The organism is Bifidobacterium sp. RTP21102st3_E2_RTP21102_210122 (assembly GCF_040916945.1).
Lineage (GTDB): Bacteria > Actinomycetota > Actinomycetes > Actinomycetales > Bifidobacteriaceae > Bifidobacterium > Bifidobacterium longum.
The window spans coordinates 1-57,671 of record NZ_JBCPAN010000007.1; the positions used below are offsets into that span (position 1 = coordinate 1).

Consider the following 57,671-nt stretch of genomic DNA (forward strand, 5'->3'; position numbering starts at 1 on the left):
GACGAGGAGATCGCCAGGCTACAATCGAAGGCAGCCAGCCCGAACACAAGCGTTGCGCTTACAAATTGAACCCGGGGTGTTGCGTAACCTGTGCCCCTGAACGCATGTTCTGCAACCCTGAATCTTCCCCGGTGGCGTGCTCGGGATCCGATTGGGCAGAACTCGTCTGGTCTGAATCCGGGCTGCCGGAATCGGACTCGCGCTTGGCTCGGCGCTCGGCCTCCTTCCGCGCCTTGGCGCCCTCAAAGAACAACTGGGGCTTGGAGTCAAGCCGGCTCAGGCCATGCCAGGCCAAATCCACAATGTATGCAGCCAGCTGCTCCTTGCTCACCTTTGGCCGGTCGGCCCAGTACTGCCCGGTGAATACGGTCATGCCCACCAGCATCTGCGCGTAGTACGGCACGCCCTTGGCAGACAGCTTCTGCCGTTTGAATGTTTCGGAAAGAATGTCTTCAACGCGTACGGCGATGTCTCCCATCAGCGAGCTGAATGAGCCGGACGGGTCGGTGCTCGGCGAGTCGCGTACCAGTACCTGGAACCCCTCGGCATTCTCTTCGATATAGGTGAGGAGCGCAAGCGCCGTGCGTTCCACAATCTGGCGCGGGTGCACGGTCGGATCGTCGAGCGCGGCGGTCAGCGTACCGGTCAGCGCGCGCATCTCACGATCCACAATGACGGCATACAGGCCCTCTTTGCCGCCGAAATGCTCATACACAATCGGCTTGGAGACTTTGGCGTGCGCGGCGATTTCCTCCACGCTTACCGCTTCGAAGCCTTTGGCGGCGAATAGCGAGCGTCCGACTTCAATCAGCTGCTCGCGGCGCTGCAGCGACGTCATACGTGAAGAATGTGCCATGCGGTTCAGCTTAAGTCGCCGGGTGGAATTGTCGGCCTGAGACTGCCGAATTCGTAGGGGATTCCATCTGCGGGCTAGACTTGACAGGTATGGATATGAATACTGTGCTCGCCGTTCTTGGCGTGATTGTGGCGGCGGTTATCGTAATCGCCCTGAGCATCTGGTTGGGCAAGTCCCGCAAGCGCGATTTGGATCGTGCGATGGGCAAGGTTGCCCCCGACAACAAGAAGACCCGCGACGCCAAGGCCGCCGCCGACGCTCGGCTGGCCGCCGAAGCCGAGGAAGCTAAGGCTGCGACTGCCGCCGAGCCGGCCAAGTCAGCCGAATCGGCCAAAGCCGAGCCTGCGCCAGCCGCGCAGGCCGGACCCGAACCGGCAGCTGCGCCCAAGCCCGAGTCCCAACCTGCCTCCAAGCCCACTCCCGCCAAACCTGAAACCCCCGAATCGGTCGGCTCTCGACTGACCCGACTCAAGGCAAAACTTGCCAAGTCCGGCAACCCGTTCGGCAAGGCCCTGTTCGACATCCTCGCCAAAGACAATCTCTCCGAGGCCGATTGGGAAGACGTCGAAGACACACTGCTGCTTGCCGACGTCGGTGCGGATGCTTCCGCCCAACTGGTCGATGACCTGAGAACCGACGCCCGCATCACTGGTAAAGCCGACCCAGCCGAAGTACGCGCCACGCTCAAGGAGAAGCTGCTCGATCTGGTCGGTCGAGATACGGACCGCCGCCTCAATGCCGAAAAGCCGGGTGCCGCCAAGCCCAGCGTCATCATCATGGTCGGCGTCAACGGCACCGGCAAGACCACCACTGCCGGCAAACTGGCTCGACTGTTCGTGGCCGAAAACAAGCAGGTCATGATGGGCGCGGCCGACACCTTCCGCGCGGCCGCCGCCGACCAGCTCGAAACCTGGGGCGCACGCGTCAATGTGCCCGTCGTCCGCTCCGACAAGGACGGTGCCGACCCGGCATCCGTCGCCTTTGAGGCATCCGCCAAGGCCAAGGAAGCGAACGCGGACGTGCTCATCATCGATACTGCCGGCCGACTGCAGAACAAGTCGAACCTGATGGACGAGCTCGGCAAGATTCGCCGTGTTACCGAAAAGAACCTGCCGGTGGATGAAGTGCTGCTTGTGCTCGACGCCACCACCGGCCAAAACGGCATGGCCCAGGCCAAGGTGTTCGCCGAAGCCATCGGCATTACCGGTGTGGTGCTCTCCAAGCTTGACGGTTCCGCCAAGGGCGGCATCGTGGTCAGCGTGCAGAAGGAGCTCGGCGTGCCGGTCAAGCTCGTCGGTCTTGGTGAAGGTCCGGACGATTTGGCACCTTTCGATCCCGAAGGTTTCGTGGACGGCATTCTCGCGTAGACGGTCGAGTTCTTCTCAGTCTCGCTTTGCTCGACAGCTCCCCTCAGCGAGGGGAGCCCTGCGTCCGTCCACGTTGTGGGCGCGGGAAACGCCCGCAACGCACCAAACCTAGCCCCGAAGCATATTCGAAACATGATTCGGGGCTTTCCCATATCCGTTGGAATCATGCCGGAATCAGCCCATCCGATGCCAACCTAACTGTCAGGTGCGCTTAACAATCGCGTAACTTGCCGTAACGAAACCAAAACGAGACCGGCTTTTACTGACGAACTGTTAGCCCCCACAAGGGGGACGGCATTGTAGAGACAAAGTCGACGCCGGCCGCGCAAAGCCCCCGGTGCCCTGAACGAAAGAGAGGGAGGTAGACATGGGAGCGATTGATTCCGGTAACACCGCATGGATCCTGACATCCGCGTCCTTGGTTTTCCTCATGACGCCTGGTGTGGCGTTCTTCTACGGCGGTATGGTTCGTGCCAAGGCCGTCCTGAACATGCTGATGCTTGAGGCGGCCGCCCTGTCGGTCACCATGATTATCTGGACCCTGTGGGGTTGGTCGATTGCTTACGCCGGTTCCGACATCGGAGGCATCTTCGGCGACCCGGCCAGCGGCTTCCTGCTGAAGGACTCCATGGTCGCCCAGGACGGCGTGTTCACCGCCACCGGTCTGAACGGCAACAACTACCCGGTTTCCGTGGACGTCGCCTTCCAGGTCGCTTTCGCGATGATTACCGTCGGCCTGATCTGCGGCGCCATTGCCGAGCGTGTGAAGTACAGCACCTGGATGATTTTCGTGGCGCTGTGGGTCACCTTCGACTACGCTCCTATGGCCCACATGGTCTGGAACGGTGGTCTGCTGTCTGCTGACGGCGCCATCTCCAAGGCCATCGGCGCGGCCGCCCACGATTTCGCAGGTGGTACTGTCGTCCACATCAACGCCGCAGTCGCCGCCCTGATCATCGTGCTCATCATCGGCAAGCGTAAGGGCTTCGGCACGCAGCCGTTCCGCCCGCACAACGTGCCGTTCGTGATGCTCGGCGCCTTCCTGCTGTGGTTCGGCTGGTTCGGCTTCAACGCTGGTTCCGCCTTCGCCGCCAACGGTACTGCTGGTTACGCTTGGGTTTCCACCTCCGCCGCCACCGCAGCCGCAATGCTCTCTTGGGGCTTCACCGAGAAGATTCGCTCCGGTCACTACACCGCCATGGGTGCCGCCTCGGGTATGGTCGCCGGCCTGGTCGCCATCACCCCGGCCGCCGATGTGGTTTCCCCGCTGTGGGCCATCGTGATGGGTGCCATCGCTGGTGTCCTGACCTGCCTGGCCTGCGGTCTCAAGTTCAAGTTCGGCTACGATGACTCCCTCGACGTTGTCGGCGTGCATGGCGTTGGTGGTTTCACCGGCACCATCCTCATCGGCTTCTTCGGTGAAGGCACCGGTCTGCTGGCTGGTGGCGACTGGAAGCAGCTCGTCGTTCAGCTGGTCATCGCTCTCGTCGCCATCCTCTACTCCGCAGTGATCACCGCGATCATCGCCTTCGCTCTGGAGAAGACCATCGGTTGGCGCGTCACCGAAGCTCAGGAAGTCGGCGGCATCGATCTTGCCGACCAGGGCGAACGTGCTTACGATTTTGCTGGTACTGCCAGCTCCGTTCTCAAGGAGGTGAAGTGAAATGAAGCTGATCACCGCTATCATTCAGCCCCATAAGCTCGACGATGTCAAGGAGGCCCTCGCGGCCGCCGGCGTGCACGGTCTGACCGTGTCCGAGGCCAACGGCTACGGCCGCCAGCGCGGCCACACCGAGGTCTACCGTGGCGCTGAATACACTGTGGACCTGATTCCGAAGATTCGCGTTGAAGTGCTGTCCGATGACGCGGATGCTGAAACGCTGGTCGGTGTGATCATCAAGTCCGCCGGCACCGGCACCATCGGTGACGGCAAGGTGTGGGTCGCTCCGCTGGACTCCGTGGCCCGCGTGCGTACCGGTGAGACCGGTTCCGCCGCGATCTGATAACACAGACGTCCATGCTTAGAAGGGGATGGACTGCATAGGAAAGGTCCCCGCACGCCGCGAATTGACGCCGTGCGGGGACTTTTTTTGGCAATGAAAGATGAAGCAATGACTTCAGCAGTAGATGGCTTGAAACAACGATTCATGGATATGAGCCAGCCGGATGACGACGGCGTCTACCGGAATGGTGCGACCAAGCGCAAAGCCCGCACAGAACTGGCCATGCAATGCCTCACTGAGCTGTGGAATGCGGCCTGCAAGGATGTCTCTTTCCCCGTGCCCGACTCCGGCATCGGCTTCGCCGCGGTAGGCTCGCTGGCACGTGGCCAACTGGGCCCCAGCTCCGACCTCGACCTGGTCATCATCTACGAGCCTCGCACGTTGAACGACCAGCAGCTCAACGAGTTGGCCAACAAACTCTGGTACCCGCTATGGGACAGCGGTCTGGACCTCGACCACTCCATCCGCACGCGCGCCCAATGCGAGGAAGTCACCGACCATGACCTTCCCGCCGCCATGGGCTGGCTGGACGTGAAGCCCATCGCCGGCGACACCGCTCTGATCACCACCACCGCCACGTCCATCCTCGAACGCTGGCGCAAGGCCGCCCGCAAGCGCCTGCCCGAACTGCTCGACTCCGCCAAAGCCCGACTCGACGAATTCGGCCGGCTCCAATACGTCAATCAGCCCGACATCAAAGAGGCCCGTGGGGGGTTGCGCGATTCGGTGCTCGTCTCCGCGCTCGCCGCCTCATGGCTGGCCGACCGCCCGCACGGCATTTACGACGAAGCTGTGGAACGTCTGCTCGACGTACGCGACTGCATCCATCTGGTGGCCGGCAAGGATACCAACCTGATGCTGACGCCCTATCAGGCCAAAGTGGCTGCCATGCTTGGCCTTGCCGATCCGACTTGGCCCGAAAACGAGCGTGCCGCCTACTCGATCGACGATCTGCAGACACTGCTTGCCCGTATCGGTCGGCGCATCTCCTTCTCGCTTGATTCCACCGCTTCCCGCGCCGAACATTCGCTGACCCACGAAAAGCCGCGATTCGCGTTCTTCCAGATGTTCTCTCAGCGCTCTGGTGGCAAGCGCGAAGCCCCGCAATTCGACGTGGTGGCTCCCGGCGTGGCCAAGCACGAAGGCGAATTGGTGTTGGCGCCCGGTGCCGAGCCTGCCAAGGATGCCAAGCTGGCGTTGCGTATGGCCGTGGCGGCCGGCGAATTCGGTCTTCCCATCAACCCGTCTACCTTGGTTAATCTGAAGCGCTGCCCGATTCACGACAACCAGTGGGATGACGAATCGCGCGAGCTGTTTATCCGTCTGCTTGCGTGCGGATCGAATCTTATGGAAGTGTGGGAGAGCATCGATTTCGTGGACATTCCGGGTCGATGGATGCCGGAATGGCTCGGCGTCCGCAACCGTCCGTCCGCCTCGGCCGCCCACCGGTACACCATCGATCGGCATATGGTGGAGGTCACGTCGCGTCTGGGTCGTGAGACACCGTCCGGTGGACGGTACGATGACGATCATTTCAAGGCATTGCTGTTGGCCGGTATCACCCACGACATCGGCAAGCGCGCGTTCGTGGCCGATCACGCCGCCGAGGGTGCCCGCCATGTGCCGGTGATTCTCAAGCGTATGGGCTACGCGCCGGACATCGTCGACTGGGCTACCGTGCTGGTGCGTGAGCATTTGACGCTATCCGAATTTGCCACGGGTAAGGACCCCTATGATCCGGCCGTGGCGGAGGAGTTGGCCGACCGCTTGCACCACGACAAGATGCTGCTGGATATGCTGTTCGACCTGACCCGGGCCGACGGCTCCTCGCTCGGTGCCACCGCCGGTGAGACCATCACCAAGCAATACGGCTGGTCCAAGTGGCGCGAACAAATCGTCCGCGGCATGTATTCCGCCGCCCGCGCCGCTATGTAAACGGAATCGCCCAGCGCTTCGCGCGGCCGATACCTACTTCATCCATGCGTCCGAGCGCACGCGTAGTCCGTTGGACAGACCGCGCCCACCCATGAGCACCACGTTGAACGCGGCCCAGAGTACGGCGGTACGCATCAGGTCGCTCGTCAGTGCCGGCGTCACCATATTGGCCAATATGAGTATGAGCGTCACATACACCACGGCGGTCAGCGTGCATGTGACGGCCAGATAGCGGTAGTCGCGCGCGCCGATAAGAATGCCGTCGATTGCCATCATCCAGCCTTGCAGTGGGAAGAAGATGCCCATCGTCACCATGCCTACGGCGATCAGCGTCTGAATATGTGGCGTAGGGGAGAAGAAGTGCCCGGCGAACAGTCCGACTACCGCAAAAGCCGTGCCGATTACCGCGCCGGTGACCAGTCCCGCACGCCCGGTCGCCCGCGTCAGCCGCCGCGCCTGCTGTACGCTGCCAGCGCCCAGCGCTGTGGCCACCAGCGTCTGGCCGGCGATGCCCACGGAATCCAGCATGTTCATCGCAAAATTCCAAGAGGAGTTCACGGCCTGAAACCCGGCCAACACGGCAGTACCCATGCGCGCGGCACAGGCGACCGTAGTCACCATGGCCGCACGAATCGCCAATGTGCGAATGAACAATGGCAGTCCGTCGCCCCCGGCTGCCGCAATACCGGCCAAACGAGGCCGCAGACTCGCACCATCCGCCCGGGACCACAGAATGGCGGGGATTACCAGGAACAGCCCCATGAACCACTGAGCTACCAGCGTCGCCACTCCGGAGCCGGCAATGCCCCAATTCAGCACAATAACGAACAACACATCAAGCACCGTGTTCACCACCGCGCCGCCCACCGCAGCGACCAGCGTGATACGAACCTTCTGCAATCCTCGGAAAATGCCGTTCGCCGCATATACCATCAGCATGCCTGGCGCACCCAGCACGATTGCGCGCGTATAGGTCACGGCTTGTTCCAATACTTCGCCCTGACCGCCCAGTGCCCGGCATAATGGCTCGGCAGCCGCGAACAATCCCAATCCCAGTACGGTGCCGATGCTCAAGGCCAGCCACAGGCCATCAATGCCTGCCTGCAGTCCCTCGCGACGACGACCCGCTCCCAGCAGATGTGCCACCTGCGCAGTGGTCGAGTAGGCCAGGAATATGCATAGTCCGACTGCCGTGAGGATGATGGTGGAGCCGATTGACAGGCCGGCCAACGCCGCATCCCCGATATGGCCGACGATGGCTGTGTCGATAAGGATGAAGGTCGGTTCGGCGATGAGCTGGCCGAAGGTCGGCAGGGCCAGCGCCATGATCCGGCGGTTGGTGGAGCGGGCGTCGGTCGGGCCGTTGCTGACGTTTGTGTTTGCGCCGGCATGCGGGGTGCCGAAGCCATCGCGGCGTGTAGTATCGCCGGAACTGGTGGCTTTGGCGTCGGAAGAGTCTATGGGCACGCTCACACGCATATCACGCCTGACTGCGTTGCGCAAGCACCTGTTGTGGGCGCGGAATGTTATCCCCAGACTATCCACCAAGTTATCCCCAGTATGTGGATAACTTAGTGGATTATCCCCAGAATTATCCCCAAAATGTGGATAACTTATTTTTCTATCCACATTTTGCTTTCTGCGTGTCGCGGCGCTGACTCATAGGTGAATAAGGAATGAACCGATGCGGGCAACCGTTTCGTTTCCATACGATATCGTTCACCTGCCACGCCACATCCTATACTTGGAGGCTATGCCAGAAGGAAGTGAACACTCGTATCAGAATGGGTTCGGCGGTGGCCTGGATCGTGGCGATCGTGGCGATCGTGGCGACCGCGCGGGCCGGGGCGGCACGCAGACGTCGGCGGCGGCCGGCGACCCGATTTTCGACCGCGTGCCCCCGCATGATGACGACGCGGAAATGGCCGTGCTCGGCGGCATGCTGATGAGTAAGGATGCCATCGGCGAGGTCTCGCAGACCATTGACGTCACCGATTTCTACCAGCCCAAGCATCAGACGATCTATAACGCGATCATCGATCTGTTTTCCGCCAGTCAGCCGGTGGACGTGGTGCTCGTGGCCAACCAGCTGTTGGCGGATGGCAACCTCGACAAGGTCGGCGGCGCGGACTATCTGCACAGCCTTGTCGCATCCGTACCGACCGCCGCTAATGCCATGTACTACGCGGAGATCGTCCATCAGCGGGCCATTTTGCGCAATGTGATCGCCGCCGGCACCAAAATCGCCCAGCTCGGTTATTCCGCCGAGGGATCGCAGGCTGAGGATGTGGTTAACCTCGCCCAGTCCGAGATCTACGAGATGTCGATGGGCAAGGTGCGTCAGGACTATGCCGCCATCGGCCCGGTGGTCCACGACGCGCTCGACCAGCTGGACAAACTGCAGCAAGGCCTCGTCAACAAGGGCGTGCCGACCGGCTTCCGCGACATCGACGACGTGACCCAGGGCCTGCAGCCCGGACAGATGGTCGTCGTCGCAGGACGTCCGGCCATGGGTAAGTCCACGCTCGGCATCGACTTCGCCCGCGCCGCCGCGTTGCACCACAACATGACTTCCGTGGTCTTCAGCTTGGAGATGAGCAAGGTGGAGCTCGCTCAGCGTATTATCTCCGCCGAAACCAATATTCCGATGGCCGCCCTGCGCCGCGCCGACGACATCACCCCCGAACGCTGGAACACCCTGAACCGGTTCTGGACCAAGATGCAGAACGCGCCACTGTTCATTGACGACAGCCCGAACATGAGCCTCATGGAGATCCGTGCGAAATGCCGTCGTCTGAAGCAGACCAACGATCTGAAACTCGTAGTCATCGACTACCTGCAGCTGATGACCTCGGGCAAGGCCGTGGAATCCCGCCAGCAAGAGGTGTCCGAATTCTCCCGTGCCCTGAAGCTCTTGGCCAAGGAACTCGAAGTGCCGGTTGTGGCCCTTTCCCAGCTGAACCGTGGCCCGGAAATGCGTAACGACAAGAAGCCGCAGCTCTCCGACCTGCGTGAATCCGGCTCAATCGAACAGGACGCCGACGTGGTGTTCCTGGTCCATCGCCCTGACTTTTACGACAAGGAAGACCGCCCCGGCGAGGCCGATATCATCATGGCCAAGCACCGTAACGGCCCGACCGAAACCTTCCACCTCGCCTTCCTCGGTGCCACGTCCAAATTCAAAGACATGCCGCAGGACTACAACGCCAATCAGGGGGTGTGATGATGGCAAGCAACGTTTCACGCGATGTTTCGCAAGACCAATCGTCCGTGGTGCAGACCTGCAAACCGTGGTATGCGTTCGCCACCGTGGCCGCAGGCCGCTTCGTGCGGTTTGCATCCCGCGTCACCAAACATGGCGGTTCGGCTTTGCCCGGCAAAGTCGTAGAAAAGATTGACCCCGGCTTCCTGACCCGTACGCTCGGGCAGTTGCCGCTTGGCGTGGTATTGGTGTCCGGCACGAACGGCAAGACCACCACCACCCGCATGGTCGCCTCGATGCTCTCCGATCTGGGGCTGAAGGTGTTCACCAATCCGACCGGCTCGAACTTCGTGCGCGGCGTGGTTTCCGCACTGCTTACCGAAGTCACGCTCGGCGGCAAATTGGACGCGGACATCGCCGTGCTCGAGCTCGATGAGGCGTACGCCGTCCACTTCGTCAAGCAGGTCAAGCCCCGTTATGCATTGCTGCTGAACGTGATGCGCGATCAGCTTGACCGATTCGGTGAAATCGACACCACGGCCAAACTGCTCAGCCATGTGGCTGCGGCGACTACCGGCACTGTGGTACTGAACCGCGAGGACCCGCGTATCGCCGCGCTCGCCGCGAAGGCCCCGGCTGGCACCACCGTGCGATACTTCGGCCTCGCCGACGATTTGCGCCGCTATTTCCCGTCCGATGACGACATGGCCACGACCGTGTCGGTGGAAGGTGTGGCCGGGCCGCTCCCCTCAGCCAGAACTCCCCTCAGTCCGCGAAGCGAACTGAGAGGAGCTTCCGCAGGCACGGCAGAACTTCCCGCCGACGTGACACTTACCGCAGTGGGCGACCACAAGGCCACCTTCCAGATGGACGGTCAGGGCTACGCCACCGACGTCAAGCTTGAAGGCGTCTACAACCTGTACAACGCGGCCGCCGCGCTCGCCGTGGTACGTGCGGTGATGCAAGACAATGCCGCCGCATCCAAGGCCACCGCCGCAGCCAACGCCTGCGCCGTGTCCGCCGACGAGCTCATCGCCGCCGTTTCCCGCGTCACGCCGGCTTTCGGCCGTGGCGAGGTCATCGACGTCAACGGTTCCCCGGTCGAACTGCTGCTGGTCAAGAACCCGATGGGCTTCCGCCTCTCGCTCGCCAGCTTCGACCCGGCCAACGCGGACACCATGATCGCCATCAACGACGAATATGCCGACGGCCGCGACATGAGCTGGCTGTGGGACGTGGACTTCACTTCCCTGCGCGCGTCCGGTGTCGCCATGGTTTCCGGCGTGCGTGCCTGGGACATGGCATTGCGCCTGGGGTATGACCAAGTGCCAGTCGCCGATACGAACACCGACCTCGAACAGGCCGTCACCGCATTCGTCAACGCCAATCCCGGCACACGCAAGCACATCTACTGCACCTACACCGCCATGCTCAAAACCCGCGCCGTACTGGGCCGCATCACCGAAGTACGGGACGCGGGCGTGGGCAAGTAACTATCCTCTAGCGCCCGCGCGCCACCTCCCGCCTGCGGGAGGACATGGTGAGGAATAAGACGCTTCCCGTCAGCGGGAAGACATCGACAAGGAGAACGTGACATGGCCAGAACAATTGATGTGGTGTCCCTGTATCCCAAAGACATGAACATCTACGGCGATTCCGGCAACGTGCTGACTATCCGCCGCCGTCTGGAACTGTACGGTTATGAACCGGTCGTCCACCAGTACAATCAAGGCGACGACTGGCCCGACCAGGTGGACCTTATTCTGGGAGGCGGCGGCCAAGACACCGGCCAGAAGAAAATCATCGACGACTTCTACCATCGCGCCGACCTGTTGCGTTCGCTTGCCGCAGACGGTACGCCGATGCTGATGATCTGCGGCCTGTACCAGCTGTTCGGCGAGTACTTTGAAACCGTGGACGGCACCCGTCTGGACGGCATCGGCGTTATCGGTGCTTATACCGTGGGCCAGAACGTGCGTATGATCGGCAATCTTGTTGAGCATTCCGACCAGTTCGGCGATGTGATTGGCTACGAGAACCACTCCGGCCAGACCTTCCTGCGCGAAGGCGTTCAGCCACTCGGCACCGTCAATCAGGACGGCCGAGGCAACAATGGCGAAGACCATACCGAGGGCGCGCGCGTGCACAACGTGATCGGCACCTACATGCACGGCTCGTTGCTGCCTAAAAACCCCGCCATCAGCGATTTCCTTATCGAAACTGCCGTGACTCGTCGTTACGGTACGTTCGATACGTCCGATCAGACCCCCGAACAAGCCAAGGAGCTCGCCCGGCTCGATCAAGTAGCCACCAACGCGCGCAAGGCTGCCGCCGAACGTCCTCGGTGAATTCTCGGTGAGTCCTCGGTAAGTACCAATCAGCGAAAAATCAGTCGAAATCAGTCTGAGGGTCTAGTACATTGCCCTGTTGTTTGCGCTAGGCTTGGTGGTACGAGACATGGCACCAGGCCATGTCGGACCTCGAAGGAGGGGTATCATGGCTGATTTTGATCTTCTGGGTGATGGCCTGCGCAAGGTCCTGCTGGCGGGCATCGGAGCCCTTGCCACCGGATACGAGAAGAGCAGCGAGCTCGTCGACGAACTCGTCAAGAAGGGTGAGATTACGGTCGAGCAGGGCAAGGCGCTGAACACCGAGCTCAAGCGCAAGGTGAGCGAGACGGTGGATGACGCCAAGAAGGCCGCCGCCGAAGCCGGCGACAAAGCTGCTGCCGCAGCCGACACCAGTGCCGCCGACAAGCCCGCTGACGAGGGCAAGGCCGAGTGACCAAGCCCACACGCGCTACGCCGGAATCAGGGTCGACCCCGCTTTCCAGCAGGGTCGACCCTATTCTGACGCCTGCGAAAGCCGAACGTGAGGCGGCGGCGAACCGGTCCGTCGACACGTCGGACACGCTCAAGCAGACCGTTACCAAGGCGACTCCGAGCGTATCCGACGAAACGCTGGCACTGTTCGGACGCAGGAACGATTTCGCCACGCGCTACCATCTGACGCGCCGTGGCAAGATCAAACGACTGGGGCAGATCACCAGAATCGTCGAGCAATTCGACGTGCTGCACGGCCTGACTCCGGTCAAAATGCGCCTCATGTTCGAGGCGCTCGGCCCCACGTTCGTCAAAGTGGGCCAGATTCTGTCGATGCGCTCCGAGATTCTGCCGCAAAGCTTCTGCGACGAACTCGCCAAACTGCGCGCCGACGCCGACCCGATGCCGTATTCCACGGTGTTGGATGTGCTTGCCGCCGAATACGGGCGTCCCGCCGACGAGGTGTTCGCGCATATCGATCCCAAGCCGTTGGGCTCTGCTTCACTGGCGCAAGTGCATCGCGCCACGCTGAAAACCGGCGAAGATGTGGCCATTAAAGTGCAGCGCCCGGGTGTGCGCGAAACCATGGCTCAGGACGTCTCCATCATGCGCTCCATAGCCAAGGCCGCCACTAAGGTGATTCGCACCTCACAGATCGTGGACCTGAAGGGCGTGGTCGAGGAGCTGTGGGACACCTTCGAATCGGAGACTGACTTTCTGATCGAGGCCCGCAACCTCGCCGAATTCAAGCGTTTCGCCGCCCGATTCAAATACATGGACTGCCCGACGGCGTACACCGAACTGTGCACCGAGCATGTGGTGGTCATGGAGTACATCGACGGCATCTCCGTCTCCCACCCGGGCCGGCTCGTCGATGCTGGTTATGACTTGAAGGAGATCGGCACCAAGCTCGTCGACAATTACGCCACGCAGATTCTCGACGACGGCTTCTTCCACGCTGACCCACATCCCGGCAATATCATCATCCGGGGCGGCCAGATCGTACTTATCGACCTCGGTATGACCGGTCGGCTCGACCAGCGCACCCGTGCAGTCCTCAAAGAAATGATTTTCGCCGTCGCCAAACAGGATTCGCCCGCTCTGGCCGAGGGGCTGCTGCGATTTGCCGGCACCGAGGCCGATCCGGAGGACTACCCAGCACTGCTGGCTGATCTGGACGTGATCGTCAAGGAATTCGGCACTGTGGATCTGGCCGAACTGGACATTGCCGCCTTCCTGACCGCACTGACGCAGATGGCCGGCCGCCACAACATCGAGGTGCCCAGTACGGTGACCACCGTCGGCCGCGCGTTGGTTACGCTCGAAGGCTTGCTGGACGAGTTCATTCCTGATGTGAATATGATCGAAATCATTTCCGACCATATCGCCACGTCGAAATCGCTGAAGAACGCCACCAAAGACGAGATCAAGTCGCTGGGCGTTGAGGGACATCAGGCTTTGCATGCCACGCTCGGCACCATGACCGAACTCAAGACCGTGGCCCGTATGCTGACCCGTGGTCAGTTGCGCGTCAACATGGAACTGGTCGGCTCCGAAGAGCCGTTCCAGCTGCTTTCGGATATGGTGAATCGTCTGACGATGGCCCTGATTGTGGTCGGTTTGTTCGTTGGCTCGTCGATTGTCTACTACGCCGGCATGAAGCCGATTATCTTCGGCATTCCGGTCATCGGCTTCATGGGCTACGTCGTGGCCTTCGCCCTCGGCGTATGGATCGTCATCGACATCTACTTAAAGGGGCGCAAAACCAAGAAGCGGTAGGGTATCGATTGATATCAGTCCAGCGGGAGGGTGGATTCGCGCTGGATAAGGTGGCAGGGTACGTAGTCGACACCGTGATGCGGGTTGCCGTCGATGGCATCGACCAAGTATCGTGCCGCACGCCGTCCGATGGTTTCGGTTTCGTTGTCGATCGACGTCAGTGCGGGCCTCGAGCTGGAGGTCAGTACCGACCAGTTATCGTGGCCGATGACGGCGACGTCATCTGGGATGCGCAGTCCCTGCTGCTTGAGCACGTCAATGCAGCCGCGGGCCAACTGATCGTTCTGGCAGACCACTGCATCGAACTTGACCCCTTGGTCGAGCAGCAGACGGGTGGCCGCACGGCCCCAGCCTTCGTCCCATTTGCCGTAACGAATTGGGCCGGCGGGTTCAATACCTAATTCGGAGAGCGCCTCGAGAGCTCCCTTGGTGCGGTCGGTGGCAGCGGTATAGGTTTCGTCGCCGCCGATAATGGCGATGTGCCGGCGGCCACACGAGATGAGATGGTTGATGGCCATGCGGCCGGCGTCCACGTTGTCGCAAGTGACCGAGCAGTCTTTGGGGTCGGTGGAGGGGCCGTAGACGTAGACCAGTGGCACGCCCCAGTCATGGCCAAGCGTGGGCCTGGGGTTGGTCTCGCACTGCACGATGAGCAGTCCGTCGACCTTGAGGGACAGCAGTTTCTCGACATGCTGACGTTCCAAGGCGGCGTCGCCACGAGCGTTGGCCAACAATACTGAGGTCGATTGGGCTCGCAACTCGTTCTCCGCGCCGATAAGAATCGGTGTGGAGAAACGACCCTGCAGATCGGAGGTGACCAGGCCGATAGTGCCGGTGGTGCCGCGGGCTAGGGATTGGGCGAGTTTGTTGGGGGAGTAGTTGAGCTGGCGGGCGGCGTCCAGAACGCGCTGCTTGGTTTCTTCGCTAATGCGGGGCTTGTTGTGCAGTGCCTTGGACGCAGTGGCCAAAGAGACTCCCGCCAAGGCGGCAACGTCTTCGAGCCGTGCCGCGCGTCCGGTCAATGTCTGGGCCATAATGCCTCGATTCCTCGTTTCTTTCTCAGCAGTATATTGCTGCACTCTTTCGTGCGAAAGTAGTGATTGTACCGATACCCCTTTGTATTGTTTTCTATTGTAGACATGACGCGAAAACTTTCGCAAGTCTATTTTTTGGCGTGGCGCAGTGATCATTTTTGTGCGATTGAAAAGAGAATGAAAGAAAGTGTTGTGTTCACGTTCGAATATGTTGGCTTTTGGCGACACGCCGTAAGAAAGCGCTAAAAATAAGTGTTTGTTTGAATCAAACAATCGCGCAAAATGCATATCAAACCTGTTCGATATGCGAAAATATGCGAAAGTGCGAAAGCGTTTTTGCAAAAATGGCGATGTTCGTTTATATTGAGAAAAGGCTTTCGCAGTGTTACCTGTTCCGAGCAAAGGAGCGAGCAGGGCGAAGACCAAGGAGGCGGACCGTCCGCCACCGCCTCTCATAGTTGAGCGGATAAATAGAGAAAGAAGCGAACATGGTGTCTTTCAATAAACTGACCCGTACTCTTGCTGGCATCGCTGCCGCCGCGTTGATTGTTCCGCTGGCCGCCTGTGGTGGCTCCGGCAATGGCGGTACCGCCACCGCCGAAGGCATCCCGGCCAAGGGCACCGACGATGGCACCGAGATCACCCTGTGGACCCGTTCCCCGCTGGAGCGTCAGGCCAAGAACGTGGTCGAGGCTTACAACAAGAGCCACAAGAACCAGGTCAAGCTCGAGATCATCCCGAACGACGATATGGAAGGCAAGGTCGGCGGTGCTTCGCAGACCGACTCTCTGCCTGACATCCTCGCCGGCGACGTGGTCCGTATTCCGTACTGGGCTTCCGAGGGCATCTTCACTGACATCACCAAGCAGATCGACGGTCTGGACAACAAGGCCGACCTGCAGCAGGGCCACATCGAAGCCGGTACTGTTGACGGCACCGAGTACACCCTGCCGTTCATCACCGATGTTTCCGTGATGGTCTGGAACAAGGCCCTGTACAAGGAAGCCGGTCTGGACCCGGAGCAGGGCCCGAAGTCCATCGCTGAGTTCACCGAGCAGGCCAAGAAGGTCGCCGCCCTCAACAAGGATGGCGTCGCAGGCTCCTACCTCGCCGGTCAGTCCGGTGGTGCTCTGGTCTTCGACCTCTTCCCGTCCGTGTGGGCTGACGGCGAATCCGTCATGAACAAGGATGGCTCCGAGGCCACCCTGGACAACGACTCCATGAAGGGCGTCTTGGACGCTTACAAGGAGCTGGCCAACACCACCAACGGCCTGGGTGCAGGCTCCAAGGAAGAGACCGGTGCCACTTGGACCGCTCCGTTCGCGAACGGCAAGATTGGCGTTATGCCTTACCCGAACACCTCCACCACTGCTCTGTTCGATGCTGAGAAGGACGGAGGCTTCGAGGTCGGCGTCGCTCCGATCCCGGGCACCAAGGAAGGCAAGACCTCCACGTTCCTCGGTGGCGATGCCATGGGTATCTCCAAGGACTCCAAGCACGTTGCTCAGGCCTGGAACTTCCTCTACTGGCTGATGCAGTCTGACGCTCAGAAGGAAGTCTTCGCTGACCAAGGCGACACCGCCTCCAACATCCAGACCCTGAAGACCGCTTACAAAGACGCTGACCCACGCATCCAGACCATCAACTCCGTGATTATCGACGGCAACGGCCAGACCCCGAAGTCCCCGGCCTTCAACGAAGCCTTCAACGCCGCTGGCTCCCCGTGGCAGCTGCTCGTGCAGAACGCCGTGTGGGGTTCCGGTGACCTCAAGGCCGACAACAAGGCCGTCACCGACGTCCTGTCTGCCCAGTGATTCGGTGGTGATGCTCCTCACCATCACTCATCAAATCACAGCAATAACTGAATAATAACTGAACAGATTGAGCCGGTCCCTCCCTTGTGAGGGCAGGAGCCGGCTCAACCACATAATCGAACTTCTATCTTCTTCTTCATTCCTTCTCTTCCTTCATCACTACATACCTTATGAATGCGGTGTGTTGGCGGGGCTTCGGAGTCCTCCTTCCTCGAAGCCCTGACATCGGATTGCATTCGGATTCCGTGATTACCATTTCACAGTAATTTCCCAAAGGAGAGAGAAACATGTCGAGTGTTTCCAAGAGCGCCGGGGCTGTGCCCGTGCATAAGTCCAAGGCGAAGGCGGCGCAGACCAGGCGAGGTCTGCTGTACGCACTTCCGGACTGGCTGATGATTATCGTCCTGTTCTTCGTGCCGATTGTTCTACTGGTCGTCATGGCCTGCTCTCGTTGGAGCCTGCTGGGTGGCAACCGCGGCGTGAACTTCCCGGACAACTTCGTCAAGGTGTTCGAGAACAAATTGTTCTGGCCCTCGATTTGGTTCACGCTCGAGTACACCGTGATCGTCACGATCTTCCTGTTGGTCCTTGGCCTGGGCATGGCCATGATTGTGCAGGAGAGCTCGAAGTGGAACAACGTGCTGCGTACCTGCTTCCTGCTGCCGTCCGCGACGGGCCTGGCGTCCGCGTCCCTGCTGTTCTACGCCCTGTATTCCCCGCAGGTGGGCCCTGTCACCAAGATTCTGAGCTCGTTGGGCCTGATGCAGGAGGGTGGTTCGGTGCTGGCCACCGGCCAGTCGGCCCTGTGGGCCACGATTATCGTGATTGTTTGGCGTTTCTCGGGCTACTACATGCTGCTGATGATGATCGGTCTGCAGGCCATCCCCGGTGATCTGTACGAGGCGGCCCGCATGGACGGCGCCGGTTCCTGGCGTATCTTCCGCTCCATCACCCTGCCGCTGATGAAGCCGACCATCGTGATGTGCCTGGTCTACTGCGTGACCGGCTCGATCCTCGCGTTCGATCAGTTCTTCATTCTGACCAAGGGTGGTCCGAACAACTCCACCATGACCGTGGTGCAGCTCATCTACAACTTCGCCTTCGATTCCAAGAAGGATCTGGGTATGGCCGCGGCGCTCTCGCTGATCGTGCTGGTGGCCTTGGTCATCATCAACTCCATCCAGATGCGCGGCATGCGCGACAACACCAAGTGAGAAAGGGGAGGTAACACATTATGACTACCCCATTGTGGAAGCGTATCATCGCCCGGATCCTTGAGGCCCTGCTGGCCATCATCTTCATCAGCCCGCTGGTCTGGGTCATCATCTGCTCGTTCAGCCCGCAGGCCGGTTCGGCCCAGTCCAAGGGCTGGGGCGTGGCCAACTACCTGACCCTGTTCGGTTATCAGGAAGGTCTGCCCAAGTACCTGTTCAACTCGGTAATCGTGACTCTGGTCGCGGTCGTGTTCTCCGTGGTCGTCTGTACGCTGGCCGGCTACTCGTTCTCCCGCTTCGACTACCCGGGCCGCAACCTCGGCTTCATGGTCACCCTGTCGATCCTGATGGTACCGTACGCCTCGCTGCTGATCCCGCTGATGGTCTGGTACAAGCAGATCGGCCTGAACGACAGCCTGCTGGGCGTGGGCCTGGTCATCACCCTGTTCCAGCTGCCTATGAGCACGTTCATCATGCGCAACGCGTTCGACGCGATCCCCAAGGACATGGAGGAGGCCGCCATGGTCGACGGCTGCAACAGCCTCCAGGCCTTGTTCAAGATCCTGGTGCCGGTGGTCAAGCCTTCGATGGTTACGGTTGGCCTGCTCGCCTTCCTCGAGGCATGGAACAACTTCATGATTCCGCTGTACTTGAGCTCTTCGTCCAAGTCCACGCTGCCGCTGGCGATGGTGAACATGCGTCAGCAGACCATGGGCGTCATCGATTACGGTGCCACCGAGGCCGGCGTCGTGATCCTGCTGATTCCCTGCGCCATCCTGTTCCTCGCACTCCAGAAGTACTACGTCAAGGGCTTTATGGCCGGAGCTGTCAAGGGCTGACGGCTCGTGCCGCCGGCCCTTGGCTGGGAGCCCGGTGGGCTCCCAGCAAGCTCCGTGCTGAGACGCGACAGCGTCGAAGCCAATACTGAGCCCGGCTGAAACCGGTCCTTAATTGCAGGGCCGGAGGCGGTGTGGTCAAGGGCCTTAAAAAAAGGACAATCATGAACGTTACAATCACTTCCCCGTTCTGGAAGCGGCGTCGCGACCAGATCGTCGAATCCGTCATCCCCTACCAGTGGGGCGTGATGAACGACGAGATCGACACCACGGTGCCCGACGACCCAGCCGGCAACCAGCTGGCTGACAACAAGAGCCATGCGGTTGCCAACCTGAAGGTTGCCGCCGGCGAATTGGACGACGAGTTCCATGGCATGGTCTTCCAAGACTCCGACGTCTACAAGTGGCTTGAGGAAGCCGCCTACGCATTGGCATACCACCCGGATCCCGAGCTCAAGGCGCTGTGCGACCGCACGGTCGATCTCATCGCCCGCGCCCAGCAGTCGGACGGCTATTTGGACACCCCGTACCAGATCAAGTCCGGCGTATGGGCCGACCGCCCGCGCTTCAGCCTGATTCAGCAGAGCCACGAGATGTACGTGATGGGTCACTACATCGAGGCCGCCGTCGCCTACCATCAGGTGACCGGCAACGAGCAGGCCCTTGAAGTCGCCAAAAAGATGGCCGACTGCCTGGATGCCAACTTCGGCCCCGAAGAAGGCAAGATCCACGGCGCCGATGGTCATCCTGAGATCGAGCTCGCCCTCGCCAAGCTGTATGAAGAGACCGGTGAGAAGCGTTATCTGACGCTTTCCCAGTATCTCATCGACGTGCGCGGTCAGGATCCGCAGTTCTACGCCAAGCAGCTCAAGGCGATGAACGGCGACAACATCTTCCATGATCTCGGCTTCTACAAGCCCACCTACTTCCAGGCTGCCGAGCCCGTACGCGACCAGCAGACCGCGGACGGCCACGCCGTGCGCGTCGGTTACCTGTGCACCGGCGTGGCTCACGTGGGCCGACTACTCGGCGATCAGGGGCTGATCGACACCGCCAAGCGTTTCTGGAAGAACATCGTCACCCGTCGCATGTATGTCACCGGTGCGATCGGCTCCACCCATGTGGGCGAATCGTTCACCTACGATTACGACCTGCCGAACGACACGATGTACGGCGAGACCTGCGCTTCCGTGGCCATGAGCATGTTCGCCCAGCAGATGCTCGACCTCGAGCCCAAGGGCGAATACGCCGATGTGCTGGAGAAGGAACTGTTCAATGGTTCCATCGCCGGCATCTCGCTTGACGGCAAGCAGTACTACTACGTCAACGCACTGGAGACTACTCCCGACGGACTGGACAACCCGGATCGTCACCACGTGCTCTCCCACCGTGTCGACTGGTTCGGCTGCGCATGCTGCCCGGCCAACATCGCCCGACTCATCGCTTCAGTGGACCGTTACATCTACACCGAGCGCGACGGCGGCAAGACCGTGCTGAGCCACCAGTTCATCGCCAACAAGGCCGATTTTGCTTCCGGCCTTACGGTCGAACAGCGTTCGGACTTCCCGTGGGACAGTCACGTGGAATACACGGTGAGCCTGCCCGCCAGCGCTGCGGACAGCTCGGTCCGATTTGGACTGCGCATCCCCGGCTGGTCCTTGGGCTCCTACACGCTGACCGTGAACGGCAAGCCCGCAGTGGGTTCGCTGGAAGACGGCTTCGTATACCTTGTGGTCAACGCCGGCGATACGTTGGAGATTGCGCTCGAGCTCGACATGTCCGTCAAGTTCGTGCGCGCCAACTCCCGCGTGCGCTCCGACGCCGGCCAGGTGGCCGTTATGCGCGGTCCGCTGGTCTACTGCGCCGAACAGGTCGATAACCCCGGTGATCTGTGGAACTATCGCCTGGCCGATGGCGTCACCGGTGCGGATGCCGCTGTGGCTTTCCAGGCCGACTTGCTGGGTGGCGTCGATACCGTTGATTTGCCGGCAGTGCGCGAGCACGCCGACGAGGATGACGCGCCGCTGTACGTGGATGCCGACGAACCGCGTGCGGGCGAACCCGCGACGCTGCGCTTGGTGCCGTACTACTCGTGGGCCAACCGCGAGATAGGCGAGATGCGTGTCTTCCAGCGTCGATAAATATCGGCGATATGCCGGCCTGCGCGCAACTGGCCGGCAAAAAAATACTTATGCCGCCATCGTCTGCAATAAGTCGATGACGGCATAGGCCGGATGTCAGTATCGATTGGAGCCGAAAACACATCCGGGGAATGAGGTCTCCTGTGCGGGGTAATACCCGTGCAGGAGATTTTTTAATTATATGCTCCCGCTGTGAGAGCTGTCGGCGGAGTCGACTGAGGGTGGTCATAATCGGTACCGTGTAAGCCACCCTCAGTCTTGCTTTGCGAGCCAGCTCCCGCCAGCGGGAGCCTGTTGGTTCCTGATTCAGCGAGGCTGAATCGTTGCGCCGTAGGTACTGCGACACGGCGAAACACAGCAATGCCCTAATGCGAAAATAAATGCGAAAGCTGAGAAATTACCGGGTTTTTGTTGTATAAGATGGTTGATATCACTGAGGGAAAGTTGTGAAACCGTATTCGCTCGGTTATGATGTGGAATCAGCTTCGGTGAATTGCTCCAACCGGGATATCCATGGCGGATATCACACCAGATTTACTGAAGACACTCATTCCGGTGAACCCAATAACCAATAAAGGAAACTGATGGAGAACGGGCTCTGCGGCCCAGCATCCACAGAAGAAGTCCTGGTCGCATAGACGCGACGTAGCCTGAGCGAAGACGCGAAAGACCGGGGCGGAGAGGTCCAAGCAGGAATGCATCAATCAACACGAAAGCGGTGGCTTGCGTCAATCGGCGCGGTTGCAGCGGTCGCCACACTGGCCACCGGCGGTGCAGTCACCGCGCAGGCAGCCGATACGCCCGTCATCAAGAATGCGGATGTGGCATATCCGTCGTTCAAGGGATCTGATGATCCGATGAAGACGGCGGCGAACAACACCACATATAACCCTGCCGCCAGCTATCTGCAGGAGACATTCGATAACGACGTGAAGAACCTGGCCGGCACCGACACCGACCATGACTTCTGGATCGATAAGATTCTCACCCGTACTGGTGCACAGCCAACTGGTAAAGGCACGAACGACAAGGGTTCTTACTCGTATGAAGGCTCCGACGGCAACAACTACCTGTTCACCCGTGGTCGCGCCGCCTACATGTACACGCACACGCCTAATCGGCTCGGTTTTGTGGGTAACACCGCCTACTGGGATGAGACCAACAGGGATGGCTTTACCGTTACCGTAAACGCTGACGGTGCAAACCAGACCCTTAACGAAGACGCCTCCCAGCGCAAGCAGACACCGAGCTACTTCACCTCCCTGTTCCAGACCGGTGGCAAGAGCCTCAAGATCAAGGAAGTTAAGTACATCACCTACAACAACGTGATGGTTGCGAACCTCACCGTGGAAAGCACGCAGGACCGCGATGTCACACTGACCACGGCCTCGCCGTTCGCCGCCGAGGGTGCTGATGGTGCCACCGAACTTACTGGCCGCGTGAACGTCAAGAACAACCTGACGACCATCTATCCGCGCTTCTCCGCCAACAACCAGGACGGTTCCAACTGGATCGTCAGCGGTGGCAAACTCACCAGCACGTTGAGCCTCAAGGCCAACGAACCGCAGACCGTCAAGATTCAGCTCGGCCTGATCGCCAACGAACTGCCTGACTCCACCAAGGAATATGAGGCCCGTTACACCGGCGACTTTAAGGATGCTGCCGCCTCCTACAAGGATTCCGTGACCATCTACAACAAGTGGTGGGTCGATAACGCTCCCTATGTGGACACTCCGGAAGACAACATCGATAAGACCGTGGTCTACCGCTGGTGGCTGAGTCGTTTCAACATGCTCGACGCCAACATACCTGGCAACACCTTCCAGTACCCGACCTCCATCGAGGGTGTGCTCGGCTACAACAACCAGATCGTGCTCACCTCCGGCATGTTCATGATGGACACCAAGTGGTTCCGCAACCCCGAGTACTCCTACGGCACCTGGCTTTCCGCCGGCGATACCGCCAAGAAGAGCAAGGCGGGCTATTACTACTACCACGACAATCCGGGCGACCCGGCCAACTGGAACCATAGCTACACGCAGTACATCACGCGCGCCGGCTGGGACTCCTACAAGGTGCACGGCGGTCCGTCCACCGTGGCCGAGAAGCTGGCCGACCAGGGTGCCGAGGACGTGCAAGGTCTACTCGCTTCCAAGAGCGAGCCGGACAACAACGACAACCAGAACAACAATGACAACAGCTTGATTGACTGGTCCTGGTGGTCGATGACCGGTAACGATGCCGACGCCGTTTCCTTCTCTGAGCCGGGTCGCTCCGGCCAGCGCATGGATCGCGCCGATGGTTCCGCCAATATGTGGGCCAACGCTAACGCGGCTGCTCAGGCATACAAGGCTGCTGGCGATACCGCCAACGCCGAGAAGATGCAGGCCATCGCCGACAAGATCCAGAAAGAAGTCACCACTGAACTGTGGGACAAGTCCGACAACCTGCTCAAGCACAGGTGGCTGAACGACGGTGCTTTCGCCAAGTACAAGGAGATCAATAACTACTACCCGTACTCCGAAGGCCTGATGCCTACCGGCAACGAAGATTACAACAAGGCTCTGCGCCTGTTCGAGGATTCCAACGAGTTCCCGATCTTCCCGTTCTTCACCGCCAACCAAGCGGACAAGGCCGCGTTGAACTTCCCCGGTTCCAACAACTTCTCCATCATTAATGCGCAGCCGCTGCTGCAGGTCTACTCGGCCGGTATTCGCAACTACGATGCAGCCAAGAATGGCTACATCACCAATGAGCAGTTCAAGAAACTGCTGTACTGGGTGGCGTTCGCGCACTATCAGGGCGGCGATAACAACTACCTTGATCAAAACGAGTTCTGGAACGAGGATAACAACAACGTCGGCGATGTAAACGGTGACGGCGTGATCAACAACCTCGACAAGAACCTTGACGCCGCACAGAACGGCGGCAAGATCACCTACCGCTCCTGGATCCACCACACCCAGCTCGGCACCACGAACTGGACGATGGTCGAGGACGTAGCCGGTATGGTGCCGCGCGAGGACAACAAGATTGAGCTAAACCCGATCGAAATCCCCGGTTGGAACTACTTCACGGTAAACAACCTGCGCTACCACGATCAGGATGTCTCCATCGTATGGGACAAGGACGGCAGCCACTACGGTGGTCCTGCTGGCTACAGCCTGTACGTGGGCGGCAAGCTCGCCTTCACCTCCGACAAGCTGGCGCACCTCATCTATGACCCGGCTGCGGGAACGGTCGAGGTCAAGGACGATTCCAGTGCCCAGGTTACCGTCGGCGCCGAAGCCGTCAAGAACGTGAAGGCCGCCAATCAGGTTACCTTCAATGCCGATCAGCGCGTGACCGACCTGTTCGCCAAGTCCGGCACCAACGTCGACTCCGCCTCCAAGTCCACCACGAACGTGGCCAAGGACGCGGACGTGACCGGTACCACCTACGCCGAGAAGGACACCAACTACCCGGCCAAGAACGCGGTGGACGGCAAGACCGTGATGGAATCGTTCTGGGGTACCAAGGGCTCTGAGAACAAGACCGACACGCTCAATATCAAGTTCAAGGACGGCAAGCAGAAGATCGACGACATCCGCTTGTACTTCTACCAGAGCTCGTCCAGCCAGACCATCTCCGGCTATGCCGAGCCCGCCAACTACAAGTTGGAGTACCAGAAGGATGACGGCACATGGGCCCCGATTGCGGATCAGGTGCGCACCCCGAACTACGCGGGCGCGAACTACAACCGTATCCAGTTCACTCCGGTGGAGACCACGACCATCCGCGTCACCTTCACGCCGCAGGCCGGCATGGCCGTCGGTGTCAAGGAGATCGAAGCCTACAACACCGGTATCAAGGCTGACGGCACTTCCGAGAACCAGACTCCGCAGGTGGATGCTTACGTGTCTTCCAGCACCTCATCTGGTGCCAAGCTCGTCGGTACGGTGAAGGATGACGGTCTGCCCGCAGAAGGCGACGTCACCACCACATGGTCCCAGGTCTCCGGTCCGGAAGGCGGTACTGCGAAGTTCGTGGACGCCTCCGCTGCCAGCACCACCGTCACCTTCAACAAGGAGGGTGACTACGTCCTGAAGCTCACCGCTTCCGATGGCGAGAAGGAAGGCTCCAAGGAAATCACCGTTCACGGCATCCCCTCTGACGGTACCGTGAACGTAGCCCCGCAGTCGAGCGCCTCTGCCAGCTACACCAACGGCTACCAGCCGAAGGACAACGCCAAGAAGGTCATCGACGGTCAGGTGGTATACGCCAACACGCCGAACGAGACCTGGAACAACTGGGGCGACTCCACTGGTGTGGAGCCGTGGCTGCAACTGAAGTGGGCCGGCAAGGTGCCGCTGAAGAAGGCCAAGGTCTTCTTCTGGACCGATGGCGGTGGCGTGCCGATGGTCTCATCTTGGAAGCTCCAGTACGCTGACGCTGACGGTAACTGGCAGGATGTGAAACTGGCTGACGGCCAGTCCTACACGGTCAACCGGAACGAAGGCAACGAAGTGAAGTTCGCCGACGCCGTCGAAACCGACAAGCTGCGCGTGGTCTTCCCGAAGGGCGCCATCGTGGGTGCTTCCGAGTTCGAGGCGTACGCCATCGAGCCGGTGAGCGTGGACGAAGTCAACCGACTGGTGCAGACCGGTTCCAAGGCTGATGATCTGAAGCTGCCATCCACCGTGAGCGCCGTATACATCGACGGTTCTCGCCGTGACCTCGCCGTCACGTGGGGTAAGGTGACCGACGCTCAGCTGGCCGCCGATGCCGTATTCGATGTCAAGGGCACCGTCGCCGGTGCGCTGAACGGTACGGTTGCACACATCGCGGCTCGTTCCGATACCGCATCGCAGACCGTGGGTAATGCGCAGCCGGTTGAGCAGACCGTCTACCAGAACGCCAAGTCCATCGACCTGCCCGCCACGGTTCCGGTGAAGTTCCCGAACGGATACAACGACGACCGCAAGGTCACGTGGAAGGATGCCGACATCAAGGCCATCGACCTGACCAAGGTTGGTGACTACGAGGTGGCTGGTACCGTCGACGACGGTTCATCTTCCGCAGCTGCCAAGCTCACTGTCCACGTGGTTGCCGACCCGAACGGTTCCTCCACTCCGGAGCCTGAGCCTGAGCCGTTGGTCGGTTGGATTGAAGGCAAGGCGACCAGGACCACCATTTCGCCTGATTCCGAGGCGACCTGGTCACCGGCCGAAGGCAAGCTCAACGACGGCGTAGTCGTCGATGATACTTGGCCGACCACGGATGATCAGAACGTCAACGACAAGGTCTGGGGTTCTTGGGGCAAGGCAAAGGACGGCATGTACGCCCAGTACGACTTCGGTCAGTCCGTGACCATTGACCAGAGCCGCGCCCAGTTCTGGGCCAACTTCGCTGAGACTGACGATTCGAAGGGTGGTCTGGAAGTCCCGGACGCTTGGAAGATTCAGTACCTCGCCGAGGATGGTTCTTGGAAGGACGTCGAGCCCACCGAGGATTACACCGTCGTGCGTAATTCGCCGGCTTCTCGTGCGGATACCGATGCCAAGGGTTGGAGCGCTGTGACCTTCAAGCCGGTCACCACCAAGTCGCTGCGACTCGTGCTCACTCCGTACACCGGCAGCAGCACCTTCGGGGCCGCCGTGGCCGAGTGGGGCGTGCATGGTATTGACGGCACCGAGCCTGAACCTACCCCGGTCGACAAGACCGCGCTCGAGTCGGCTCTTGACACAGCCAACGGCCTCGATGCAAGCCGCTACACCGCCGCTTCATGGGCTGAGTTCCAGCAAATCATTGACGCTGCCCAGGCTGTGTACGACGATGCCAACGCCACCGCAGAACAGGTCGCCGAGCAGGTGACCAAGCTCGAGGACGGCCAGAAGGCACTCGTTGCGCTCGCCACCGACGTGGAGAAGTCCACGTTGCAGGCGGCCATCGATGCGGCCAAAGCCGAGGCCGCTTCCGGCAAGTACACGGATAAGAGTGTCGAGGCCTTGAACAAGGCCATCGAGGCTGCGGAAGGTGTGCTCAAGGTCGGTGAGGTCGGTGAGGTCACTCAGGCCGCCGTCCAGGAAGCGTCCGCTTCGCTGAACAAGGCCGTCAAGGCCTTGGAAGAGAAGCCCGCCGCCGAAACGGTGAAGAAGGAGTCCCTCGAGGCTTCCATCGAGCAGGCCAAGAAGGCTGACAAGTCGAAGTACACCGAGGAGGCATGGCAGGCTCTGCAGAGCCAGATTGCCGCCGCTCAGAAGGTGTACGACGACAAGGATGCCAAGCAGGCCGATGTCGATGCCGCACAGGATGCCCTTGACAAGGCATTTTGGGCCACCAAGGTTGAGCAGAAGCCCGGCTCCCAGCAGCCTGGTGTGACCGACACTGATAAGGATGATAAGGACAACAAGGGTGATCGTGTGCCTCCGACTGGTGCCGCGGTTTCCGTAGTTGCTGCGGCTGCCGTGCTGCTCACCGCCGCAGGCGTGACCATCCTGAAGCGTCGCCAGTCCGGCGACCACGGTTCGGCTCGCCACTCGGCCTGACCCGCAACGGAGTCATTCTGCCGAGTGAGCCCCCTCACAGAGGGGGCTCTAGCCTTTTCCTTCTACCCATCATTACTCTTTTCACTCACTCAATGAGGAGCACTATGAGTTTCCATGTATCCGCGCAATCGGTTCGCGCGGTGGCCGGTGGACTCGTCGCCGCAGCGACATTGCTGTCAGGCCTTGCCCTTGCGCCGACCGCAATGGCCGCCGATTCAGCCACCGCTGACAACGCGCCCAGCGTTGCCGGTCACGCGTATAACGAACTGCCGTATAACAATCCTGATGTCACCGTCACCCAAATCGACAATAGCGCACTGCCCAGCTACATGCGCAACCCCATCGGGCAGAACGAGGGTATTGACACCCCGAACGATCTTTCGCAGAACTACTACTCTGCAGATGCATCCGCGCTGAGCTATGACGGCAAACTCTTCGTCTTCACCGGTCACGATGAGGCTTCGCCCGACTACGGCTCCTTCAACATGAAGGACTGGGGCGTATACGTCACCGATGAAGACGGCCTGAATCAAGGCAAATGGACACATTACAAGACCATCGCCAAGGCAGACCTGTTCAGCTGGGCCACCGGCGATGGCGCGTACGCCGGCCAAGTCGTAGCCGACGATAACGGCACCCCGAGCGACACTTCCGATGATTGGTTCTACTACTACGTGCCGGTGAAGGACAAGGCTTCTGAGGCGGCTGGACAGGACCCGTTCGCCATCGGCGTGGCCAAGTCGAAGAGTCCGCTCGGCCCGTGGAAGGATGCCATCGGCAAGCCGCTGCTCACCACATCGCAAACCCAGATTGAAACCATCGATCCGGCATTCTTTGTGGACGAGGATGGCACCGGATATTTGCACTTTGGTACGTTCGGCACTCAGCTCGCCATCAAGATGAAGAAGGACGCCACAACCGGCCGCACCTCATACACCGAGGTGGAAACCAAGGCTGATGGCACCACGCCGAACCTCCACACCATGAAGGACGCGGACAGCAACGCGAACGGCCCGAAGGGATTCTTCGAGGCGGCGTGGGTGTTCCGTAAGGGCGATACCTATTACAACGTGTACGACGGCGGTAAGCCGGGCTCAGGTACAGCCACCTGCGTGGAATCGAACTATCAAGCTTGCATCCAGTACTCCACTTCCGACAGCCCGCTCGGCCCATGGAAGTACCAAGGCGTAATCGTGCCTTCTGGCTCGGCCACCACGATGCACCCCTCGGTGCTCCAGTTCGGCGACAAATGGTATGTGACCTATCACACCGGCGACAAGGAAGGCGGCACCGATTTCCGCCGTGCCGTGTGCATTGATGAAGTCGATTGGACCGCCGACGGCCAGATGGTTTCCACCGCCCATCCAACCAAGGCCGAGAAAACGCAGCCCTCCACCAACGTGGCTCCGTACGCAAAGGTGAGCGCCACGTTCACTGAAACGCCTGCTTGGAAGGGTTCGGTGAACGACGGCCGTGTGTTGCAAACCGCTGTGGTCCCGCCGAATCACTGGACCAACTACCGTTCTATCCCGCAATCGCAGTCCGGCGATTCTCTGGTCTACCAATGGGATGGCACTGTGCGCGTCAACTCGTCTAAGGTTTGGTTCGACGTGGATTCCAACGCTCTGCGCGCGCCCGCCTCGTGGAAGATTCAGTACTTGGACGCGGACGGCACATGGAAGGATGTCACCAACCCGAGTGCCTATACAACGACCACAGGCAAGGCCAACCCCAACGCCGTCACCTTCGATGCGGTGACCACTACTGCCTTAAAGCTCGACATGACCGGTCAAGCTGTGGATGGCGGCTATGCCTCCGTGGCCGTTGCTGAATGGGAAGTCGGCTCCGACTCCAGCGAATCGCCGGCAATCACTGCGCCGAAGAGCGTGACCACCGCCACCGGTACTGCGCCTACTCTGCCGGCCACAGTGGATGTGAAGTACGGGAACCCAACCGTTGCCTCCCCAGTAATTTGGCGTCCAGTTGATGCTTCCTCGTATGCCAAGGTCGGTTCGTTTACGGCCTACGGCGTGGTCGCCGGCGTGCCCGGTGAGGCAAGCGAGCAGGGCAATGTGTCGGTAAATGTCACCGTGCAGGACGGCTACCAGCCTGCCGCTGATACCACGAAGCCGACTGTAACCGTTGCCGTTACTGCTAACGCAGGCAATAGCGAGTGGCTCACCACCGCTCCGTTCGCCACCGTGCAGGCCACGGACGACACCGCACCTATCGCCAAGCTGGAGATTTCCGCTGATCAAGGCAAGAGCTGGACCACCATCGCCGCGAATGCAAACGCGGCCATTGCCACGCTTTCCCAGCAGGGCGATGTCGAAGTGTGGGCTCGCGCCACCGATCAGGCCGGCAACGTTTCCGACGTGGCCAAGGCCGGCGGCAAGGTGGACTCCGCCGCGCCAACCGTGACCGCCGCCGCCGATAAGGAGGAGCGCACGCTGACCTTGACCGCTGATGACGGCACCGGTTCCGGTGTCGCATCAATTGAATACCGCATTGGCACAGACGGTCAATGGGCCACGTACAGCAAGCCGATTGCTGCACCGAGCGCGTCGCGCGCCACCGTGTACTACCGCGCCACCGATAAGGCCGGCAACGTGTCCGCTTCGGCGAAAACCGACATTCCATCCGACACTTCCGTGCCGCTGACCGGCTACATTGAGGGCGATGCCACCGCCACCGATGTGGACGGCAAGGCATCCGGCTGGGTCAAGGGTGCCGCCGCGTTGAACGACGGCAAGATCATTCCCGATATCACCATTGCCAACGAGGATGTCTGGGGCACTTGGCCCAACACCGGTGAGATGCGCCTCGACTACGAGTGGGACCGTGAAGTGACTATCGACTCTAGCCGCGTGCAATTCACCTCGGATGATGGCGGATTGGGTATTCCGGCATCGTGGGAATTGCAGTACTGGGACGCCTTGGCGAACAACGGTGCCGGCAACTTCGTGGATATTCCCGACGCCACCTACACTGTGACCGCCAATTCACCGTCTGCTGGCTGGGCCACCGGCGATGCCAAGGGGTGGTCTGATGGCACGTGGAACACTCCGGTCAAGACTACCAAGTTGCGTATGGTTATCACGTCCGGCTCGGCTTCTCCGGCTGTTGCCGAATGGCAGGTTCATGCCATTGACGACAGTACGCCTGAGCCGCCTGAGCCCACACCGATCGACAAGACCGAGCTCAAGCAGGCGCTCGCTGACTCGCCTAAGGCTGACGATGCCTCCAAGTACACCGAGACTTCATGGGCGGAGTACGCGGCGGTATTGGATTCGGCGCAGCAGGTGTATAAGGCTGAGGATGCCACCGAAGCTGCGGTGGTGGATGCCGCAACCCAGCTGAAGCAGGCAGCGAAGAAGCTGGTGCTTGTAGCTACGGTGCAAGATCGTGCCGCGCTGAGCGCTCAGCTCGATGCCGCTGCTGCCGTGGATCGCACAAAGTGGACTGATGAATCGCTGGCCGTGCTTGATTCGGCAGTCGCTACGGCGAATGCGCTGACGAGTGATGGTCAGGCCGCCCAGTCTGACGTACAGGCTGCGACTGAGGCAATCAGCGATGCCATCGCGGGTCTGGTTGAGAAGAGCACCACGAAGCCTGGCCAGGGTGGCGATAAGCCCGGTTCCGGCACGGACAAGCCCAACCAAGGCAACGATTCCAACCAGAACAAGGGTGATGCAGACTCCGGCAAGCACAAGAAGATACCTGACACCGGTGCAGCCGTGCTTGGTGTTGGCATCCTCGCCGTGGTACTTGCTGTTGCGGGTGTAATCATCCTCAAGCGCCGCAAGTCCGGTACCTGCTAGTCCCACTCGCTCGGCCTAGCATCACCAAGCCCCCGCGCATGAACAGCGGGGGCTTCACTTTTGTTCAATAACAAGCATTATGTGCGCGTATGAGACTACGATGGTGGGGAATCTACGAACAGGGGCAGCAATGACGGCATACATGGACCATAAGGATCTCGCCAACGAAGTTATCGATCAGGCGCGCGCACAAGAGATTACTGATGGTGTGCATCGCGTGCTTGACCGGATTGCCTCAGCGGAGTCCGCAGCCGGGCGTGCTGCCGGTTCGGTCCAATTGCTGGCTGCCACCAAGACGCGCGATGTCGGCGAGATTCTGGCGGCTATCGATGCTGGTATTCGCGTGATTGGTGAGAATCGTCCACAGGAGATTACTGTCAAGGCTGACGGTCTGGCAAAACGACTGGGGGAGCGTGGTTATTCGCTAGGCGTGATTGATGCCGCTGAGGCTGACACGGCCAATGCCGCAGCTGCAACGCATATTCCTTTCCATCTCATCGGCCAATTGCAAGCCAATAAAATCGGCAAGGTGCTGCCGGTAGTGGACACCATCGAATCCGTGGATTCCATCGAACTGGCGGAAAAGATCGCCCGCCGTGCCACCATGCGCGGCATCACGGTCGGCGTGTTGCTGGAGGTGAACGAATCCGGCGAGGAATCGAAGTCCGGCTGTGCACCCAGCCACGCCATCGACTTGGCCCAGCGCATCGGTGCGATGGGCGGACTGCGCTTGCAGGGATTGATGACCATTGGCGCCCATGTGGATGATGAGCGCACGATTCGTGCGGGCTTCGCGCATCTGCGCCGCACGCGCGACCAGATTATTGCCTCCGGTGCCGAAGGCACGGCCGACTGCACCGAACTGTCCATGGGCATGACCCACGACATGACCTACGCCATCGAAGAAGGCTCCACCATCGTGCGCGTCGGCACCGCCATCTTCGGCGAGCGCGCCTTCATCTGATTGGAGCTATACGAAAAAACGCCGCTTGATCAATAGCCAAGCGGCGTTTTTTCGTAAGGATTTTCGGCGTATCAATCACGCATAGATATTGCGCGGACGCATGTCCTCGGGCAGGCCGTCGAGCAGAATCGCCACGGAACCTTCCTCGAACACGGAGCGAATACCCGCGGCCAGCAGCGGTGCGCAAGACAGTACGGTCATATTCGGCAGGCGCTTCTCTTCGGGAATCGGCACGGTGTCCATAAACACGATTTCATGCGCGCCGCAGTGAGACAGGCGCTCCACGGCCGGGCCGGAGAGCAGGCCATGGGTGGCGACCAGCGTCACCGACTTGGCGCCGGATTCGTTCAGGGTGCGCACGGCTTCGCAGATAGTACCGGCGGTATCGACCATGTCGTCGATGACCACGCAGTCGCGGCCGTCGACATCGCCGATAATGCCATGTGCCTCGGCATGGTTCGGACGAGTAATATCACGCTGTTTGTGGATGAATGCCAGCGGCAGATTGCCTAGCTTGGCGGCCCACTGTTCGGACACCTTGATACGGCCGGCATCCGGGGACACGATGGTGGTGTTGCCCAGATCAAGGGTGGAACGCACGTAATCGAGCAGCACCGGCATGGCGGTTAGATGATCGACCGGACCATCGAAGAAACCCTGCTCCTGAGCGGCGTGCAGATCGACCGTCATAATGCGGTCTGCACCGGCGGCGTGGAACAGATCGAAAATCAGACGGGCGGTGATGGGCTCACGACCGCGGTGCTTCTTATCCTGGCGCGAGTAGCCGAGGAAGGGCGCCACCACGGTAATCGACTTGGCGGAGGCGCGCTTCAAAGCGTCGATCATGATGAGCTGTTCCATGATCCACTTGTTGATATCGCCCGAATGACACTGCAGCACGAACACGTCCGCACCACGCACCGGTTCGGTGAAACGCACGTACATCTCGCCATTGGCAAAGTCATAGGACGTGGTTTCGAGGATTTCGGTTCCCAAACATTCGGCCACCTTCTCAGCTAGCTCGGGGTAGGCGCGGCCCGTGACCAATACGAGTCGTTTATCCGGAGTGCCTTCAAGAATCGCCGACATGCGTTCGCATCCTTTGTTTGAGTCGCTGTGTGATTTACGCCTTAACCAGTGTACAAGCACCCCGCCGCAGCGAACGCCACGGCGGGGTGCTTATTTCGTAAGAGTGTTGAGATTGCCGAAATCACTCGGAGAACTCGACACTGACCTTATTGTCTTTGATGGTGAAGTTGCCGTTGACCTCCTTGCCTTCAAGCGTGTACGTCAGCTGGGCGCTCACGGTGCCATCGGCATTATTGGAGGTCTGCGAGATGCGCGCGTTGGTGATGCGCGTGTTCTCGCCCGAGGATGCCTTGCTGGTCAGCAGTGCGCGCTGGTTCGTATTCACGTGAGGATCGGCGATGGTGTTGGCCTTGTCGTAGTTGCCGGAGGAGATGGCGGCCACATAGCTGTTCGCAACGCTCTTCGCGCTGAACACGGCGGAAGACAGCACGCCATACACGATACCGAACAGCACGAGGAAGCCGGCCACGGCACCAACGATGATGAAGATTTTCTTCTGTTGCTCATTCATGGTGGTGGAGGTCGCGCCAGGTGCGGCTACCGGTGCCGCTCCGGGAGTGATGGGAGCCGCGGGCTGCGTGGGCTTGGCCAAAACGGTGGGCATCGCGAAACCGGCAAGAATATGGGCATACCCTGTCCCGCCTCATATATAGACTGTCCAAGTTGCCCGAAGAGGCGGTGCCGGTTTGGTGCTGCGTCATGGGCTAACACGCATACACACTCCTGCCACGGAACGTCCGTGGCCGAATAGTCCGAAGGAGGTGGGTGATGTCTGCGCACAAGTACGAACTGATGTTCATCGCCGATCCTGAGCTGGATGAGCGCGGTCTGAAGAAGCTGACCGAGCAGTATCTGGAACTCGTCACCAAGGAAGGCGGCTCTTTCGATGAGCCCGATTACTGGGGCCGTCGCAAGCTCGCCTATGAGATTGCCGGTAAGACCGAAGGCAACTACGTCGTGGTGAAGTACACCGCCGAGCCCGCTACCAGCGATGAGCTTGACCGTGTTCTGAACCTCAACGAATCCGTGATCCGTACGAAGATTCTTCGTAAGGGCTGAATCAAGCGTTTAGTCAGCTGAACAGCTGGTATTCAAGGTAAGTAAGAAGGACCGTTATGGCAGGTGAAACCGTCATCACCATCGTGGGCAACCTCACTGCGGACCCCGAGCTGCGCACTATTGGCAGCGGTGCGACCGTGGCGAGCTTCACGATTGCTTCCACCCCGCGAACCTGGAATCGTCAGACCAACCAGTTCGAGGATGGTCAGGCGCTGTTCATGAGGTGCTCCGCTTGGCGTGATCTGGCCGACCACTGCGCCCAGTCCCTGAAGAAGGGCATGCGCGTGATTGCCACCGGTCGCCTCCAGCAGCGTTCCTATCAGGCACAGGATGGTTCCCAGCGAACCGTCGTGGAGATGCAGCTCGATGAGATCGGGCCCTCCCTGCGCTACGCCACCGCACAGGTGACTCGCCAGTCGTCCGGTCAGGGCGGCTTCCAGGGTCGTTCCGGTGGTTTCCAGGGTGGTCAGCAGTCCAATCAGGGCTATGGCAACCAGGGTGGCCAAGGTGGTTATGCCGGTGGCCAGGGCGGTTACAACGGTGGCTATCAGGGTGGTGGCGCTGGATACTCCCAGCAGTCTGCCGCTCCCGCCAACCCGTCCGCTCCTGCGGTCGACCCGTGGAGTAATGCCGGTGCATCTGATGCCGGTAGCTTCTCCACGTTCGGCGCTTCCTCCGATTTCGGCGGCGACGATTCCGACCCGGAGTTCTGATCAGTACTTGCCTCCCCGCTGCCAGCAGCAATCAATATCAAGATTTATAAGGAGAACATCATGTCACGTAAGAGGCCGCAACCGCCGGTCAAGCCGTTCAAGAAGAAGCCGAACCCGCTGAAGGCCGCCAAGGTCACCGAGATCGATTACAAGGACGTTGCGCTGCTGCGTAAGTTCATTTCCGATCGCGGCAAGATCCGTTCCCGTCGTATCACCGGCGTGACCGTGCAGGAGCAGCGTGAGCTGTCCAAGGCGATCAAGAACGCCCGCGAGATGGCCCTGCTGCCGTACGCCACCTCGGGTCGCTGAGTTAGGGAGGCTTTGAACAATGGCTGAAACCAAGGTTATTCTCACCAAGACCGTGTCCAACCTGGGCCATTCCGGTGACGTTGTCGACGTGAAGTCCGGCTACGCCCGCAACTACCTGTTCCCGCAGGGCCTCGCTTTCGCGTGGACCAAGGGCGCTGAGGCTCAGATCGTCGCTATGAAGCGCGCTCGTCTGGCCAAGGCCGTCGCTACCCGCGAGGACGCCGTCGCCGCTAAGGCCGCCATCGAGGGCACTACCGTCGAGATCGCCGCCAAGGTGTCCGAGTCCGGCAAGCTGTTCGGTGGTATCTCCAACGAGGCCATCGCCGTCGCTCTGTCCGACAAGGCTGCGGTGAACCCGAAGGCCATCGAGGTCGAGACCATCAAGACCACCGGCGATTTCCCCGCCAAGGTGGCCCTCCACCCGGAGATCACCGCTTCCTTCTTCGTGAAGGTCGTGGCCGAGTGAGTCATTCCGGCCTAGTGCTGGAATCACACAGACCAAGAGTCTGAGCTTAAGCATCATCCCCCGTGCGGTTTGCGCCGCATGGGGGATTTTTGTATTAGCAAAAACGCCGGAAATAGGCGCGACACGCCGAGAGTTGCATTCGCTTCAAATCTGAGTATATTTATCACCTGTTGCAAGGAATACTTCAACATCTAACCAAGCCCCTGTAGCTCAGTTGGTTAGAGCAGCTGACTCTTAATCAGCGTGTCCAGGGTTCGAATCCCTGCGGGGGCACAGACAACCGGAATCGAAAGATTCCGGTTTTTTGTTTTTTCCAGTATCAGTCCGTAGCTGGTGCGGAAAGGCCGTCTTCGCGCGTGACGGCCGGACGTGTAAGGAGCAACGTCATGCCTCAGATATTCACGTTCACCGTATCCGACCCCGAAGGCATGCACGCCCGCCCGGCTGGCCGGTTGGTTGCCAAAGCGCAGGAATATGAATCGAGCATCACCGTTGCCTACGGTGGAAAATCCGTGGATGCCAAGCGTATCTTCGGTGTTATGGGACTTGATGTTCAACAAGGTGACGAGGTTACGGTTCGGGTGCAGGGCAACGATGAAGCTGTCGCTGCTGCAGAGTTCGAGCGATTCCTCAAGGAGCACCTGTAATGAGAACGATACAGGGCGTCAGCGTATCCGCTGGCATTGCTATCGGCACGGTCCGCGTGCTCGCCGCCGTAGATTATGCCGTAGAACGCCGCTTAATCGACGACCCGCAGGCCGAGATGGATCGATTCCGCGCGGCCCGTGACACGGCCGTCGCTCAGCTCAAGCAACTGCGTGACAACGTCGCCGCTGAGTTCGGCGAAAACAAGGCCGAACTGTTCGACGCCCATCGGCTTATGCTCCAGGACCCGGACTATGCGGAATGCGTCGAAGGTTTGATTGCGCAAGACAAGGTGAACGCCGAATTCGCGGTGAAGAGCGCCGCCGAACAGTTCGCCGCCATGTTCGCTGCGATGGATAGCTCGACCATGCAGGCTCGAGCCGCTGATGTCAAGGATGTTTCTCGCCGCGTGATGAACGTGCTGCAAGGCAAACGCGATAGCACGGCGCAGGATGGCAGTGTACAAGGCGATGCTGTGCAGAACGGTATTGTGCAGAACGGGATCGCGCAGAACGGCGAAAGCCACATCATCTTCGCCGAAGATCTTGCTCCCAGCGATACCGCGCAGCTCGACCGCGCTAAGGTTTTGGGCCTCGTGACCGCCAAGGGCTCAGCGAACTCGCACACCGCGATTCTGGCGCGCACGATGGGCCTGCCCGCCATCACAGGTATCGGCGACGCCTTTGACCCGGCCGATGATGGTCACGTTGCCGTAATCGACGGCACCAGCGGTGCGGTATTCGTCGACCCGGACGAGGCCACGCTGACCGAATACCGGCGCAGGAAGGCCGAGGCTGAGGAGCACCTAAGCCTCCTGCGGAAGCTCAAGGGCAAGCCCACCGAAACCAAGTCCGGTCAGCGGGTCCACCTGTACGCCAACATCAGCCGTCCCTCTGACGCAGCCGCCGTGCTGGCCAACGATGCTGAGGGCATCGGCTTGTTCCGCAGTGAGTTCCTGTATCTGGAACGCGAGGACTGGCCGACCGAGGAATTTCAGTTCGATGCATACGGACAAGTCGCACAGGAGATGGGCGACCGTCCGGTCATCATCCGTACGCTCGACATCGGCGCGGACAAACAGGTCGACTACTTCAATCTGAGCCACGAGGATAATCCCGCGCTTGGTTACCGGGCAATCCGCATCTGCCTGACCCGCCCGGAGATTTTCAAAGTCCAGTTACGCGCATTATTGCGCGCCTCAGCATACGGCAACATCGCCATTATGCTGCCCATGATCACCTCTGTGCAGGAGGTACGCGACGCCAAGCGGATTCTTGAAGAAGCCAAAAGCGAGCTGCGCGGCGAGCGCATCGACTTCAACGAGAGTATCCAGATCGGCGTTATGATTGAGACGCCTGCGTCGGTCATTATGGCCGACGAGCTGGCCGCCGAAGTCGATTTCTTCTCCATCGGCACCAACGACCTGACCCAGTACACGCTGGCCTGTGACCGTCAGAACCCGAGTCTCGAACGCTTTGCCGACCCGCATTCACCAGCTGTGCTGCGCATGATCCAGATGACTATCGAGGCTGCCCATCGTCATGGCATCTGGTGCGGCATCTGCGGCGAGCTTGGCGCAGACTTGAGCCTGACCGATACGTTCCTGCGCCTAGGAATCGACGAACTGTCCGTCTCGCCCACCAGCGTCCTGCCCCTGCGCAACGTCATTCGCAACCACTGAGATTCAAGGTCGCTTCGGCTGATTCCGATGGCTTTTTGGGCATTGCATTCGGCTGGACATTCGACATCGCATCTTGCCGGCATTTCGTCGTGGGGCAAAGTGTACAATCACCACGTTTGCTTTCGCGCCCAGCGTAAATCGCGTCGCCGGCTCCGCGAACGGATTTCCAGTCACACAGAATGCCGTGAACAGTCAGCCATGCCTGTTGCGCGGCGAAGAGAAAAGAAGAAGCAGTGGATTATCCTCTCTTTACCAAGCTGGCCGCCGAGTTCTTCGGCACCGCCATTCTGATGATCTTCGGCAACGGCTCCGTGGCCAACGTTGAGCTCAAGAACACCAAGGGCCACCACGCCGGCTGGCTGAACATCGCCATGGGCTACGGCTTCGGCGTCATGTTCCCGGTGCTCATGTTCGGTAGCGTCTCCGGCGCGCACATCAACCCGGCCATGACCATCGCCCAGGCCGTCAACGGCCTGTTCCCGTGGAGCGACGTGCTGCCGTACATCGTTGCCCAGCTGCTCGGCGCCCTGCTCGGCCAGCTCATCGTCTACATCACTTACTACCCGCACTACAAGGAGACCGAGGACGCCGAGGCGATTCTGGGCACCTTCTGCACCACTGACGCGGACAACCAGAAGGTCAACTACTTCCTCAACGAGATGTTCGGCACCCTGGTGCTCGTCTTCGGCGCCCTGTGCTGCCTGTCCCTGGCTTGGGGCAAGCAGGATTACGCCGCCGCCTCCATCGTCGTCGGCTTCATTGTGTGGGGCCTCGTGACCTCCATGGGTGGCCCGACCGGCCCTGGCCTGAACCCGGCCCGCGACCTCATGCCGCGTCTGCTGCACGCCATCCTGCCGATCCCGCACAAGGGCTCCTCCCGCTGGGGCGAGGCCTGGATCCCGGTTGTGGCCCCGATTGTCGGCGCCATTATCGGCGCTTGGCTGTTCGTGTTCTTCTTCGCCAGCTGATTCGTTGATTGATTCATATATGCAAATGGCCTCCGCTCGTTTTGGGCGGAGGCCATTGTCGTTGAATCAGGTAAACGCAGAGACTACTGCTCCAGGAACACCTGCGGGGCCTTCATGAAGTTCGTGGCACAGTGTTCGCCGCAGAAGTAATAGGACTTGCCCTCATACTCGCGCGTGATCGCATCGGCGTTCACAGCCACGGTCATGCCGCACACCGGGTCGGTGGCGGTTTCGCCGTCCGCGGGGGCGGTGTGGTGCATGTGCATTCCCGTATCCATAGTGTTCTCCTTGTTGGTTGGATTATTGGATTGGTCAGATACGTGATTGGTTTGATTCAGCGTGGTGCGATCGTCGATGATGACGGTCGGCTCGTGAGGCGCGTTGGATGTGGCGGAGCCGGTGATGTTGGCGGCGTTGGCGGATTCGGCCGATCCGGCTGATTCGACATCCGCCGTGCTGCTGCCCGAACCGGCGGGACCATCGGCAGCACCCACGTTGATGTTCGCTCCATGCAGCCGGTTCGCGTTCAGCACCAGGCACACTGAGCTCAACGCCATCGCCAGACCCGCGATCATCGGGCTCAACAGCCAGCCGGTGAACGGGTAGAGTACGCCGGCGGCCACCGGAATGCCGATGACGTTGTAGCCGAACGCCCACCCCAGATTCTCGCGGATGTTGCGCATCGTGGCATTGGACAGGTTGATGGTCTTGATGACGCCGCGCAAGTCGCCGCTCATCAAGGTCACGTCCGCCGACTGCATCGCCACGTCCGTGCCGGTGCCGATGGCGATGCCGAGATCCGCCTGAGCCAGCGCGGGGGCGTCGTTGATGCCGTCGCCCACCATCGCAATCAGAGTGCGGGATTGTGCGGCCGTGCGGGAGGTGCCGTACGCGGACTTGGCGGCGGCCTCGTCGCGTTCGCGCTGCAGTTTGGCGATCCAGTAGGCCTTGCCGTCCGGCTTGACCTCGCAGATCACCGTATCGATGCCGACTTCGCGGGCGATGCGCCCGGCTACCTCGGCCTTGTCGCCCGACAGCATCACCGTGCGGATGCCGCGTGCGCGCAACGCCGCGACGGCCTCACGCGAGCCTTCCTTGACTGTGTCCTGCTCGTAGCTCGGCTTGTCCCAGTCGGCGGCCGCGTCCACCACGCCGCGCGTGATGGTGCCGGTCTTGTCGAACACCACGGTGCCGATGCGACGCGCCTGTTCCAGCGCCTTGGCACTGGTGACCAGCACGCCGTTGGTGGCGCCCAAGCCCAGCGAGACCGTCACCGACAGCGGCGTGGCCAGTCCCAGCGCGCACGGGCAGGCGATGATCAGCACACTGACCGCAGTGACCAGCGCGTGCGCCAGTTGCGGCGCCGGGCCCAGTGACACCCAGATGGCGAACGTCCAGATGGCGATGATCATCACCGCCGGTACGAAATACCGGGCGATCTTATCGGCCAGTTGCTGCACCGGCGCCTTGGTCGCCTGGGCGCGGGCCACCATCGCCGCGATCTGCGAGAGTACCGTGTCCGCGCCGACTTGGGTGGCGCGCATCACGCAGTCGCCCTTGAGCAGCACGGTGGCCCCGGTCACCGGGTCGCCTGCGGTTTTGGAGACCGGCTTGGATTCGCCGGTGATCATCGATTCGTCGATACGCGCCTCGCCGGCCACGATCACGCCGTCCGTGGGCACGCGCTCGCCGTTCTTGACGATCAGCAGGTCGCCGGTGACGATGGCGTCGATGTCGGTGTCCGTGAAATGCGCCGGATTACGCCATTCGATGCCGTCCACATTGTCTGCGGAAGTGGCGTTGAGCTTGTGCGCGGTGCGCGGGCGCAGTCTGATAAGCGACTGCACCGCCTTGCCGGTGCCTTCGCGGGCCTTGGCCTCCAGCAGGCGGCCGACCAGCACCAGGGTGATGACCACGCCGACCGATTCGAAATACGGCTCGCGCGAGCCCTCCGGGAACACCCACGGGGCGATGCAGGTCACCAGCGAATACAGGTAGGCGGCCGAAGTGCCCAGCGAGACCAGCGAGTTCATGTCGGGGGAGCGGTGCGCCAGCGCGGGGAAGCCGACCGTGTGGATCGGACGCCCGCAGTAGAACATCACCGGCGTGATGAGAATGGCCTGCAGCCACGGGTTCACCATCCAATGCGGCACCAGCGCGGGATTGGCCATATGCAGCATGGTGACGGCGAATACCGGCAACGTCAGTACCGCGCCCACAATCACCAGCTTCGTCAGCGCCTTGATCTCATTGGCGCGTTCAGCCGCCTCTCGCCGCTCGGCCTCCGCCGCATCCACAACCGGAGCTCCAACCCGCAAGTCTGAGGGAGAGACCCCCTCGGCTTCGGCCGAGCCGTCAGCACGCGGGCGAAGCCCGTCCTTATCCGCACCGTCCTTACTCTCCTCTCCCTCAACCCTCAACAACCCATGCACCATATTCATGCCGCATGCAAACGGATATTCGCCCGCCGGCAACGCCGGTAGTTCCACGTCGGTGGTGGCGTTGCCCGGCAGCATGGCGTCAAGCCCCAGATCCGCGAACACCACATGCGAAGTGCATTCGCCGGTCTCCTGTCGATCGAAAGTCAGCGTGATCGGCGTACCCGTGCGCATGCTGATCACGGCGGGGGAGTACCCGCCCTTGACGGTGATTGTTGCGGATTGGCGTTCGCCGGAGGCGTCCATGGCCCCGGCCGTGGCTTTCTGCGTTCCGAAGAAGAACCGCAGTACCAGCCATGTCAATGCGGCCGCCGCTATCAGCGCCGTGGCGGCCGAGAAGATGCTGAGCTCCATAACCGTTCCTTCCCCTTGTTTGTTGTACTGAACAACAGTGTATACCCTATACCCCTAGAGGGTATATAATGGGGTGTGTTCAGCTGACGGATAAGTATCAGGGGGTTTGCGATGCATGGTTATGACGAAGACAAGGCCAAGGTCATCGCACGATTGCGCCGTATCGAAGGACAGGTGCGTGCCATCACGCAGATGGTGGAGGATGACAAATACTGCATCGATATCCTGACGCAGATTTCGGCGTCGAATTCGGCGCTGAAATCCGTGGCGTTATTGCTGCTGGACGATCATCTCAACCATTGCGTGCGGCAGGCGTCGATTCAGGGCGGCGAGGTGGCCGATGAAAAACTTGCGGAGGCTTCCGCGGCCATTGCGCGTCTCGTCAAATCGTGACGAGTTTTACCGTCATTCACCATCGATGACATACTGGGTACCATGTTTGAGCAAATAGGAACCGTGATTATCGTCATCGTCGTGCTAGTGGTTGGTGCAGGGCTTGGCCTCTTCGCCGGCTTCGTGCTAGGCCGTCATAAGGGTCAGGAGATGGCTCGAGGCGTCAAAAGCGAGGAGCTGGAAGAGGCCAAGACCTCGCTGGAGAATGCGCGATTCGAGAACGCTGAGCTCAGTGCTCGCAATGCTGCCGCACAGGCTCAGATTGAAGGCGTGAACCAGCAATTGGCTTTCGCCAAGTCACAACTTGCCCAGGCGCAGCAGGCTGAGCAGATTCGCATTCAGCAGGAACGTGAGCGTGCAGCTGCGGAGGCAGAACGGAAGCGTCAGGCGGATGCTCAGGCCGCCGAGGCCAAGCGTGCTGAACAGGAAGCACGTTTGAAAGAACAGAGCAAGGTGCTCGAGGCGCTTGCGCCAGTGGCCAAGAATCTTGATACCTTGCAGAACAAGGTCACGCAGATCGAAGAGGGCCGCAAGAGGGAAATGGGCGCATTGGGAGCCCAACTCAAGGGGCTCAACGATCAGCAGGCCCGTTTGGACAAGGAAACCAGTTCCTTGTCCGCCGCGTTGCGCAACAACAAGGTGCGTGGCGCGTGGGGCGAGGCCCAGCTCAAGAACATTGTCGAGTCCGCCGGATTGCTGGAACATGTCGATTTCGACACCCAGGTGGTGGTCACGGATGCCGATGGGCGTACGTTGCGCCCGGATATGATCGTGCATCTGCCGGGAGGCAAGACCATTCCGATTGATGCCAAAGTGCCTTATGCCGATTACCAGCGTGCCTGCGAAATCCCGGACACCGCCAGCCCCGAGGATATTGCCCGCCGCGATGATTTGCTGCGGTCCCATGCCAAGGCGTTGCGCGAGCATGTACGTGCTCTCGGCGAAAAGGCCTATTGGAATGCCTTTGATGTAGCACCTGATTTTGTGGTGGCCTTCATCCCCAATGAGGCACTACTGCAGGCCGCGCTCGAAGCCGATCCCACACTGATGGATGATGCGTTCTCTCGCAAAGTGGCGCTCACCTCGCCGGTCACGCTCTGGGCCGTGCTGAAATCCGTGGCCTATGCCTGGCAGCAGCAGTCGCTCACCGATGACGCCAAGCAGCTGTTCGATTTGTCCCGAGAACTGTACGAACGGTTCTCCACGCTGGGTGATTATGCCATCAAATTGGGCACCCAGATTACTAAGACGGTCAGCGCCTACAACAAGTTCGCGTCCAGTTTGGAACGCCGTGTGTTGCCCACCGCTCGCAAGCTGCAAAAAATCGAACCGACCAAGATCATCGAGGAAGTACCGATCATCGAATCAGATAAAGGCAATGTGAGCGAACTGTCCGCCCCTGAAGTGGTGCCGGCCGATGAAGGTGATACTCATCTGACTGCCTCAGGCGATAGTCTGGAGTCATGACTGAATCTGGATTCCGCCCCACTGGTACCCCGGACCTTGCCGTCGCGAAGAGCCATAATGACTTTGCCATGCTGGAGCCGCGTGAACAGCTAGCCACCTTGCTGAAGGAGCATGTGGTGGGCCGTCCGTTCTCCGAACTTGCCGCGGTGACTTTCGACCACCGTGCCGCCACTGTCATGGGCCATGTACTGATTGACGCTTTGGAAGATGCGGGCTATTCGATTGATGACTTCGATGCTGTTGGTGCCTTGACCGCAGCATCTGTGCCCATGGTGTCTGCCATGATCCAGGCCGCCGCCTCTCGTGGCGAGGACCTAGATGGATTCGTGATGGACTTCGTCTACCCGTCCATCAAGGGCCCCTCCATCGAAGGCCGCCGTGTGGTGCTGTTGGATGCTTGGCTGTCCGAAAAGTCGTACGTGCAGACCAGCTCGCTGGTCACCCTGCGCAACGGCAATGAGCTGAGCCTCGACTTTGGCATAGTGGAGCAGCTGGGTGCCAAGGTCGTGGCCATCGCCTCGCTGGTCGGTGGCGGTGCCAAAGACATCAATGTGGTCAACCCCTCCACCGGCGACGAGCAAACGCTCCCCTTCATCCAGGTCTTCGACGAATCCGAACTGCGGTAAATCCACCTTTGACGTCCCTCGCATAAAGTCAGCCGGGCTGAGCAGCGAAGCTGACTAAGAGGAACCGGTGAATAGCGTTATCGAGGAGAAAGATTGCACGCACCCAACCAGATTTCTTTGGCTGCCAAGGCTTCAGGTGAACCGGAATTCCGTGAAATCGGCCTTGGGCCGTGGTCTGAGACCCATCCCGGTGAGCCTCGTCCCGATGATCCGACTTCTTCGAATTATGACGGTCGTTTCGACTCGGTGCTGTTGAACGACGGAGACCGCCGCAACGTATTGGACCGTTACCGCTACTGGACCGTTGCTGCCATTAAGGCCGATCTTGACGCTCGAGGGCGTCACGACTTCGAAGTTGCGGTGGAAAACTGGACCCACGATTTTAACATCGGTTCCATGGTCCGCACCGCTAATGCCTTCCAGGCCAAGCGCGTACACATTGTCGGTCCACATAAGTGGAATCGCAAGGGCGCGTTGATGACCGAACTGTACCAGCACGTCGAACACCACCCCTCCATCGCCGAACTGGTGGAAAGCTGGCATCATCGCATCGCCGGTGAAATCGCCTATGAACGAGCCAAGGCCGGTGCCGCCGCCATCCATGCGCATGATGTGGCTGTGGATGGAGACAACAAGCACCTTCATGAGCTGCTGGCCGAAATCGATGCTTGTGATGCACGCATCAAGGAGCTTCAAGCCGCCCGCGTCATCGCCCTCGACATTATTCCCGGCGCAGTGCCGATGGAAGCCTATGCCTTCCCCAAGCGGTGCCTGCTGCTCTTCGGTGCAGAAGGCCCCGGATTGAGCGAGAAGGCCCTCGCATTGGCCGACGATGTGGTCTACATCTCTCAATTCGGTTCCGTGCGCTCCATTAATGCAGGCGCTGCGGCGGCCGTGGCCATGCACGCATGGATTGCCCAACACGCCGTATCAGGCGTGTAGCCATGCGCCGACAATCCTGCCGCATGGATCGGCGGTCTCATCGTCACCAGAAAAGCGGATATCAAATAATGACCCGAGTGCCTGCCCTGCTGAAATGGTCTCAAAGGGTAGGAAAATGCGGTTTCCCGACAACTGCGTGTCACATACGGCTCATATAGTTATGGCCATGCCAACATTTTCACGCGAAGAAATCGTGCATTTGGGCGATCTGGCCCGAATCGCGCTCACCGATGAGGAAATCACCCGTCTGCAGGGCGAACTGAACGTCATCGCAGACTCCATCAACAAGGTCCAGGAAGTCGCCTCCGACGATGTGCCGCCGACCGCCAACCCGGTTCCGCTGGAAGCCTACCTGCGCCCGGACGTCGCCGAAACCCCGCTCACGCAGGAAGAGGCGCTCGCCGGTGGCCCGAAGACCGAGGCCGGCATGTTCGTGGCACCGCGAATCCTGGGAAGCGAGGAGTAATCGATGAGCAACGAAACCGCAACTCTCGTCAAACTGTCTGCTGCCGAGCAGGCCGCTGCCGTCAAGAAGGGCGACGTCACCTCTCGCGAGCTCGTCGAAGCCCACCTCAAGGTGATCGAGGCTGCCGAGCCGTCCATCAAGGCCTTCCTGAAGGTTTCCGGCGATGTGGCTCTCGAGCAGGCCGACGCCTTCGACGCCAAGTCCGCCGAAGACAAGGCCGCCCTGCCTGAGCTGGCTGGTGTGCCGATCGCCATCAAGGACATGATCGTCACCAAGGGCATCGAAACCACCGCCGCCTCCAAGATCCTCGAAGGCTGGGTGCCGCCGTACGACGCCACCGTCATCGAAAAGCTCAAGGCCGCCGGCATGCCGATTCTCGGCAAGACCAACCTCGACGAATTCGCCCAGGGCTCCTCCACCGAGCACTCCGCCTACCAGACCACCCACAACCCGTGGGATACCGAGCGCGTGCCCGGCGGTTCCGGTGGTGGCTCCGCCTCCGCAGTCGCCGCATTCGAGGCACCGATCGCCCTCGGCACCGACACTGGTGGCTCGATTCGCCAGCCCGGCGCCCTGACCGGCACCGTGGGCGTCAAACCCACCTACGGCGGCGTCTCCCGTTTCGGAGCCATCGCCATGGCCTCCTCGCTCGACCAGATCGGCCCGGTCTCCCGCACCGTGCTCGACTCCGCACTGCTGCAGGAGATCATCGGTGGCCACGACAAGCGTGACTCCACCTCCATCCCCGAAGGCCCGCGCCCGATGGTCGCCGCCGCCCGCGAAGGCGCCAAGCGCGATCTGAAGGGTATGAAGGTCGGCCTCATCAAGGAACTCGGCGGCGACGGCTTCCAGCCCGGCGTCGAGGCCCGCTTCAACGAGGCCGTCGACAAGCTCAAGGAGATGGGTGCCGAGGTCGTTGAGGTCTCGGTCCCGCACATCGGCTACTCGCTAGGCGCTTACTACATCATCATGCCGTCCGAGGTCAGCTCCAACCTGGCCCGTTACGATGGCATGCGCTACGGCCTGCGCGTGATGCCGCCGACCGGCGTGCCGCAGACCGCCGCCAACATGATGGCCTACACCCGTGAAGCCGGCTTCGGCGACGAGGTCAAGCGCCGTATCATCCTCGGCACCTACGCCCTGTCCGCCGGCTACTACGACGCCTGGTACGGCTCGGCCCAGAAGGTCCGCACGCTGATTATCGAAGACTTCAAGAAGGCCTTCGAACAGGTCGACGTGCTCGTGGCCCCCACCAGCCCGTCCACCGCCTTCAAGTTCGGCGAGAAGATGGACGACCCGCTGGCCATGTACATGAACGACATCGCCACCATTCCGGCCAACCTCGCCGGCGTGCCTGCCATGTCCATCCCGGCCGGCCTGTCCGACGACGGCCTGCCCGTCGGCTTCCAGTTCATCGCCCCGCAGCAGCGCGACGAAGTCATGTACAAGCCGGCCGCGGCCCTCGAAGCCGCGCTGGAAGACAGCTGGAACGGCCCGATCTGGAACGACCTCAAGACCCCGTGGCTTGACGGTCTGGGCAAGTGAGCATCGGAAGGAAAGAAACAACATCATGGCTGAAAAACTGATGAAGTACGCCGATGCCACCAAGAAGTACGATGTGGTCTTCGGTCTGGAAACCCACGTGGAGCTGTCCACGAACACCAAGCTGTTCTGCCCGGCCCACATCGAGTTCGGTGGCGAGCCGAACACCGAGCTGACCCCGGTGAGCCTTGGCCTGCCGGGCTCTCTGCCGGTGATCAACAAGACCGCCGTCGATTACGCCATCAAGCTGGGTCTGGCCCTGCACTGCGAAATCGCCGAGTGGAGCCAGTTCGCCCGTAAGAACTACTTCTACCCGGACATGCCGCGCGACTACCAGATCTCGCAGTACGACAAGCCCACCAACGGCAACGGCTACCTGGACGTCGAGCTGGAAGACGGCACCGTGTTCCGCGTGCCGATCGAGCGCGCGCACATCGAGGACGACGCCGGCAAGAACACCCACGTGGGTGGCGCCGACGGCCGTATCGAAGGTGCTGACCACTCGCTGGTCGACTACAACCGTGCCGGTGTGCCGCTGATTGAGATCGTCACCAAGCCGATCGAGGGGGCGGGCGACCGCGCTCCCGAAATCGCCGGTGCCTATGTGCGCGCCATCCGCGACATCGTGCGCGCGTTGAACATCTCCCACGCTCGTATGGAGCAGGGCAACATGCGCGCTGACGTGAACGTCTCGTTGCGCCCGAGCCCGGACGCTCCGTACGGCACCCGTTCCGAGACCAAGAATGTGAACTCGTTCCGCGGCATCGAGAAGACCATCCAGTACGAGATTCGCCGTCAGGCCGCTCGTCTGGACGACGGCAAGGAGATTCTGCAGGAGACCCGCCACTGGGATGAGGCTACGCAGACCACCGCTGGCGGCCGTCTGAAGTCCGATGCCGACGACTACCGCTACTTCCCGGACCCCGACCTCGTCATGCTCCACATCACCAAGGAGCACATCGAGGAGATGAAGGCCCAGATGCCGGAAATGCCGCGCGAGCGCCGCAACCGCCTCAAGTCCGAGTGGGGCCTGAGTGATCTGCAGATGCGCGACATCCTCAACGCCGACGCCCTCGACCTGATTGAGGAAACCGTCAAGGCCGGTGCCAAGGCTGCCGGTGCCCGCAAGTGGTGGCTGGGCGAGCTTTCCCGCGAAGCCAACGCCAAGGGTGTGTCCCTCGAAGAGCTGCCGATCACCCCGGCCGATGTGGCCGAGGTCGAGAAGCTCATCGCCTCCGGCAAGCTCAACGACAAGCTCGCCAAGCAGACCGTCGAAGGCGTGCTTAAGGGCGAAGGCACTCCGGATGAAGTCGTCAAGAAGCACGACTACAAGATCGTCGAAGACAACGGTGCCATCGAGGCGGCCGTCGACGCGGCGTTCGAAGCCAACCCGGACGTTGTCGAGAAGCTCAAGAGCGGCAACATGAAGCCGATGGGTGTAATCATCGGTGCCGTGATGAAGGCCACGCGCGGTCAGGCCGACGCCAAGGCCGTCACCAAGGTCGTCATGGGCAAGATCAAGGGCTGATTAGATTCACTGGCTCCCGCTGGTGGGAGCTGTCGAACGGAGTGAGACTGAGGGTGGTCGCCATGTACGGATGACCACCCTCAGTCCGCTTCGCGGACAGCTCCCGCCAGCGGGAGCACTTATTTGTAGGGAAATTCTCCAGTTCAAATCCGTTAGACAGCTCCCGCCAGCGGGAGCCTTTATTGATTCTGTAAGAAAGTCGACTCAGAGCATTTCCAGCGTTCACCCAGTCGAGTAAGATATGTTCGGCACTGGACCGTGAGCCGAAACAAGCCGAACCGGGGGACGTATACCGATGACCGCAACCAACGAGACGCTGAGCATGGCTACCGAAGCGCAACTGAAGCGCGATCTGCCACAGAGCATCGTCATTCCGCCAATCCGTGGCGAAATGGTGCACCTGCGCCCCGCCACCGTCGAGGACCTGCCTCGTTTGGATGAACTTGATGCCTTCTATGGCGCATCCAAGATCACAGGTAAGGATGCGGTCACCGAACGCGCCATCGTACACACGTGGGTCCGCCGCTCCCAGGCTTGGGAAGCCGGTCAGGCACCCGCCGAATCCGGTGTGGGTGATCCGGAATCCCGCCGCACCATCGCATGGGCCGTATTGACTGACGCCGACCATGACGATGACGGTCAGCTCGATGCGGCCAGCACCGATAATGTCATCGGCATGATTTTCCTTATCGACATCGACGGCTGGTCCAAGTCCGCCCGCATCCAGATCATCTTGGGCCGTGAATACCGTGGCCGCGGCTACTCCCGTGACGCCATGCCGCGTGTGATGACCTACGGTTTCGCGCCCGAACCGGCCGGCTTGGGCATGCACCGCATCTGGGTGAGCGTGCCGGAAAAGAACAGCCGCTCGATTTCGGTCTACCAGTCGCTCGGCTTCGTGCCGTCCGGCACCTCGCGCGACGCGTTGTGGGATGCCGAAAACAACAAATACCAGGACCTTATCGTCATGGACACGTTGGCTGACGAGTACGATCCGATTCGTTCGCTTGACGCTTTTGGCATGCACTTGATTGAGGACAACCCGGGTGTCAAGGAAGCGCTGTCCGCGCGCGAGCATTCCATCGCCATCCAGCAGAACAAGCCGGAACCCGAGCCGGCACAGCGTGGTGAGGCAGCCGGCGCCACGACGAGTGACGTGCAGTCCCAGGCCCAGACGCCGGCGGCCGCACAGCCAGTCGAGCCACAGGCCGAGCACCACGACGATACGCAGAAGAACACGCGCCACAGTCTCGAAGAGGAAAGCAACTGGCCGTACGGTCAGGCAGAACGCAAGCCCTCAAAGGAAGCATGGTGGCGTACGCTGGGCCGCGGCCGCAAACGCGATACGGAAAGTGAGTGAGTAAACAAGCATGAGTGCCGAGGATCTCGACAATTACGAAACCGACGCCGAACTCGCGCTGTATAGGGAATACCGTGACGTCATCAAGCTGTTCACCTATGTGGTGGAGACTGAGCGTCGCTTCTACTTGGCGAATAAGGTCGATTTCAACGTGCGTTCCGCTGGTCAGGACGTGTATTTCGATGTGCAGCTGACTGACGCATGGGTATGGGATGTCTACCGTTCCAGCCGTTTCGTCAAGTCCGTGCGCATCGTGACCTTCAAGGACGTGAACGTCGAAGAAGTCCAGAAAACCGATATCGACATTCCCGACGATATTCACTGACAGGCAATCGTCTGATACAGCCTGTATTGACAATGCGCGGCATTCCGTCATCTTACGGCGGGGCGTCGCGCATTGTTCATACAACGCATAGCAAAAGTTCAGACTCGTAACCTTGCCATCGTGTGTCTTGTTTGCTTGCGGCTGATAGAAAATGCTGCATGAACACACACCATATGCAGCAGGGCCTTAAGGGCTCCATCGCGGGCGTGGTTGCTGCCGCCACATTGCTGGCCGGTGGCATCCTGACCGTTCCGCACGCCATGGCTTTGGAGGCCGATGGCCAGTATTACAGCAGCAAGCAGCCATATGTGGCACCTAGCGAAGCGACCACTGCCAGCTATAGCCAGGCGCCGGAAGGCTACGAAACGGTATACACCGAGTCGATGGCTCGCCACGGTTCACGCGGCCTGTCCAGCTACAAATACGACGCATTGCTTATGAAGATGGCCGAAGCCGCCGAAGCGGATAACGGTTTTAAGTCTGATGCCATCAAGTCCGAATTCATGAAGAATCTCAAAGCCATCACCGCCGCAAATGTGGAGAATGGCTACGGTATGCTCACCGGTCAGGGTGCTGACCAACATCAGGGCATTGGCGCACGTGCCTACGAGCGCAACAAGACGCTGTTCGACAACGCAGCCAAGGACGGTGGCAAGATTGCCTATCAGTCCTCTGGCGAAGCCCGCGCTACTGAATCAGGCGAGAATTTTGCTCGCGGTTTCAACGCGGCCTCGAACAATAAACTGGCGAACAGCACTGTGACGCCCGCCGATCCGGCCGGCACCGGCGAGGCGGCGGCTTTCGACAAGACGCCGAACACGCTGTACTTCCACAAGTCCGAAAACCCGGACGGCACTGAGAAAACCGGTGAGGCCAAGCAGCGTGCCGACGATTACCAGAACTTCGTGGAAAACGATGCGATTATCGCAGGCGCTGAGCAAACCATCGCCGAAAACGAGGACGTGAAAACAGCCTCTCACGATTTGCTTTCACAAATCTTCACCGATGACTTCCTCGCCAAACTGGCCGACGGCACGTACGCCTGGTACAACACTGTCGATGGCACCAAGGGCGGCGAGGCCAACTGCGCGCCGGGAGCCGACCCCAGCAAGGATGCCGACGCCTGCGGCGCAGCCAAGAAGAAGATCGCCTCCGAATACGATGCCGCGATGGATCTGTACAACCTGTACATCATCGCCGCTGATATGGAGAACGAGAACACCGGCAGCCATACCTTCGACTTCAACCAGTACTTCCAAGGTGAGCAGGCAGACGACGCCAAGTTGTTCGCCTGGGCGCTTGACGCCGAGGACTTCTACGAGAAGGGCCCGAGCTACGCCGGCCAAGACGAGACCTACACAATCGCACAGCCGCTGCTTGACGATTTCTTCTCGTCGATTGATGAGCGCGTAAACGGCGGATCCACCGTTGCTACTTTCCGCTTTGCCCATGCCGAAACGATGATGCCGTTCGCCGCGCTGCTTGGCCTTCCCGGTTCCACCCAGCAGGCGGCCGCCAGCACCACCGACGTGTACACCTACGCCAACAATGAATGGCGCGGTGAATCGGTGACTCCGATGGCCGCTAATGTGCAGTGGGATGTTGCCGTCAAATCCGGCAACGACCCGAAGACCGGCCGTGCCTACACGCCGCTCGTTCGTATGCTCTACAACGAGCAGGAAATCGCCTTCCGCTCCGAATGCACGCCGATTGCCGATGGTTCCACGTGGTACAAGCTCACTGAGCTTAAAAGTTGCTTGGCCTCCGACCACCAAACCCTAGGCGACGATGCGCATCTGACTGATGATTCCACAACGCAGCCGGGCACAGGACCTAACACTGGTGAAGGAACGAGTACCACTCCGAATAACAATGGTGCGGGAACTCATCAGCCCAGCAACACTCAGGCTAATGGTACGGAAAACGAGTTGAGTCGTACTGGTGTTGCCGTTACTGGTGTTGCGGGGATTATGATGCTGCTTGCACTTGCAGGCATCTCGCTGAATCTATGGAAAGTTCGTCGCTGACGAATTAGCCTAAGACCAAACCGATTCGCCGCGCTGTGTGTGACGCAACGTTGCCGAATACCCCTACCTCACGATTCGATGCGTCGCCTTTCTGCTGATGGAAAGACGGCGCATCGGTCGTATATCGGGAGAATTCTGTAAGCATTCGCTCATCTTTCGGTGTGCGATTCCGGGGCTTCTAGTAGACTGTCTCTGATTTTGCGTTTATAAGGAGCATAATGACCGACAAGCAATCCGTAGTGATTATCGGCGGCGGTCCGGCTGGACTTACCGCCGCATGGGAACTCATCAAGGACGGCGGTGCCGACAAGTACGACGTGACCGTGCTGGAGGGGACCCGCGAATTCGGCGGTATCTCGCGCACCGTGAAGCACAACGGCAACCGCATGGATATCGGCGGCCACCGTTTCTTCTCCAAAGACGAACGCATCATGGATTGGTGGAAGACCGTTCTGCCGTTGCAGGGCGCACCCTCCTATGATGACAAGAAGCTCGGCCGCGACCACGACATGGAGCCGGGCGGCCCCGATCCGGAGACGGAGGACAAGGTGATGCTCAAGCGCCACCGAGTGTCCCGTATCTTCTGGAACCGCCACTTCTTCGATTACCCGATTTCGCTGAGCCCCAACACGTTGAAGGCCATGGGCTTCAAGCTCACCATGGTGGCCGGCTTCAGCTACCTGAAGTCCATGTTCCACAAGCTGCCGGAAGACAATCTGGAGAACTTCTACATCAACCGTTTCGGCCGCAAGCTGTATTCGATGTTCTTCGAGGGCTACACGGAGAAGCTGTGGGGCCGCCACCCCTCCCAGATCTCCGCCGACTGGGGCGCCCAGCGCGTCAAGGGCCTGTCCATCATGGGCGTGCTCAAGAACGCCTTCCAGAAGCTGCTGCCCAAGAAGCGCTCCAACGCGGAGGTCGAGACCTCGCTGATCGAGGAGTTCTGGTATCCGAAGTACGGTCCCGGCCAGCTGTGGGAGACCGTCGAGTCCAATTGCGAGGCCGCCGGCGTCAAGGTGCTGACCGACGCCAGGGTGGTCGAGGTCCGCCAGACCGATGGTGCCGTGTCTTCCGTGGTGTACGAGGATTCCGAGGGCAACCGCACCGAGCTTTCCGGCGACCAGTTCATCTCCTCGATGCCGGTCAAGGACCTGGTCAACGCCATCGACGCGGCCGGCGCCGATCCTGAGGCCGTTGATTCCAAGCCCGCCCCGGCCGATATGACCGAGGTGGCCAACGGCCTGCCGTACCGCGATTTCGTGACCGTGGGCCTGCTGGTCAAGCACCTGAAGCTCAAGAACACCACCAGCATCCCCACCCTCGGCAATCCGCCGATCGTGCCGGACTGCTGGATCTACGTGCAGGACCCGGGCTACAAGGTCGGCCGTCTGCAGATCTTCAACAACTGGAGCCCGTACCTGGTCAAGGACGTGGACGACACCGTGTGGATCGGTCTCGAGTACTTCTGCGAGGAGGGCGACTCGTTCTGGAACATGAGCGAGGAGGATGTCACCAAGTTCGCGATTTCCGAGCTCACCCGCATGCGTGTGATCAACGGTCCGGACGAGGTCATCGACTCCCATCGTGAGCGCGTCAGGAAGGCGTACCCCGCCTACTTCGACACCTATGAGCACATGGACGAGCTCATCGAGTACCTCGACGGCTTCGGCAACCTGTACTGCGTGGGCCGTAACGGCCAGCACCGCTACAACAACATGGACCACTCCATGGCCACCGCCATGGAGGCCGTCGGCAACATCAAGACCGGCAAGACGTCCAAGAAGAACGTGTGGTCCGTCAACACCGAAAAGTCCTACCACGAAGAAAAGTGAATAAACCTTGTTGAGCTCCCTCGTCACAGAGGGAGCTTTTTTGGTTTTCGGCGGGCCGTTTTGCGTTGGTCGAGTTGGCGTTGTACAGTGAACGAAGTTCGCAGAGACTCAGAGACGCAGCGAACATTCATGAGCGGTGCAACCGCAATAATCACTCTTAACGCCTGGATAGGCATGGGTCTGTTCGGTATGGAAAGGGCAACCAGTGGCAAATAGCCAGAATCTTGAGGATATGAAGCTGCCTGAGCTCAAAGAGCTCGCTAAACAGATGGGCCTGCGCGGCACGTCGACCATGCGCAAGCCCGAGCTGCTCGCCACCCTGCAGGCGGCGCGCAATGGTGGAGAGCCGCCGGCCGGTGTGACCGTGCGCGCCCCCAAGGCCGCCAAAACCGCCAAGGTCGTCAAGGCTCCGCAGTCCGATGCCGCTGAGGCCAACACCACAGACAATGCTGACGTGGCCACCCAGTCGCCGGCTCCGGCTCCGGCTGCCACGGAACCGCAGCTCGATTTGCCGCTTCCCGTGGCCGACGATGCCAAGAAGGACGAGACCGAACCGCGACGCACCCGTCGTAAGGCCGCCGATGATGCCGCATCCGAACCGCGTGCGGCCCGCCGTCGTCGCGATGACGACCAGCCCGATTTCGCTCGCCGCAAGCCGCGCAAGAAGGCCGATGAGGCCGGCGATCTGCTGGCCACGCTCGATTTGGGAGATGCAGCGCCTACCGAGCGTCGCCGCGAGCGTCACGAGGACGTGGAAGTTCCGCTGATTCGCCGAGTCCGTGATGATGAGGACGAGCAGCCTCGCCGCCGTCGTCGCACTGCGGAAAACAGCGAAGAAACCGTGCGTGACCTCGACGATATCCTGGCCACGCTGCCCACGCAGAAGCACGAGGAAACGTCCGAAGACGGCGAGCAGAACGACGATCACGAGTTCGTGCGTCGTAACCGCCGCGACCGTAGCGATCGCAACGATCGCGATACCCGTAATGATCGCAGCGATCGCCGTAACCGTCGCATGCGTGGCCGTGATCGCGACAACGCCGATGATGATCGTCGCTATGATGATCGCGATAATCGTAGCGATCGCAATGACCGTGATAGCCGCCGCGAAGAGCCGCAGGAGGATCTGGTGCCGGTGGCCGGCATCGTCGACGTGCTCGACTCCTACGCTTTTGTGCGCACTTCCGGCTACCTGCCCGGCCCGAACGACGTGTACGTTTCCATGGGCCAGGTCAAGAAGTACGGCCTGCGCAAGGGCGATGCCGTGCATGGTTCGATTCGCGCCCCGCGTGAAGGCGACCGCCGCAACCAGCGCCAGAAGTTCGTGCCGCTGCAGGCCATCGATTCCATCAACGGCCAAAGCGTTGAAGAAGCGCTCAACCGTCCGCAGTTCTCCAAGCTCACGCCGCTGTACCCGCAGGAGCGTTTGAAGCAGGAGACCGCCCCGAACAAGCTCACCGGCCGTATCATGGACATCGTTTCCCCAATCGGCAAGGGCCAGCGTGGCCTGATTGTCTCCCCGCCGAAGGCCGGTAAGACCATCACCCTGCAGAACATCGCCAACTCCATCGCCGCCAACAACCCCGAGGTCCACCTTATGGTGGTGCTCGTGGACGAGCGACCCGAAGAGGTCACCGATATGGAGCGCACGGTCCAGGGCGAGGTCATTTCCTCCACCTTCGACCGTCCGGCCTCCGATCACACTACGGTTGCCGAACTGGCCGTCGAACGCGCCAAGCGTCTTGTGGAGCTCGGCCAGGACGTGGTCGTACTGCTCGATTCCATGACCCGACTGGCTCGCGCTTACAACATCGCAGCCCCTGCCTCCGGCCGCATCCTGTCCGGTGGTGTGGACGCGCAGGCCCTCTACCCGCCGAAGAAGTTCTTCGGTGCGGCCCGCAACATCGAAAACGGCGGCTCCCTGACCATCATCTCATCTGCGCTGGTGGAAACCGGCTCCAAGATGGACGAGGTGATTTTCGAGGAGTTCAAGGGCACCGGCAACATGGAACTGCGCCTGTCCCGCGAGCTGGCGGACAAGCGACTGTTCCCGGCCATCGACATCAACGCTTCCGGCACCCGCCGCGAGGAGCTCATCACCAACCCGCAGGAACTGCCGATTATTTACCGTCTGCGTCGACTGCTGGGCGGCATGGAGCCCGAGCAGGCCTACCAGACGCTGGTGCCGCGCCTCAAGAAGACCGCCACCAACCGCGACTTCCTCGCCGCCATCGTGCAGCAGGCCAACACCGGCAACGCGGTCAACGGCAACTGATCAGACCGCTGAACAATAGTGTAAGGGCTGCACCCTGATTGATACGGGGTGCAGCCCTTGTCGTATCTGATGCAAATACATCAACTATCACATTGCAGTTGTAGTATTGCCGTCAACGTTCACATGCACGCTGACGATATATGAGATGAAAGAGGCATCACTGGGTTCGATTGTTTTGGGAGTGGGCAGTGGTGCGGCCATGTTCGGCGATGCGGATGCCAGCCATATCCTCACCGGCGACTATGACATCTGAGATATCTGACTTTGCGCATCGTGCAAAGCCGTAATCGGGAGTATCCTCGAATCTATGAGCGAAACGAGCAGCGACTGGCAAAGGACCACCATCGACTCCGCCCAGGCGGCGGCCCACCCGGAAACCGCACAAGCGGTGGCGCGCATCAAAGCGCTGCGCCAAACCATCGATAACATCGATTCGGCGGTCATCGCATTACTGGCCGAGCGGTTCAAGGCCACCTCGCAGGTCGGCGTGCTCAAAGCCAACGCCGGATTCGCGCCCGAAGACACCAAGCGTGAGGACTATCAGATCGAACGCCTCCACCGCATCGCCATCGATGCCGGGCTTGATCCGGAAATTGCCGAAATGTACCGTGAATTCGTGGTTACCGAAGCCAAGAAGCGCCACCAGCGCATAGCCGATGCCGGTGGTGACCCGGGCGTACTCGACGTATTCGCCTGATTCGCCCGCAGCGAATGGGCACCTTTCGGATATTCGTCTATAGGGCAAGTTGCCTGCAGCGACTACATTAATACGGGAATGGAATGCCCGTAGTGGTCGACTGTATGAATGGGATACGTAGATGAGATGTGGTGCCGCACTGGTCAGTTGCGCA

43 protein-coding genes and 1 tRNA gene (1 of these 44 running past the window's edge) are annotated in these 57,671 nt (G+C 60.4%); 38 read left to right on the forward strand and 6 right to left on the reverse strand.

The features are described 5' to 3' along the window. Positions 1–58: 58 nt before the first annotated feature. Positions 59–838 (reverse strand): TetR/AcrR family transcriptional regulator, encoded by a 780-nt coding sequence (locus AB5287_RS08415; protein ID WP_368221089.1) that lies wholly within the window; start codon positions 836–838, stop codon positions 59–61. A gap of 107 nt (positions 839–945) precedes the next feature. On the opposite strand from AB5287_RS08415, the gene ftsY reads away from it, so the two are divergent. The 4 genes from ftsY (at position 946) to AB5287_RS08435 (ending at position 6,161) form a co-directional block, all read left to right on the forward strand. Beyond that, positions 946–2,223, forward strand: coding sequence for a signal recognition particle-docking protein FtsY (gene ftsY / locus AB5287_RS08420; RefSeq protein WP_368221048.1), 1,278 nt, complete (start codon positions 946–948; stop codon positions 2,221–2,223). Positions 2,224–2,590: 367 nt separating this feature from the next. Then, positions 2,591–3,886 (forward strand): ammonium transporter, encoded by a 1,296-nt coding sequence (locus AB5287_RS08425; RefSeq protein ID WP_003828095.1) that lies wholly within the window; start codon positions 2,591–2,593, stop codon positions 3,884–3,886. Position 3,887: 1 nt separating this feature from the next. Further along, positions 3,888–4,226, forward strand: a complete 339-nt coding sequence (locus AB5287_RS08430) for a P-II family nitrogen regulator (RefSeq protein WP_007051565.1) — start codon at positions 3,888–3,890, stop codon at positions 4,224–4,226. Positions 4,227–4,334: 108 nt separating this feature from the next. After that, entirely contained in the window at positions 4,335–6,161 is a 1,827-nt protein-coding gene (locus AB5287_RS08435) for a nucleotidyltransferase domain-containing protein (RefSeq protein ID WP_007058100.1), read from the forward strand. A gap of 33 nt (positions 6,162–6,194) precedes the next feature. Here the strand turns inward: AB5287_RS08435 and AB5287_RS08440 are convergent, their stop codons facing one another. Next, the gene (locus AB5287_RS08440; RefSeq protein WP_165506988.1) at positions 6,195–7,640 is read right to left on the reverse strand and encodes an MATE family efflux transporter; all 1,446 of its coding nucleotides are present in this window, start codon (positions 7,638–7,640) and stop codon (positions 6,195–6,197) included. Positions 7,641–7,845: 205 nt separating this feature from the next. On the opposite strand from AB5287_RS08440, the gene dnaB reads away from it, so the two are divergent. The 5 genes from dnaB to AB5287_RS08465 all read left to right on the forward strand — a co-directional run bounded on the left by dnaB (position 7,846) and on the right by AB5287_RS08465 (position 13,964). After that, on the forward strand, positions 7,846–9,384 hold the full coding sequence (gene dnaB, locus AB5287_RS08445; RefSeq protein WP_368221051.1) for a replicative DNA helicase: 1,539 nt from the start codon (positions 7,846–7,848) through the stop codon (positions 9,382–9,384). Beyond that, positions 9,384–10,856 (forward strand): Mur ligase family protein, encoded by a 1,473-nt coding sequence (locus AB5287_RS08450; RefSeq protein ID WP_007054730.1) that lies wholly within the window; start codon positions 9,384–9,386, stop codon positions 10,854–10,856. Before dnaB ends, AB5287_RS08450 begins: the two co-directional genes overlap by 1 nt. 102 nt (positions 10,857–10,958) lie before the next feature. Further along, complete coding sequence (locus AB5287_RS08455; RefSeq protein WP_007051560.1) at positions 10,959–11,711, forward strand: type 1 glutamine amidotransferase; 753 nt, start codon at positions 10,959–10,961, stop codon at positions 11,709–11,711. Positions 11,712–11,859: 148 nt separating this feature from the next. Further along, entirely contained in the window at positions 11,860–12,147 is a 288-nt protein-coding gene (locus tag AB5287_RS08460; RefSeq protein ID WP_007054731.1) for a phasin family protein, read from the forward strand. Next, a complete protein-coding gene (locus tag AB5287_RS08465; protein ID WP_007051558.1) occupies positions 12,144–13,964 on the forward strand; it encodes an AarF/ABC1/UbiB kinase family protein in 1,821 nt (606 codons plus the stop codon). The genes AB5287_RS08460 and AB5287_RS08465 overlap by 4 nt, the downstream gene beginning before the upstream one ends. Positions 13,965–13,978: 14 nt before the next feature. Here the strand turns inward: AB5287_RS08465 and AB5287_RS08470 are convergent, their stop codons facing one another. After that, positions 13,979–15,001: a LacI family DNA-binding transcriptional regulator gene (locus AB5287_RS08470; protein WP_116492359.1), complete on the reverse strand. Its 1,023-nt coding sequence runs from the start codon at positions 14,999–15,001 to the stop codon at positions 13,979–13,981. A 485-nt stretch (positions 15,002–15,486) separates the two neighbouring features. Here AB5287_RS08470 and AB5287_RS08475 point away from each other — a divergent pair, with 485 nt between their 5' ends. From AB5287_RS08475 to AB5287_RS08505, 7 genes are all read left to right on the forward strand, one after another. After that, a complete protein-coding gene (locus AB5287_RS08475) occupies positions 15,487–16,812 on the forward strand; it encodes an ABC transporter substrate-binding protein (RefSeq protein ID WP_286111350.1) in 1,326 nt (441 codons plus the stop codon). Positions 16,813–17,099: 287 nt separating this feature from the next. Then, complete coding sequence (locus AB5287_RS08480; RefSeq protein ID WP_007054735.1) at positions 17,100–18,026, forward strand: carbohydrate ABC transporter permease; 927 nt, start codon at positions 17,100–17,102, stop codon at positions 18,024–18,026. 20 nt (positions 18,027–18,046) lie between these two features. Then, entirely contained in the window at positions 18,047–18,865 is an 819-nt protein-coding gene (locus tag AB5287_RS08485) for a carbohydrate ABC transporter permease (protein ID WP_007051554.1), read from the forward strand. Positions 18,866–19,026: 161 nt separating this feature from the next. Further along, positions 19,027–21,003, forward strand: coding sequence for a beta-L-arabinofuranosidase (gene hypBA1 / locus AB5287_RS08490; RefSeq protein ID WP_011068480.1), 1,977 nt, complete (start codon positions 19,027–19,029; stop codon positions 21,001–21,003). A gap of 695 nt (positions 21,004–21,698) precedes the next feature. Further along, positions 21,699–27,530 (forward strand): beta-L-arabinobiosidase HypBA2, encoded by a 5,832-nt coding sequence (gene hypBA2, locus AB5287_RS08495; protein WP_368221054.1) that lies wholly within the window; start codon positions 21,699–21,701, stop codon positions 27,528–27,530. Positions 27,531–27,634: 104 nt separating this feature from the next. Beyond that, positions 27,635–31,351 (forward strand): family 43 glycosylhydrolase, encoded by a 3,717-nt coding sequence (locus AB5287_RS08500; protein ID WP_007056298.1) that lies wholly within the window; start codon positions 27,635–27,637, stop codon positions 31,349–31,351. 130 nt (positions 31,352–31,481) lie between these two features. Continuing rightward, the gene (locus AB5287_RS08505) at positions 31,482–32,315 is read left to right on the forward strand and encodes a YggS family pyridoxal phosphate-dependent enzyme (RefSeq protein ID WP_013582354.1); all 834 of its coding nucleotides are present in this window, start codon (positions 31,482–31,484) and stop codon (positions 32,313–32,315) included. Positions 32,316–32,390: 75 nt separating this feature from the next. Here the strand turns inward: AB5287_RS08505 and AB5287_RS08510 are convergent, their stop codons facing one another. Together AB5287_RS08510 and AB5287_RS08515 are read right to left on the reverse strand one after the other, a co-directional pair. Further along, positions 32,391–33,404 (reverse strand): ribose-phosphate diphosphokinase, encoded by a 1,014-nt coding sequence (locus tag AB5287_RS08510; RefSeq protein ID WP_007056506.1) that lies wholly within the window; start codon positions 33,402–33,404, stop codon positions 32,391–32,393. A gap of 121 nt (positions 33,405–33,525) precedes the next feature. Further along, the gene (locus tag AB5287_RS08515) at positions 33,526–34,008 is read right to left on the reverse strand and encodes a hypothetical protein (RefSeq protein WP_007056485.1); all 483 of its coding nucleotides are present in this window, start codon (positions 34,006–34,008) and stop codon (positions 33,526–33,528) included. Positions 34,009–34,172: 164 nt separating this feature from the next. On the opposite strand from AB5287_RS08515, the gene rpsF reads away from it, so the two are divergent. The 8 genes from rpsF to AB5287_RS08555 all read left to right on the forward strand — a co-directional run bounded on the left by rpsF (position 34,173) and on the right by AB5287_RS08555 (position 39,245). Next, positions 34,173–34,463, forward strand: coding sequence for a 30S ribosomal protein S6 (rpsF, locus tag AB5287_RS08520; RefSeq protein WP_003828111.1), 291 nt, complete (start codon positions 34,173–34,175; stop codon positions 34,461–34,463). A 56-nt stretch (positions 34,464–34,519) separates the two neighbouring features. Then, complete coding sequence (locus AB5287_RS08525; RefSeq protein ID WP_007051546.1) at positions 34,520–35,176, forward strand: single-stranded DNA-binding protein; 657 nt, start codon at positions 34,520–34,522, stop codon at positions 35,174–35,176. Positions 35,177–35,236: 60 nt separating this feature from the next. Beyond that, positions 35,237–35,485, forward strand: a complete 249-nt coding sequence (gene rpsR, locus AB5287_RS08530; protein ID WP_007051545.1) for a 30S ribosomal protein S18 — start codon at positions 35,237–35,239, stop codon at positions 35,483–35,485. 19 nt (positions 35,486–35,504) lie between these two features. Continuing rightward, the gene (rplI, locus tag AB5287_RS08535) at positions 35,505–35,951 is read left to right on the forward strand and encodes a 50S ribosomal protein L9 (RefSeq protein WP_007051544.1); all 447 of its coding nucleotides are present in this window, start codon (positions 35,505–35,507) and stop codon (positions 35,949–35,951) included. Positions 35,952–36,150: 199 nt separating this feature from the next. After that, positions 36,151–36,224: transfer RNA gene (locus AB5287_RS08540), tRNA-Lys, on the forward strand. A 113-nt stretch (positions 36,225–36,337) separates the two neighbouring features. Then, positions 36,338–36,598, forward strand: coding sequence for an HPr family phosphocarrier protein (locus tag AB5287_RS08545; RefSeq protein WP_007051543.1), 261 nt, complete (start codon positions 36,338–36,340; stop codon positions 36,596–36,598). Next, positions 36,598–38,277 (forward strand): phosphoenolpyruvate--protein phosphotransferase, encoded by a 1,680-nt coding sequence (gene ptsP / locus AB5287_RS08550; RefSeq protein WP_007051542.1) that lies wholly within the window; start codon positions 36,598–36,600, stop codon positions 38,275–38,277. Before AB5287_RS08545 ends, ptsP begins: the two co-directional genes overlap by 1 nt. Before the next feature lie 233 nt (positions 38,278–38,510). Beyond that, positions 38,511–39,245 (forward strand): MIP/aquaporin family protein, encoded by a 735-nt coding sequence (locus tag AB5287_RS08555; RefSeq protein ID WP_007051540.1) that lies wholly within the window; start codon positions 38,511–38,513, stop codon positions 39,243–39,245. An 83-nt stretch (positions 39,246–39,328) separates the two neighbouring features. Here AB5287_RS08555 and AB5287_RS08560 read toward each other — a convergent pair whose 3' ends face one another. Continuing rightward, on the reverse strand, positions 39,329–42,037 hold the full coding sequence (locus AB5287_RS08560) for an HAD-IC family P-type ATPase (protein WP_007051539.1): 2,709 nt from the start codon (positions 42,035–42,037) through the stop codon (positions 39,329–39,331). A gap of 111 nt (positions 42,038–42,148) precedes the next feature. On the opposite strand from AB5287_RS08560, the gene AB5287_RS08565 reads away from it, so the two are divergent. The 14 genes from AB5287_RS08565 to AB5287_RS08630 all read left to right on the forward strand — a co-directional run. After that, positions 42,149–42,430 carry a metal-sensitive transcriptional regulator gene (locus AB5287_RS08565; protein ID WP_007051538.1) on the forward strand — a complete coding sequence of 94 codons (282 nt, stop codon included), beginning with the start codon at positions 42,149–42,151 and terminating at the stop codon, positions 42,428–42,430. Positions 42,431–42,472: 42 nt separating this feature from the next. Beyond that, complete coding sequence (gene rmuC, locus AB5287_RS08570) at positions 42,473–43,897, forward strand: DNA recombination protein RmuC (RefSeq protein WP_007054746.1); 1,425 nt, start codon at positions 42,473–42,475, stop codon at positions 43,895–43,897. Beyond that, the gene (locus AB5287_RS08575) at positions 43,894–44,523 is read left to right on the forward strand and encodes an orotate phosphoribosyltransferase (protein WP_007051536.1); all 630 of its coding nucleotides are present in this window, start codon (positions 43,894–43,896) and stop codon (positions 44,521–44,523) included. Before rmuC ends, AB5287_RS08575 begins: the two co-directional genes overlap by 4 nt. A gap of 93 nt (positions 44,524–44,616) precedes the next feature. Continuing rightward, positions 44,617–45,465, forward strand: a complete 849-nt coding sequence (locus tag AB5287_RS08580) for a TrmH family RNA methyltransferase (protein WP_007051535.1) — start codon at positions 44,617–44,619, stop codon at positions 45,463–45,465. A 166-nt stretch (positions 45,466–45,631) separates the two neighbouring features. Beyond that, entirely contained in the window at positions 45,632–45,931 is a 300-nt protein-coding gene (gatC, locus tag AB5287_RS08585; protein ID WP_011068473.1) for an Asp-tRNA(Asn)/Glu-tRNA(Gln) amidotransferase subunit GatC, read from the forward strand. A 3-nt stretch (positions 45,932–45,934) separates the two neighbouring features. Continuing rightward, complete coding sequence (gene gatA / locus AB5287_RS08590; RefSeq protein ID WP_007054751.1) at positions 45,935–47,476, forward strand: Asp-tRNA(Asn)/Glu-tRNA(Gln) amidotransferase subunit GatA; 1,542 nt, start codon at positions 45,935–45,937, stop codon at positions 47,474–47,476. A gap of 25 nt (positions 47,477–47,501) precedes the next feature. Then, positions 47,502–49,001 (forward strand): Asp-tRNA(Asn)/Glu-tRNA(Gln) amidotransferase subunit GatB, encoded by a 1,500-nt coding sequence (gatB, locus tag AB5287_RS08595; RefSeq protein WP_007051530.1) that lies wholly within the window; start codon positions 47,502–47,504, stop codon positions 48,999–49,001. 295 nt (positions 49,002–49,296) lie between these two features. Further along, positions 49,297–50,361 carry a GNAT family N-acetyltransferase gene (locus AB5287_RS08600; protein WP_007051529.1) on the forward strand — a complete coding sequence of 355 codons (1,065 nt, stop codon included), beginning with the start codon at positions 49,297–49,299 and terminating at the stop codon, positions 50,359–50,361. A 10-nt stretch (positions 50,362–50,371) separates the two neighbouring features. Next, complete coding sequence (locus AB5287_RS08605; RefSeq protein WP_003828150.1) at positions 50,372–50,686, forward strand: DUF2469 domain-containing protein; 315 nt, start codon at positions 50,372–50,374, stop codon at positions 50,684–50,686. Positions 50,687–50,859: 173 nt separating this feature from the next. Beyond that, entirely contained in the window at positions 50,860–52,713 is a 1,854-nt protein-coding gene (locus AB5287_RS08610) for a histidine-type phosphatase (protein WP_007054753.1), read from the forward strand. Positions 52,714–52,931: 218 nt separating this feature from the next. Next, positions 52,932–54,545, forward strand: coding sequence for an NAD(P)/FAD-dependent oxidoreductase (locus AB5287_RS08615; RefSeq protein ID WP_007051527.1), 1,614 nt, complete (start codon positions 52,932–52,934; stop codon positions 54,543–54,545). A gap of 205 nt (positions 54,546–54,750) precedes the next feature. Then, positions 54,751–56,820, forward strand: a complete 2,070-nt coding sequence (gene rho, locus AB5287_RS08620) for a transcription termination factor Rho (protein WP_007056503.1) — start codon at positions 54,751–54,753, stop codon at positions 56,818–56,820. Between the two features lie 307 nt (positions 56,821–57,127). Next, complete coding sequence (locus AB5287_RS08625; RefSeq protein WP_007051524.1) at positions 57,128–57,517, forward strand: chorismate mutase; 390 nt, start codon at positions 57,128–57,130, stop codon at positions 57,515–57,517. Between the two features lie 121 nt (positions 57,518–57,638). Then, positions 57,639–57,671 carry the 5' end (the start) of a hypothetical protein gene (locus AB5287_RS08630; protein ID WP_368221056.1) on the forward strand. 2,022 nt of this gene lie beyond the right edge of the window, so only the first 33 of its 2,055 coding nucleotides appear in the window; the start codon lies at positions 57,639–57,641; the stop codon falls past the right edge of the window.

What these genes read in the sequence shown, in the direction of transcription:
- AB5287_RS08415 (WP_368221089.1), bottom strand. Translation starts at nt 838, where the DNA reads ATGACGTCGCTGCAGCGCCGCGAGCAGCTGATTGAAGTCGGACGCTCG.
- ftsY (WP_368221048.1), top strand. Translation starts at nt 946, where the DNA reads ATGGATATGAATACTGTGCTCGCCGTTCTTGGCGTGATTGTGGCGGCG.
- AB5287_RS08425 (WP_003828095.1), top strand. Translation starts at nt 2,591, where the DNA reads ATGGGAGCGATTGATTCCGGTAACACCGCATGGATCCTGACATCCGCG.
- AB5287_RS08430 (WP_007051565.1), top strand. Translation starts at nt 3,888, where the DNA reads ATGAAGCTGATCACCGCTATCATTCAGCCCCATAAGCTCGACGATGTC.
- AB5287_RS08435 (WP_007058100.1), top strand. Translation starts at nt 4,335, where the DNA reads ATGACTTCAGCAGTAGATGGCTTGAAACAACGATTCATGGATATGAGC.
- AB5287_RS08440 (WP_165506988.1), bottom strand. Translation starts at nt 7,640, where the DNA reads ATGCGTGTGAGCGTGCCCATAGACTCTTCCGACGCCAAAGCCACCAGT.
- dnaB (WP_368221051.1), top strand. Translation starts at nt 7,846, where the DNA reads ATGCGGGCAACCGTTTCGTTTCCATACGATATCGTTCACCTGCCACGC.
- AB5287_RS08450 (WP_007054730.1), top strand. Translation starts at nt 9,384, where the DNA reads ATGATGGCAAGCAACGTTTCACGCGATGTTTCGCAAGACCAATCGTCC.
- AB5287_RS08455 (WP_007051560.1), top strand. Translation starts at nt 10,959, where the DNA reads ATGGCCAGAACAATTGATGTGGTGTCCCTGTATCCCAAAGACATGAAC.
- AB5287_RS08460 (WP_007054731.1), top strand. Translation starts at nt 11,860, where the DNA reads ATGGCTGATTTTGATCTTCTGGGTGATGGCCTGCGCAAGGTCCTGCTG.
- AB5287_RS08475 (WP_286111350.1), top strand. Translation starts at nt 15,487, where the DNA reads ATGGTGTCTTTCAATAAACTGACCCGTACTCTTGCTGGCATCGCTGCC.
- AB5287_RS08480 (WP_007054735.1), top strand. Translation starts at nt 17,100, where the DNA reads ATGTCGAGTGTTTCCAAGAGCGCCGGGGCTGTGCCCGTGCATAAGTCC.
- AB5287_RS08485 (WP_007051554.1), top strand. Translation starts at nt 18,047, where the DNA reads ATGACTACCCCATTGTGGAAGCGTATCATCGCCCGGATCCTTGAGGCC.
- hypBA1 (WP_011068480.1), top strand. Translation starts at nt 19,027, where the DNA reads ATGAACGTTACAATCACTTCCCCGTTCTGGAAGCGGCGTCGCGACCAG.
- hypBA2 (WP_368221054.1), top strand. Translation starts at nt 21,699, where the DNA reads ATGCATCAATCAACACGAAAGCGGTGGCTTGCGTCAATCGGCGCGGTT.
- AB5287_RS08500 (WP_007056298.1), top strand. Translation starts at nt 27,635, where the DNA reads ATGAGTTTCCATGTATCCGCGCAATCGGTTCGCGCGGTGGCCGGTGGA.
- AB5287_RS08505 (WP_013582354.1), top strand. Translation starts at nt 31,482, where the DNA reads ATGACGGCATACATGGACCATAAGGATCTCGCCAACGAAGTTATCGAT.
- AB5287_RS08510 (WP_007056506.1), bottom strand. Translation starts at nt 33,404, where the DNA reads ATGTCGGCGATTCTTGAAGGCACTCCGGATAAACGACTCGTATTGGTC.
- AB5287_RS08515 (WP_007056485.1), bottom strand. Translation starts at nt 34,008, where the DNA reads ATGCCCACCGTTTTGGCCAAGCCCACGCAGCCCGCGGCTCCCATCACT.
- rpsF (WP_003828111.1), top strand. Translation starts at nt 34,173, where the DNA reads ATGTCTGCGCACAAGTACGAACTGATGTTCATCGCCGATCCTGAGCTG.
- AB5287_RS08525 (WP_007051546.1), top strand. Translation starts at nt 34,520, where the DNA reads ATGGCAGGTGAAACCGTCATCACCATCGTGGGCAACCTCACTGCGGAC.
- rpsR (WP_007051545.1), top strand. Translation starts at nt 35,237, where the DNA reads ATGTCACGTAAGAGGCCGCAACCGCCGGTCAAGCCGTTCAAGAAGAAG.
- rplI (WP_007051544.1), top strand. Translation starts at nt 35,505, where the DNA reads ATGGCTGAAACCAAGGTTATTCTCACCAAGACCGTGTCCAACCTGGGC.
- AB5287_RS08545 (WP_007051543.1), top strand. Translation starts at nt 36,338, where the DNA reads ATGCCTCAGATATTCACGTTCACCGTATCCGACCCCGAAGGCATGCAC.
- ptsP (WP_007051542.1), top strand. Translation starts at nt 36,598, where the DNA reads ATGAGAACGATACAGGGCGTCAGCGTATCCGCTGGCATTGCTATCGGC.
- AB5287_RS08560 (WP_007051539.1), bottom strand. Translation starts at nt 42,037, where the DNA reads ATGGAGCTCAGCATCTTCTCGGCCGCCACGGCGCTGATAGCGGCGGCC.
- AB5287_RS08565 (WP_007051538.1), top strand. Translation starts at nt 42,149, where the DNA reads ATGCATGGTTATGACGAAGACAAGGCCAAGGTCATCGCACGATTGCGC.
- rmuC (WP_007054746.1), top strand. Translation starts at nt 42,473, where the DNA reads ATGTTTGAGCAAATAGGAACCGTGATTATCGTCATCGTCGTGCTAGTG.
- AB5287_RS08575 (WP_007051536.1), top strand. Translation starts at nt 43,894, where the DNA reads ATGACTGAATCTGGATTCCGCCCCACTGGTACCCCGGACCTTGCCGTC.
- gatC (WP_011068473.1), top strand. Translation starts at nt 45,632, where the DNA reads ATGCCAACATTTTCACGCGAAGAAATCGTGCATTTGGGCGATCTGGCC.
- gatA (WP_007054751.1), top strand. Translation starts at nt 45,935, where the DNA reads ATGAGCAACGAAACCGCAACTCTCGTCAAACTGTCTGCTGCCGAGCAG.
- gatB (WP_007051530.1), top strand. Translation starts at nt 47,502, where the DNA reads ATGGCTGAAAAACTGATGAAGTACGCCGATGCCACCAAGAAGTACGAT.
- AB5287_RS08600 (WP_007051529.1), top strand. Translation starts at nt 49,297, where the DNA reads ATGACCGCAACCAACGAGACGCTGAGCATGGCTACCGAAGCGCAACTG.
- AB5287_RS08605 (WP_003828150.1), top strand. Translation starts at nt 50,372, where the DNA reads ATGAGTGCCGAGGATCTCGACAATTACGAAACCGACGCCGAACTCGCG.
- AB5287_RS08610 (WP_007054753.1), top strand. Translation starts at nt 50,860, where the DNA reads ATGCAGCAGGGCCTTAAGGGCTCCATCGCGGGCGTGGTTGCTGCCGCC.
- AB5287_RS08615 (WP_007051527.1), top strand. Translation starts at nt 52,932, where the DNA reads ATGACCGACAAGCAATCCGTAGTGATTATCGGCGGCGGTCCGGCTGGA.
- AB5287_RS08625 (WP_007051524.1), top strand. Translation starts at nt 57,128, where the DNA reads ATGAGCGAAACGAGCAGCGACTGGCAAAGGACCACCATCGACTCCGCC.